Below are 57,671 nucleotides of genomic sequence, written 5' to 3'. Positions count from 1 at the left end.
TCCGCCACCACATGCGTGGCGAACCCTCCGTCGCGCGTGTAGCCGGTGAAGCCCGGATGGTCGCAAAGGTTCTCCCGACCGCTTTCGCAATAGCTGCAGCAGCCGCATGTATGACCGAGCCAGGGGATGCCGACCCGCCGACCGGGGGCAAGCGAGGTCTCCTCTCCGCAGCTCTCGACGATTCCGACGATCTCGTGGCCAGGCACCAGCGGAAGTTTTGGCTCGGTGAGGTCCCCGTCGACCACATGCAGGTCGGTCCGGCAGACAGCACAGGCCTCGACCCGCACGACGATTTCTCCCGGCCCGGCCACCGGATCGGGCCGCTCTTCCAGCTTCAACGCCTCGCCCGGCCGGTGAAGCACCATCGCTTTCATGGCATATCTCCCTGACGCATCGCGCATGACATCGCGGCTCGCGATCGTCTATGCTGGAAAAGCCTTCATGACGCTGTGATCGGAATCAAGTTCTTTTCGACGTCCATCCCTTCAGCCCGGACAATCCCATGTCATCCGTTGCCACGCCTGTTTCCGTCGACCCTACCGAGTTGCATGCCTATTGGAGCCTTCCGCAAAGCGATCTGCTGGCCGATCTCGGCACCGGCGAAAAGGGCTTGTCGACGGACACCGCCCAAGCGCGGCTGAAGCAGGTCGGCGCCAATGTCTTTCGCGACGAAAGCCGCTGGCTGGGGCTCCGGATCTTCTTCGGCCAGTTCAAGAGCCCGCTCGTCCTCATCCTCGTCGTGGCCGCCGCGATCTCGATCGCGGTCGGCGAATGGCGGGAAGCCATCATCATCACCATCATCGTCCTCGCCAGTTCGCTGCTCAGCTTCTACCAGGAATACTCCGCCTCTCGCGCCGTGGAAGAACTCAAGGCGCGGATCGGCTTCAAGGCAAAGGTCTGGCGCGACGGGACGCTTGGCGCGCTCCCGGCGAACCTCCTCGTTCCCGGTGACGTCATCGAGCTTGCGGCGGGCGACCTCATTCCCGCCGACGCCGTCATCCTCTCGGCGACCGACCTGTTCGTCAGCCAGTCGGCGCTGACCGGAGAAACCTTCCCCGTCGAGAAGCGTCCCGGCGAGGTGTCGAAGGAGGCGGTGCTCGCCAACCGCTCGAACGTCGTCTTCACCGGTTCGTCGGTCCGCAGCGGCATCGGCCGTGCCGTGATCGTCGAAACCGGTTCCGCCACCGAATACGGCACGATCGCCGGTCACCTGCAGGTCGAGCCTCCGGAGACGGATTTCGCCCGCGGCATCCGCCATTTCGGCTACCTGATGACGCGGGTCACGCTGATCATCGTGGTGGTGATCTTCGCCGGCAACCTGCTTCTCGAACGCCCGCTGATCGACTCCCTGCTCTTTGCGCTTGCCATCGCAGTCGGGCTGACCCCGGAACTCCTGCCGGCCATCGTCAGCGTCACGCTGTCGAACGGTGCCCGTCGGATGGCCGCCGGTGGCGTGATCGTCCGCCGTCTCGCCTCGATCGAGAACCTCGGCAGCATGAACCTGCTCTGCACGGACAAGACCGGCACGCTGACCGAGGGCGTCGTGCGGCTGGACCGCCTCGAAGGCCCGCTCGGCACCGCCGACAACGCCTTGCTGACATTCGCCGCCCTCAACGCCCGCCTGCAGAACGGCATGGCGAACCCGCTCGACGACGCGATCGACACCGCGGCGACCGGGGCAGGCACGGACACTTCAAAGTTCCGCAAGGTCGGGGAAATCCCCTACGACTTCCTTCGCAAGCGCCTCTCCGTGATCGTCGAGGAACCTGGCAAGCCCGGCCAGCGGCTGATCACCAAGGGCGCGCTCGCCAACATCCTCGAAATCTCGACGACCTATCTCGAGGGTGGCGAAAGCCGTCCGCTGGATGCCGAAACCCGCCAGACACTCGAGAAGCGCTTCTCGGACTGGAGCGCGGAAGGTTTTCGCGTCCTCGGCCTTGCCGTCCGCCACTTCGACACGCCACCCGAAACCTATCACCGCGACAGCGAGACCGAGGTGACCTTCGCCGGTTTCCTGCTGTTCAGCGACCCGCCGAAACAGGGAATCGTCGAGACCCTGGCCGCCCTTGCCAGACGCGGCATCGCCGTCAAGGTCATCACCGGCGACAACCGCTACGTCGCCGCCCACCTCGCCCGCTCGGTCGGCCTTTCGGCCGACCACATCCTGACCGGCGAGGAGCTTTCCCGCACCGCGGACGAAGCGCTGGCGGCCCTTGCCTCGAAGACGGACCTGTTCGTCGAGATCGATCCCAACCAGAAACAGCGCATCGTCGCCGCCCTGCGCGGGCGCGGCCATGTCGTCGGCTATCTCGGCGACGGCATCAACGACGCGCCCGCGCTCCACGAGGCCGATATCGGCATTTCGGTCGAAGGTGCCGCCGATGTCGCCCAGCAGGCCGCCGACATGGTGCTCGTCGACAAGAACCTCGACGTGCTACTCGACGGAGTCGACAACGGACGAAAAACCTTCGCCAACACGCTCAAATACGTATCGACCACAACCAGCGCCAACTTCGGCAACATGATCAGCATGTCGGTCGCCTCCTTCGTGCTGCCCTTCCAGCCCCTGCTCGCCAAGCAGATCCTGCTCAACAACTTCCTCTCCGACATCCCGTCGCTGACGATCGCCAGTGACAATGTCGACGAACAGGCCGTCATGCTCCCGCAACGCTGGAACATCGACTACGTACAGCGTTTCATGATCGTCTTCGGTCTGATCAGCACGGTGTTCGACATGCTGACCTTCGGCTTCCTGATGGTGATGACGAAGGAGACGGCGGCGATCTTCCAGACGGGATGGTTCGTGGAGTCGCTGATCACCGAGCTTGCCATCGTGCTGGTCATCCGCACCGCCAAGCCGGCCTGGAAGAGCCGACCGGGACGCTGGCTGCTGATCTCCACGATCGCTGTGATCGTGCTCGCCCTGTCGGTCCCCTACCTGCCCGGCGCCGACTGGTTCGGTTTCGTGCCGCTGCCGCCGGGCGTGCTCGCCGGCCTTGCGATCATCACGCTGCTCTACCTGATCGCCTCCGAAGTCGCCAAGCACTGGTTCTTCACCCATGAGCACGCGCGCAGAACTACTCGCCAGCACCCACGCCGGCGTCGCGCGGCGAAACCCACGCGCCGTGTCGGCACCGTGTGAAACGGGACGTTAATCCCGCGCGAGGTAGGGTCCGCGACAATCGACTTGTCTGCCGCGACGGACCAAAGGCGCCGGGCTGCGGCGACTTTGGTCCGTTCCGCGTAAGGCTTGGAGTCGTCACCAAAAAATGCAACAAAAGGCAATATTGGGGAGTTGAGGCTCGGGATCGGAAGGCCGGGAAGGCAACGCTGTCTTTGCCGGCCATCGTGTCCTTTCTCCGGCAACACAGTGCCGAAACCCCTTCATACGCGAAACCGAAAGGTAAAGCTCGACATGACCGTGAAGATTGTACCCGTCATCATGGCGGGAGGAAAAGGAACCCGCCTCTGGCCGCTGTCGCGCGCCACTGCTGCCAAACAGTTCATCCGCTTCATCGGTGACAAGACCCTCTTCCAGGGGACGCTCGACCGGGTATCCGACCCCGAACTCTACGAACCACCGCTTGTCGTCACCAACGAGGAGTTCCGCTTCCTCGTCGCCGAACAGGCCCGCGAAGAAGGCATCAAGCTCTCAGGGATCGTGCTGGAACCGGAAGCCCGCAACACTGCGGCAGCCGTTGCCGTGGCAGCGCTGATCGCTGCCGATCTCTACGGCAAGGATGCCGTGGTGCAGATCCTGCCCTCCGACCACGACATCATCGCCGACGACACCTATCGCAATTGCGTGGCGACCGCGGCAGCGGCGGCCCGCACCGGCAAGATCGTCACCTTCGGCATCACCCCGAACGAACCGGCGACCGGCTACGGCTACATCGAGCTGGGCGACGCGCTGCCCGGCGGCGCCCATGCCGTCAAGCGCTTCGTCGAGAAGCCGAAGCTCGAAGACGCCGAAAAGATGCTGGCGTCCGGCAACTTCTTCTGGAATTCGGGCATGTTCGTCTTCAGTGCCGAGCACATGCTCGCCGAACTGCGTACGCTGGCCCCGGAAGTCGTGGCAGCCTCGGAAAAATCGGTGGAGAAATCGACGAAGGATCTCGATTTCATCCGCCTCGACGCCGCCGCCTTCGCCGAGAACCCCAACATCTCCATCGACTATGCCGTCATGGAAAAGACGCCGAACGCCGCAGTCGTCCCCTCGCCGATCACCTGGTCCGACCTCGGCAGCTGGGATGCGGTCTGGAAGATCGGTGAAGCCGATGCCGACGGCAACGTGGTGAGCGGCAACGCTACCCTGGTGAACACCCGAAACTCCCTGGTCATGTCCCGCGACAATCACTTGGCCGTGCAGGGCATGGAGGGCGTGGCCGTCATTGCGAGCGAGGACGCCGTCTATGTCGGCCGCCTCGACGACAGCCAGCAGGTCGGCAATCTCGTCAAGCTGCTCGCCGCCGACAGGAAGACCGCGGCGCTGACGGAGAACCATCCGACGTCGCTGCGTCCCTGGGGCGGTTACACCTCGATCCTCAACGGCGAACGCTTCCAGGTGAAGCGCCTCTTCGTCCATCCGGGCAAGAAACTGTCGCTGCAGAAGCACCACCACCGCTCGGAGCACTGGATCTGCGTCAAGGGAGCCGCCGAAGTCACCATCGATGACAAGGTGATGATGCTGCACGAGAACCAGTCGGTCTACATCCCGCAGGGTGCCGTGCACCGCCTCGGCAATCCCGGCAAGATCCTCCTCGAACTGATCGAAATCCAGACCGGCTCCTATCTCGGCGAGGACGACATCATCCGTCTCGTCGACGAGTTCGGCCGGAGCTGAGCGTTCGAAAGATCGGAGGCGACCAGCCTTTCATTCGGGACCCGCGGAACCATGTTCCGCGGGTCTTTTCGTTTTCAGCGCTGTTATCCTGCGTCCTTTTGACCGCGTTCTCGCCCGTCCACCGCGCTTGCCGCGTCCAGCAAGATATGTTAATGACTGACCGGACAGTCATTAACGATCGAACGAGAAGATGACCGAGAAGACCCGCAGACGGCGCGATCCGGAGGAACGGCGCGCCGAGATCCTTGCAGCAGCCTTCGCGCTGTTTTCCGAGCGCGGTTTCGCCGCCACACGCATCGAAGACGTTGCCGCCCGCGCCGGCATCGCCAAGGGGACCGTCTACCTGCACTTTCCGGACAAGGAGGCGCTCTTCACCTCGCTCGCCTCCGGCATGGCCTCGCCTCTCCTCGCCCGCATGGCCGAGATGGCCAACAACGACAGGATCCCGCCAAAAAGCGTGATCGCCGGCCTCTATGCCATGGCCGACAGCGAGATCCTCGGTACCGACCGCCGGCACATGCTTCGCCTCCTGATCTCGGAGGGGCAGTTCTTCCCCGTTGTCGCGGAATTCTACCATCGCAACGTCCTGTCCGTCGGACTTGCCCTCCTGCGCCGTGTGCTCGAACGGGCTGCCGAGCGCGGAGAGCTGCGCAACCCGAAGGTCGCCGAGGTACCGCAACTGGTCTTCGCTCCGGTTCTCATGTCGATCATCTGGAAATCGCTGTTCGAACCCTACGAGCATCTCGACACCAAAACCGTGTTCGCGACCTTCCTCGAAACCCTGTTCCTGCCCTCCGAAGGAGAGGCGTCATGAAACGCGTCATTCTGCTCGCCGCCCTCGTCGTCCTCGCGCTCCTTGCCGTTCCGCTCTACCTGGGCAACCATCGCGAACGGCCTTACCAGGGATGGATCGAGGCGGACCTCCTGTTCATCGGCCCGGAAAGTGCCGGGCGGCTGGCGAAGGTCACCGTCGCGGAAGGCGATGCGGTCGAGAAGGGCGCGCTGCTGTTCGCGACCGAGGACACCGCCGCCCGCGCCCTGATCGCGGCGAAGGAAGCAAGCTATGAGGCGCTTCAGGCCCAGCACGATCTCGCCATTGCCGCGCAGAAACGGCCGGAGGAAATCACGATCCTGAAGGCCTCCGAACGTCAGGCCGAGGCCCAGCTGTCCCTCTCCCAGCAGGAATTGAACCGCATGCGCGCGCTTGCCGACAGCGGCACGGCCACCCGCGCCAATCTCGATGCGGCGATTGCGGCCGAGGCGGCAAATCGCGCCGCCCTCGACAACATTCGCGGGCAGATCGCACTCGCAGGCCTGCCCGCCCGCTCCGAAACGATCCGCCAGACTGAACGGACGATGGAAGCGGCAAAGGCAGACCTCGCCTCCGCCCGCGATGCACTGGAACGGCTCTCCGTCGAGGGGCCGGCCGGAGGCAGCGTCCAGACCCTATACTACAAGGCGGGCGAAGTCGTGCCCGCCGGCCGTCCCGTCGTCGCCCTTCTGGCACCGGACGCCGTGCGCATCCGCTTCTTCGTCGCGGAAACCGACGTCGCCCGCTTCGCCCTCGGGCAAACGGTGAATATCTCCTGCGACGGCTGCGCCACCACGGCTGCAAAGGTCAGTTTCATCTCCGGTGAAGCGGAGTACACGCCGCCGGAAATCTACAGCCTCGAAGAACGGGCAAAGCTCGTCTACCGGGTCGAGGCGATCCCCGAGCATCCCGAAAAGCTGCGGATCGGCATGCCCGTCGACGTCATGATGGCGGGCACGGCGAAATGACCGAGGCGGCCGCCCCATCTGAGCCTGTCATCGACGTCACCGACCTGACCAAGAGCTTTGGTGACCGCGTCGTCGTCGACAAGCTCTCGCTCAAGGTGCGCAAGGGTTCCATTCACGGCTTCCTTGGACCGAACGGCTCCGGCAAGACGACGACGATCCGGATGCTCTGCGGCCTTCTCACCCCGGACGGCGGCAGCGGCACCTGCCTCGGCTACGACATCCTCACCCAGTCGGAAGCGATCCGCCGCAGGGTCGGCTACATGACCCAGAAATTTTCGCTCTACCAGGACCTGTCGATCCGAGAAAATCTCGAATTCGTCGCCCGTGTCTACAATCTCGACGACCCGAAGCGAAAGGCCCGCGACGCCATCGAACGGCTTGGCCTGTCGGGCCGCGAGAACCAGCTCGCCGGCAATCTGTCCGGCGGCTGGAAGCAGCGGCTGGCACTCGGCGCCTGCATTCTGCCCGAACCGGACCTCCTGCTGCTCGACGAGCCAACCGCCGGCGTCGATCCGAAGGCCCGGCGCGAGTTCTGGAGCGAGATCCACGCGCTCGCCGCCGAAGGCCTGTCCGTGCTCGTTTCCACCCACTACATGGACGAGGCGGAACGCTGTCACGAGATCGCCTACATGGCCTATGGCAAGCTTCTGGTCCGAGGGACCGTTGACGAGGTGATCGCCTCGACGGGATTGCACACCTGGACCGTGTCCGGTCCGGGCGTACACCGGCTCCAGTCGGAGCTGGAGGCGATCGGCGGCATCGACATGGTCGCCCCGTTCGGCACCAGCCTGCATGTCTGCGGCCGCGACGAGGCCGCCCTGCTCGCCGCGATCGCGCCTTTCCGGGCGCGTTCCGACCTGCAATGGGCGCCGAGCGAACCCACGCTCGAAGACACCTTCATCGAGCTGATGAACCGTTCGGAGGACAATTTCCAATGACGACACGACGGTTCGAGGACGGCTTTCTTCGCCGCTTCTGGGCGATGACCATCAAGGAATTCATCCAGATGACGCGCGACCGGATCACGCTCGCCACCATGGTGATGATCCCGGTCATGCAGCTCTTCCTGTTCGGCTTCGCCATCAACACCACACCGCACCATCTGCCGACCGCCGTCCTGATGCGCGAGAACAGCGATCTCGGCCGCTCCATCCTCGCCGCCCTCGAAAACACCGACTTCTTCGACATTCGCGGTATCGTGACCCGCGCCGAGGACATGGATCGCCTGCTCGAATCCGGCCGCGCACTCTTCGTCGTGGAGATCCCGGACGGTTTCGAGCGAGCCGTCAGGCGCGGTGAGAGCCCGGCCCTGCTGGTTGCGGCCGATGCCACCGACCCTGTTGCAGCAAGTTCCGCGCTCGGTGCCCTGTCCGGCATCATAGCCAGCGCGCTCGAACACGACCGCATGATATCGATTGCCGAGGCGAGCAAGCCGCCTTTCACCATCGTCCAGCACCGCCGCTACAACCCGGCGGGATCCTCGACGCTCAACATCGTCCCCGGCCTGCTCGGCACGATCCTGACCATGACGCTGCTGATCTTCACCGCGCTTTCCGTCACCCGGGAGCTCGAACGGGGCACCATGGAAAACCTGCTCTCCATGCCGATCAAGCCGATCGAGATCATGCTCGGCAAGATCGCCCCTTACGTCGTCATCGGGCTCGTGCAGGCCATCATCATCATCGCAGCCGGCTATTTCGTCTTTCGGGTGCCCATTCTCGGCAGCCCGCTCGCGCTCGCAGGTGTCACGGCCCTCTTCGTCGTCTCCAACCTGTCGATCGGCTACACCTTCTCGACGATCGCCACCAACCAGCTGCAGGCGGTGCAGATGGCCATGATGTTCTTCCTGCCGAACATCCTCCTGTCGGGCTTCATGTTCCCCTTTGCCGGCATGCCCAACTGGGGCCAGTGGATCGGCGAGGCGCTGCCGCTCACCCATTACATCCGCGTGGTGCGGGCCATCATGCTGAAGGGCGCGTCGATCGACGTACTCGCCTATGACACGCTGGCGCTTGTCTTCCTCACCATGGTCGCGATGACCGTCGCCGTACGGCGCTTCCGCCGCACGCTCGATTGAGCCGGGCGGGTGGGGCAGGAGGCGGCACGTCGGCGGATCGACGGCCTTGCTTTATGACGCTGCATTGCACAAGATCGCACTTTAGCCCGGCAAGAAAAACAACGGGCAAAGAGGGCGAACAGCGCATATGTCGATCAAGGCGAGCATCTATCATCTCACCCACTACAAATACGACAAGCCGGTCCGGCTCGGGCCACAGATCATCCGGCTGAAACCGGCCCCCCATTCCCGGACCAAGGTGCTGAGCCATTCGCTCAAGGTCACGCCCGCCAATCACTTCGTGAACCTGCAGCAGGATCCCTACGGCAACTACCAGGCCCGCTTCGTCTTCCCCGACCCGGTGACCGAATTCAAGATCGAGGTCGATCTCGTCGCCGACATGACCGTCTACAATCCCTTCGACTTCTTCGTCGAGGAAGAGGCGACCAAGTGGCCCTTCGACTATCCGGCCGACATCCGCGACGACCTGAAGATCTACATGACACCGGAACCGGACACCCCGGCGCTGGCCGCCTTCATGGAAACGCTCGACAAGACGCCTGGCCAGGGCACCGTCGACATGGTCGTCGGCCTCAACGCCGCCCTTCAGCAGAAGATCGGCTACGTCATTCGCATGGAGCCCGGGGTCCAGACGCCGGAGGACACGCTGACCATCGGCCAGGGTTCCTGCCGCGATACCAGCTGGCTGCTCGTCCAGGTGCTCCGCCGCCTCGGCCTCGCCGCCCGTTTCGTCTCCGGCTACTTGATCCAGCTGAAACCCGACCTCAAGGCACTCGACGGTCCGTCCGGCACCGAAGTCGATTTCACCGACCTCCACGCCTGGGCGGAAGTCTATCTTCCCGGCGCCGGCTGGGTCGGCCTCGACCCGACTTCGGGCCTCCTGACCGGCGAGAGCCACATTCCGCTTTCCGCCACGCCGCATTACCGAAACGCCGCCCCGATTTCCGGCGGATACTATGGCCACGCCAACACCGAATTCCATTTCGACATGACGGTGAAGCGGGTCGCCGAGCATCCGCGTATCACCAAGCCTTTCTCCGATGAGAGCTGGGACGCCCTCAACGATCTCGGCCATCGCGTCGATGCGGAACTGAAGGCGCGAGACGTCCGCCTCACGATGGGCGGCGAGCCAACCTTCGTGTCGATCGACGACTTCGAATCGGGAGAATGGAATACCGACGCGGTCGGCCCCACCAAGCGCGATAAGGCCGACGACCTGATCCGCCGCCTGCGCGAACGCTTCGCGCCCGGCGGTTTCCTGCATTACGGCCAGGGCAAATGGTACCCGGGCGAGAGCCTGCCCCGCTGGACCTTCTCGCTCTACTGGCGCAAGGACGGCAAGCCGATCTGGCAGAACCCGGAACTGGTGGCCGAGGAAGGCAAGCGCTACGAGGTCACCGCCGACGATGCCGGCCGGCTGCTCGGCGAGATCGCAGAAGCTCTCGGCATCGAATCCGAAATGGTGGTGCCAGCCTATGAGGATCCCGGCGAATGGATCCTCAAGGAAGCCAATCTTCCCGACAATGTCGACCCGGCCAATTCCAAGCTGAAGGACCCGGAAGAACGCAGCCGTATCGCCAGGGTCTTCGAGCGCGGGCTGACGGAGCCGAGCGGCTACGTGCTGCCCGTCCAGACCTGGAACAGCAAGGCCACCGGCAAGCGCTGGGTCAGCGAAAAATGGAAGACCCGTCGCGGCAGGATCTTCCTCGTACCCGGCGACAGCCCCGTCGGCTACCGCCTGCCGCTCGGCGCCCTGCCCTACGTCCCGCCGTCGCAATTTCCCTATATCCACCCCGCCGATCCGAGCGAGCCGCGGGGGCCGTTGCCCGAAGTCGTCGAGGCCGCCGGCCGCGCCATGCCCGAAGCCTCCTTCCAGGTGGACGACACGATCCAGCAGGGCCGCGTCGAGCAGGTGCTCGGCGAGATCGGCGGCGCGGTACGCACCGCCATGTCGGTCGAGGTCCGTGACGGGCGCCTGAGCATATTCATGCCGCCGGTGGAACGGGTCGAGGACTATCTCGAACTGGTCGCCGCCGCCGAACACGCGGCAGCCACCCTCGGCCTTCCCGTTCATATCGAAGGCTATGCGCCGCCGCATGACGAACGCATCAACGTCATCCGCGTCGCCCCCGATCCGGGCGTCATCGAGGTCAACATCCATCCAGCCGCAAACTGGGACGACTGCGTATCGATCACCACCGCCGTCTACGAGGAGGCAAGGCAGTCACGCCTCGGCGCCGACAAGTTCATGATCGACGGTCGCCACACCGGCACCGGCGGCGGCAACCACGTCGTCGTGGGCGGCGCCAATCCGAACGACAGCCCCTTCCTGCGCCGGCCCGACCTGCTGAAGAGCCTGGTGCTCCACTGGCAGCGCCACCCGTCGCTCTCCTATCTGTTCTCGGGCCTCTTTATCGGCCCCACCAGCCAGGCGCCGCGCATCGACGAGGCCCGCCACGACAGCCTCTACGAACTCGAGATCGCCATGGCGCAGATCCCGATGCCCGGATCGGGCGAGGCTCCGCCGCTGCCCTGGCTGGTCGACCGGCTGTTCCGCAACCTGCTGATCGACGTGACCGGAAATACCCATCGCTCCGAGATCTGCATCGACAAGCTGTTTTCACCCGATGGCCCCACCGGCCGCCTCGGGCTCGTCGAGTTCCGTGGATTCGAAATGCCGCCGAACGCCCGCATGTCGCTCGCCCAGCAGCTTCTGGTACGCGCCCTCATCGCGCGCTTCTGGAAGAACCCGACCGGCGGCACCTTTGTCCGCTGGGGCACGGCGCTGCACGACCGCTTCATGCTGCCGCACTACATCTGGCAGGATTTCCTCGAAGTGCTGGCGGACCTGCGCGACAACGGCTTCGACTTCAAGCCGGAATGGTTTGCCGCCCAGCTCGAATTCCGCTTCCCCTTCTTCGGCGAGGTCGAATACGGCGAGTCGCGCCTGGAACTCAGGCAGGCGCTCGAACCGTGGCACGTCATGGGCGAACAAGGCGCGATCGGCGGCACGGTCCGCTACGTCGATTCGTCCGTCGAGCGCCTTCAGGTGCGGCTGGAGACCGGCAATCCGGAGCGCTACGCCATCGCTTGCAACGGACGCCGCGTCCCCTTGACGAAGACAGGCACCAACGGCGTCTCGGTCGGCGGCGTGCGCTACAAGGCCTGGCAGCCGGCCTCCGGCCTGCACCCCGTCCTGCCGGTCAACACACCGCTAACATTTGACGTCTATGATCTCTGGTCGGGCCGTTCGATCGGTGGCTGCGTCTACCATGTCGCGCATCCGGGCGGGCGGAACTACGACACATTCCCTGTGAATGGGAATGAAGCGGAGGCAAGGCGGCTTGCGCGTTTCGAACCTTGGGGCCATACAGCGAGCAATTATCCGCTGTGGCCGGAAACGGTATCGCCGGAATTTCCCCACACACTGGACTTGCGGCGACCTCAGGGTATTTGACTAGATGGCGAACCAACCGGCAGCGGAAAGAGGCCCGGCAGACGAAGAGATGACAGAGGCGCGGACCGCAGGTTATCGCGCGCTTCTGGGCGCCGCCGACGAGATGCTCGATGCGGAGGGCAAGATCCGGCCGGTCTGGCAGTCCTTCGTTGCGGCCCTCGACCGCATGTCGGAGCACGACCTGCACGAACGCTTCGCCCGCGCTGACCGCTATCTGCGCGATGCCGGTGTCTTCTATCGGGCCTATGGCGCGGCCGGCTCCAGCGAGCGCGTCTGGCCGTTCTCCCACATTCCCGTCCTGATCGATGAGAAGGAATGGAACGTGCTCGCCGAGGGTCTGGTGCAGCGCGCCGACCTGCTCGAGGCCGTCGTCGCGGACATCTACAGCGACAACAGGCTTGTCGAACAGGGTTTCCTGCCGCCCGCGCTCGTGGCCTCCAACCCGGAATTCCTGCGTCCTCTGGTCGGCGTCAAGCCGGCCGGCGGCCACTACCTGCATTTCTGCTCCTTCGAGATCGGCCGCGGCCCCGACGGCAACTGGTGGGTGCTCGCCGACCGCACGCAGGCCCCCTCGGGCGCCGGCTTCGCGCTGGAAAACCGCGTGGCCACGACGCGTGCCTTTTCCGACGTCTACGGTGAAAGCCATGTCCACCGGCTGGCCTCCTTCTTCGGCGCCTTCCGCGAGGCCCTGCAGGCCCACAAGCAGAACCGCGACGACCGTATCGCCGTCCTTTCGCCCGGCCCGGCGAACGAAACCTATTTCGAGCACGCCTACATCGCCCGCTATCTCGGCATCATGCTGCTCGAAGGCGAGGATCTCGCCGTCGTCAACGGGCGCGTCATGGTGCGCACCGTCGCCGGACTGAAACCGATCAGCGTTCTGTGGCGGCGCCTCGACGCAGCCTATGCCGATCCGCTCGAACTCAACCAGAATTCGCATATCGGCACGCCGGCCATGGTCCAGGCGCTGCGCAACGGCTCGGTCACATTCGTCAATGCGCTGGGCTCCGGCATTCTCGAAACCCGGGCCTTCCTCGCCTTCATGCCGACCATCTGTCGCCATCTGTTAAGCGAGGACCTGAAACTGCCCTCGATCGCCACCTGGTGGTGCGGGCAGAAATCGGAACGCGAGCATGTCGCGCGCAATCTGGACCGCATGGTCATCGGCCCCGCCTATTCCCGCCTACCCTTCTTCGACGACAACGGTCGTTCCGTGCTGGGCTCACGGCTTCAGGGCAATTCCAAGCTCTCGACCGCCGAGTGGCTGGACACCGAGGGCAGCAATCTCGTCGGCCAGGAGGTCGTCACCCTTTCGACGACGCCCGCGCTGGTCGACGGCAAGCTCACGCCGCGCCCCATGTCGCTGCGCGTCTATGCGGCCCGTACCCGCGACGGCTGGCAGATCATGCCGGGCGGTTTCGCCCGCATCGGCTCCGGCAACGACGTCACCGCGATCGCCATGCAGTCGGGCGGAAGTGCTGCGGACGTCTGGATCGTCTCGGAAAAGCCCGTCGACCGGACCTCCCTCCTGCCCGCCGAGGAAAATTTCACCCGCAACATGCCCGGCAGCCTGCCGAGCCGCGCGGCGGACAATCTCTACTGGCTTGGCCGCTACATCGAGCGTGCGGAAGGGGCGCTGCGCATCCTGCGCGCCTGGCATGGCCGCTTTGCCGAATCGGCCGACCCCAAGCAGCCGCTGCTCGCCTATGTGACGCGCTACATGACGGCCCTCGACATCGACATGGAACGCGGCGTGCCGGAAAGCCTGCTGCGCAACATCGACAGCGCCGTCTATTCGGCCAGCAACATCCGCGACCGCTTCTCACCCGACGGCTGGCTGGCGCTCAATGATCTCGCCAAGACGGCCCGCCGCTTCCACGATGCGGTCACCCGCGGCGACGACGCCTCGCACGCGATGACGGTTCTGCTGCGCAAGCTCGCGGGCTTTGCCGGCCTCGTGCACGAAAACATGTACCGTTTCACCGGCTGGCGCTTCCTGACGGTTGGCCGATTCCTCGAGCGCGGCCTGCACATGACCCGACTGCTCGGCCATATGACGGCCGATGCCGCCCCCGATGGCGCGCTCGACATGCTGCTGGAGATCGGCGACAACGTCATGACGCACCGCCGCCGCTACAATGTCAGCACGGCCAAGCTGACGGTGACGGACCTTCTGGCGCTCGATCCGTTGAACCCGCGTTCCATCCTGTTCCAGCTCAACGAGATCCGCACCGAGGTGGAACAACTGCCGAACGCCTTCACCAACGGACAGATGTCGCCCTTCTACCGCGAAACCATGCGCCTCCATTCCGGCCTGGCGGTGATGACCCCGGAGACCATGACGCCCGAGGTTTACGCAGGCCTCGAGCGTGACCTGGAAAAGCTCTCCGACCTGCTCGCCAACACCTATCTCGGATAACCGGATGCTCTACGACCTCTCGCTGCATATCGGCTATCTCTACGAGGTCCCGGCTTTCGGCGCGCATCACATCCTGCGGCTGCTGCCGCTGTCCCTGCCCGACCGCCAGCGCCTGGTCGCCGGCACCGTCACCGTCGATCCGAAGCCGGACGAAACCGCGAACTTCACCGACTTCTTCCGCCATCCGGCAACGTACGTGACCTATCGCTCGTCCCACGAGAAGCTCGACATCCGCATGCAGGCGCGCGTGTCGGTACAACCGCAGGCCCTTACTGCCGACTTCTCGCCGATCCTTTCCAGGATGCCGGAGGAACTGGCCGACTGCTGGTCGCTCGGCCCCGACTCGCCGCACCACTTTCTCGGCGCAAGCCCTCGGCTCGGTGCGGAACCGCTGATTGCCGACTATGCCCGTTCCGGCTTGAGGTCTGGCCTTACGGTTCGCCAAATTGCCGAGCTCATCTGCGCGCGCATCCATGCGGACTTCAAATACGACCCGGACGCCACGACAGTGGACACACTCCCGATCGAATCCTTTTCGCTGAAGCGTGGCGTCTGCCAGGACTTCGCTCACGTCATGATCATCGCACTGCGGAGCCTCGGCATCCCCGCCGGCTATGTCAGCGGCTTCCTCAGAACGATTCCGCCGCCGGGCAAGGAACGTCTGGAAGGCGCCGACGCGATGCATGCCTGGGTGCGCGTCTGGTGCGGGGAAACCGCCGGATGGATTGAGCTCGACCCCACCAACAACATCGCCGTCAGCAGCGACCACATCGTCACCTCCTACGGGCGCGACTATTCCGACGTGGCGCCGGTGATCGGGGTCCTCAAGAGCTACGGCAGCCACAAGACCGCCCAGGCCGTAGATGTCATTCCGGTAAAATAGCATTTCACCATATTGAATTGACGACTTCACTACAAGTTTAGCGAATCCCTTAAGTCGAAAATCAGAGTTTCCGGGTATCCATTATCCAAAGTGTACCTTTTGGACGGATGACCATGATGATCGACACCAGAAAAAGGCACTCCCTCTACCGCGGATTCATGAAGGATCGCGGCGGTAATTTCGGGATGATGACCGCAATTCTACTTCCTGTGCTGCTGGCCAGCACGGGCGTTGCCCTGGACCTTGCAAAGCTGGTCCAGACCCGATCTGCCCTGCAGGACGCGGCGGACTCCGCGGCGCTTTCCGCCGCCTCAGCACTTGCCGGCAAGGGCATCACCGACGAAGAAGCCATCGAGCTTGCCAAACAGTTCCTGGCGGCACAGTTCAAGAACATCAGCTCCGCCGGCTCAGACACGCTTCCCGAAGAGGAACAGCTCGAATACGAGAAAGTCGGCGATACCGCGCTGGCAAGCGTCGAGCGCACGACGGGCACCGGTGGTTCGAGCAAGACCTACGAGGTCACCATCACCGGCCAGTATGACGTGGCGATGAGCAGCTTCACCCAGCTGCTGGGCTACGACAAGGTTCGCGTCAGCGTCTCGAGCACTTCGGAAAGCACGACCGAGAGCAAGAATGCCCTGTCGATGTACCTCGTCCTCGACCGCTCGGGTTCGATGGCTGAGGACACGGACACCGTGAACGCCGCCCAGCCGACCAAGTCCGAGAGCTATGACTGCAGCTACCAGAGTGGCTGGAAGTGGGTTAGCAAGACCTGCACCCGCGAGGTCACCAACTACGTCATCAAGATCGATGCGCTGAAGCTCGCAGTCGCGGACCTTACGACGACGCTGGATACCGCGGATCCCGAAAAGAAGTATGTCCGCACAGCCGCCATCTCGTACAACTCGTCCAGCCAGACACCGACGACATTCGCGTGGGGCACCACGACCGCCCTGAACTATGTCAAGGCACTGACCGCGACCGGGGGCACTGACTCGTCCAACGCCTTCAAGACTGCCTACCAGAAGGTCACGGCGGCGTCGGAAGTGAACGCGCACATCGCCAAGAACGGCCAGAAGACGCCGGGCAAATTCATCGTCTTCATGACCGACGGCGACAACAACTACACGAGCGCCGACACCACGACCAAAAGCTGGTGCGACTCTGCCAGAACCGCCAGTGTCGAGGTCTACACGGTTGCCTTCATGGCGCCGACACGCGGCCAGGAACTGCTGAAATACTGCGCCACAGATACGTCGCACTACTACGACGCCAAGAACGCCACGGACCTGATGGCGGCGTTCAAGGAGATCGGCGAGAAGGCCGCCACGGCGGCGACCCGCCTGACCCAGTAAAGCACGCGCCAGCCGCGCGAGGACAGGGGAAATACCCACTTTTGGGGCCGCGTTTCGAACGGAAACGCGGCCTTTTTTGTCACGTGGCGGGGCATTGCCCAAGGATATAGATTTCAGTCACTTGGAAGCCGCATCCATCAATTAAAACGATTTTAGCAAATGCCGATTTCCTGTGTTGCAAGAGCTTCGCAACGATGCGTAAACTATGCGTATTGATCGCGTGCCGTTAGGGGAGAATCGGCGCCAGATCCCGATTGGCGAGCAACCGAGTGGCGACCACATGATCAAGAGCGTTAGCAAAGCCGACCTGCCCCTGCCGAAGCCCCGCGTTTCCGATCCTGAAGTGCTGGCAGCCGAAATCATCGAGCGACTGACCTATGGAATTGGCAAGGATGCCAAGGTTGCGACGCCCCACGACTGGCTGACCGCGACCATTCTCGTCGTGCGCGACCGCATCATCGATCGCTGGATGGAATCGACCCGCGCCACCTATGCGAACAACGCCAAGCGCGTCTATTACCTTTCGCTGGAATTCCTGATCGGCCGCCTGATGCGCGACGCCATGTCCAACCTCGGGCTGGTCGACGAGATCCGCCAAGCGCTCGCCTCGCTCAGCGTCGACCTCGACGTGATCGCCGGCCTCGAGCCGGATGCAGCCCTCGGCAATGGCGGCCTCGGACGCCTCGCCGCCTGCTTCATGGAATCGATGGCAACCGTCAACATTCCGGCCTACGGCTACGGCATCCGCTATGTCCACGGCCTGTTCCGCCAGCAGATGGCGGACGGTTGGCAGGTCGAACTGCCCGAGAGCTGGCTCGCCCACGGCAATCCCTGGGAGTTCGAACGCCGGGAAAGCTCCTACGAAGTGGGCTTCGGCGGCGGAGTCGAGACGGTACCGGGCAACAATGACGAACCCCGCTTCGTGTGGAAGCCCGGCGAACGGGTGATCGCCACCGCCTACGACACGCCGGTGGTCGGCTGGCGCGGCGAGCGCGTCAACACCCTGCGCCTGTGGTCAGCTCAGCCGATCGATCCTATCCTGCTCGATGCCTTCAACGCCGGCGACCACATCGGCGCGCTTCGCGAAAGCAACAAGGCCGAGACGCTGACCCGGGTCCTCTACCCCGCCGACGCCACGGCCGCCGGCCAGGAACTGCGCCTGCGCCAGGAATACTTCTTCTGTTCGGCCTCCCTGCAGGACATCCTCAGGCGTCATCTGCAGCAGGGCAACGACCTGTCCGCCCTGCCCGACAAGGTGGCGATCCAGCTGAACGACACCCATCCGGCCGTATCGGTCGCCGAACTGATGCGTCTCCTGTGCGACGTGCACGGGCTGGACTTCGACGATGCCTGGGAGATCACCTGGCGGACGTTTTCGTACACCAACCACACGCTCCTGCCGGAGGCGCTGGAAAGCTGGCCGGTGGCGCTGTTCGAGCGGCTTCTGCCGCGCCACATGCAGCTGGTCTATGCGATCAACGCCAAGATCCTGCTCGATGCGCGCAAGAACCGCAATTTCTCCGACAGCGAGATCAGCCACATCTCGCTGATCGAGGAAAGCGGCGACCGTCGCGTCCGCATGGGCAACCTCGCCTTCATGGGATCCCACTCGATCAACGGCGTTTCGGCGCTGCATACGGAACTGATGAAGGAAACGGTCTTCGCCGACCTGCACAAGCTCTACCCGGACCGTATCAACAACAAGACCAACGGGATCACCCCGCGACGCTGGCTGATGCAGTGCAATCCGCGCCTCACCGCGCTGATCCGCGACACCGTCGGCCCCGAATTCCTCGACGACGCCGAAAAGCTGCAGGCGCTCGACGCCTATGCGGACGACGCAGGGTTCCGCAAGAAGTTCGCCGCCGTGAAGCGCGCCAACAAGGAACAGCTCGCCAATCTGGTCGCCAGCCGCATGGGCATCCGTCTCGATCCCTCGGCGATGTTCGACATCCAGATCAAGCGCATCCACGAATACAAGCGCCAGCTCCTGAACATCATCGAGACGGTCGCCCTGTTCGACGAGATCCGCTCCCACCCGGAACGCGACTGGGTTCCGCGTGTAAAACTCTTCGCCGGCAAAGCCGCGCCGAGCTATCACAACGCCAAGCTCATCATCAAGCTGGCCAACGACGTTGCCCGCGTCGTCAACAACGACCCCTCAGTCCGCAATCTGCTGAAGGTGGTCTTCATCCCGAACTACAACGTGTCGCTGGCTGAGGTCATGGTGCCGGCTGCCGACCTCTCCGAACAGATTTCGACGGCCGGCATGGAAGCGTCGGGAACCGGGAACATGAAGTTTGCGTTGAACGGTGCGCTGACCATCGGAACGCTCGATGGCGCCAATGTCGAAATGCGCGACCATGTGGGCGAGGAGAATATCGTGATCTTTGGCATGACCGCCTCCGAGGTCGGCAGGGTAAGGGCGGAGGGCCACAATCCCCGCGCCGTCATCGAAAGTTCCCGCTCCCTCTCTCAGGCCCTGTCGGCCATTGCCTCCGGCGTGTTCTCGCCGGATGATCCGGGCCGTTATGCAGGCCTCGTCAACGGGCTCTACACCCATGACTGGTTCATGGTCGCGGCCGACTTCAAGGCCTATGCGGAAGCCCAGCGCAAGGTCGACGCGCTCTGGAGCGACGACGTGAACTGGTATTCGAAGACGATCCGCAACACCGCCCGCATGGGCTGGTTCTCGTCCGACCGCACCATCCGTCAATACACCAACGATATCTGGAGAGCCTGATGGCGAAGTCACCGAAGAAGATCGGTGATACTGCACGGCCGGAGGTTCCGCCGGCCGATGAAATCCAGGCCATTGTCGAGGGCACCCATAACGATCCCTTCGCCGTTCTCGGTCTTCACCGGGGCGAGAACGGCTTCGTCGCCCGCTGTTTCATCCCCGGCGCGGAGGCGGTGACCGCCTGCACGCTCTCCGGCACGGTGGTCGGTGAGTTGAAGTCCGTCCATCCGGCCGGCGTCTTCGCCGGTCCGGTCAAGCTCGAGAGCCAGCAGCCGCTGCGCTATCGGGCGGCCCGCGCCGATGCCGAATGGACTGTGACCGATCCCTACAGCTTCGGACCCGTTCTGGGACCGATGGACGACTATTTCGTCCGCGAAGGGTCGCATCTGCGCCTGTTCGACAAGATGGGCGCCCATCCGCTGAAGCACCAGGGCGTCGAAGGCTTCCACTTCGCCGTCTGGGCCCCCAATGCCCGTCGTGTTTCGGTCGTCGGCGACTTCAACGACTGGGATGGCCGGCGCCATGTCATGCGGTTGCGGCGCGACACAGGGATCTGGGAAATCTTCGCACCCGATGTCCGCCCCGGCGCGGCTTACAAGTTCGAGGTCATCGGCAAGAACGGCGAACTCCTGCCGCTGAAGGCCGATCCCTATGCCCGCCGCGCGGAACTGCGCCCGAAGAACGCCTCCGTCACCGCAGCCGAGCTAGAGCAGACCTGGGACGACGAGGCCCATCGCAAGCACTGGGCAAGCGTCGACCAGCGCCGCCAGCCGGTCTCGATCTACGAGGTCCACCCCGGCTCGTGGCAGCGCCGTGACGACGGTTCGATGCTCACCTGGGACGAGATGGCCAAGCGCCTGATCCCCTACTGCGTCGACATGGGCTTCACCCACATCGAATTCCTGCCCGTCACCGAGCATCCCTACGACCCGTCCTGGGGCTACCAGACGACCGGCCTCTATGCCCCGACCGCCCGCTTCGGCGAGCCGGAGGGCTTTGCTCGCTTCGTCAACGGCTGCCACAAGGTCGGCCTCGGCGTGATCCTCGATTGGGTGCCGGCGCACTTCCCGACCGACGCCCACGGCCTGCGCTGGTTCGATGGCACCGCGCTCTACGAACACGCGGATCCGCGCAAGGGCTTCCACCCCGACTGGAACACGGCGATCTACAATTTCGGCCGGGTGGAGGTCCTCTCCTACCTGATCAACAACGCGCTCTACTGGGCGGAAAAATTCCACCTCGACGGGCTGCGCGTCGATGCGGTCGCGTCCATGCTCTACCTCGACTACTCCCGCAAGGAGGGCGAGTGGATCCCCAACGAATACGGCGGCCGCGAGAACCTGGAGGCGGTGCGTTTCCTGCAGCAGATGAACCGCCTGGTCTATGGTTCGCATCCCGGCATCATGACCATCGCCGAGGAGTCGACCTCCTGGCCCAAGGTATCCCAGCCCGTTCACGAAGGCGGCCTCGGCTTCGGCTTCAAGTGGAACATGGGCTTCATGCACGACACTTTGAGCTACTTCTCCCGCGACCCCGTGCATCGCAGGTATCACCACCAGGAGATAACCTTCGGCCTGCTCTATGCCTTCTCGGAGAACTTCGTCCTGCCGATTTCCCATGACGAGGTCGTGCACGGCAAAGGCTCGATGATCGCCAAGATGCCTGGCGACGACTGGCAGAAATTCGCCAATCTCCGGAGCTACTACGCCTTCCAGTGGGGCTATCCCGGCAAGAAGCTTCTCTTCATGGGGCAGGAGTTCGCCCAGTGGAGCGAATGGAGCGAGGAGCGCAGCCTCGACTGGAATCTCCTGCAATATGCCCTGCACGAGGGAATGCGGCGCCTCGTGCGCGACCTGAACTTCACCTATCGCTCGAAGCCGGCGCTCCATGCCCGCGACTGCGAGGGCGAAGGCTTCGAGTGGCTGATCGCCGACGATCACGACAACTCGGTCTTCGCCTGGTTGCGCAAGGCACCGGGCGATAAACCTGTGGCCGTCATCTGCAATCTGACGCCCGTCTACCATGAACGCTACGTCGTGCCGCTCCCTTCGGCCGGACGCTGGCGCGAGATCCTGAACACCGATGCGGAGATTTATGGCGGCAGCGGCAAGGGTAATGGCGGGCGCGTCGAGGCAAAGGGCGGCCCGGACGGCCGCGCCACCGCCGCGCTGACATTGCCACCGCTTGCGGTCATCATGCTCGAACAAGAAAATTGATGCGGGAGGGAAACATGAAGGAAAAGAGAATCCAGCCTCTGGCGCGCGATGCCATGGCCTATGTGCTGGCAGGCGGTCGCGGAAGCCGCCTGAAGGAGCTCACCGACCGACGTGCCAAGCCCGCCGTCTACTTCGGCGGCAAGGCACGCATTATCGACTTCGCCCTTTCCAACGCCTTGAATTCCGGTATTCGCCGCATCGGGGTCGCTACCCAATACAAGGCGCATTCGCTGATCCGCCACCTCCAGCATGGCTGGAACTTCTTCCGTCCCGAACGCAATGAGAGCTTCGACGTGCTGCCCGCCAGCCAGCGCGTCTCGGAGACCCAGTGGTACGAAGGCACTGCGGACGCCGTCTACCAGAACATCGACATCATCGAGCCTTACGGCCCGGAATACATGGTCATCCTTGCCGGCGACCACATCTACAAGATGGACTACGAGCTGATGCTTCAGCAGCACGTCGATTCCGGCGCCGACGTCACCATCGGCTGCATGGAGGTGCCGCGCATGGAAGCCTCGGGCTTCGGTGTGATGCACGTCGACAGCAAGGACGAGATCATTGCCTTCGTTGAAAAGCCCGCCGACCCGCCGGGCATTCCCGGCAACGAGGACTTCGCGCTCGCCTCGATGGGCATCTATGTCTTCCACACCAAGTTCCTGATGGACATCCTGCGCCGGGATGCCGCCGATCCGCATTCGAGCCGCGACTTCGGCAAGGACATCATCCCCTATATCGTCTCGAACGGTAAAGCAGTCGCCCACCGCTTCGCCCGCTCCTGCGTGCGTTCCGACTTCGAGAAGACCCCCTACTGGCGCGACGTCGGCACGATCGATGCCTATTGGCAAGCCAATATCGACCTGACCGACATCGTTCCGGAGCTGGACATCTACGACAAGTCGTGGCCGGTCTGGACCTATTCCGAGATCACACCGCCTGCCAAGTTCGTCCACGACGACGAGGGCCGCCGCGGCTCGGCGATCTCCTCGCTCGTCTCGGGTGATTGCATCATTTCCGGCTCCGCGCTCTACAAGAGCCTGCTCTTCACCGGCGTGCGCGCCAACTCCTACTCCCGCCTCGAAGGCGCGGTCATCCTGCCGAAGGTGCAGATCGGCCGCCACGCACGGCTGACCAACGTGGTCATCGACCACGGCGTCGTCATTCCCGAGGGACTGATCGTCGGCGAGGATCCGGAAATGGATGCCCGGCGCTTCCGGCGCTCGGAGAACGGGATCTGCCTCATAACCCAGTCGATGATCGACAAACTGGACCAGGCCGGCTGATGAAAGTCCTGTCGGTTACATCCGAGCTCTATCCGCTCGTGAAGACAGGCGGTCTCGCCGACGTCGCCGGCGCGCTGCCGCTTGCGCTCTCGAGCCACGGGATAGAGACCCGGACCCTGCTTCCCGGCTATCCCGCCGTGATGAAGGCGATCCGGAATGCCGTAAAATGCGCCGAATTCGACGATCTGCTCGGAGAACGGGCGAGCCTGCTTGCGGTGAAGCATGAAGGCGTCGACATCCTCGTCCTGGACGCCCCCGCACTGTTTGACCGCGTCGGCGGCCCCTATGTCGATCCCAATGCCCGCGACTATGTCGACAACTGGAAGCGCTTCGCCGTGCTTTCGAAGGCGGGTGCCGAAATCGCCGCCGGCGCCTTGCCCGGCTGGCAGCCCGACCTCGTGCACTGCCATGACTGGCAGGCGGCGCTCACCCCGGTCTACATGCGCTACAGCCAGGCGGCCGAGCGCCCGAGCCTGATCACCATCCACAACATTGCCTTCCAGGGGCAGTTTTCCGCCGACCTCTTCCCCGGCCTCGGCCTTCCGCCGCATGCCTTCTGGGAGGCACTCGAATACTACGGCACGCTGAGTTTCCTGAAGGGCGGTCTCGTCGCCTCCCATGCGATCAGCACCGTCAGCCCCTCCTATGCGGAGGAGATCCTGACGCCGGAATTCGGCATGGGTCTCGAGGGTCTGATCGCCAGCCGGGCCGACGACCTCTACGGCATCGTCAACGGGATCGACGCGACCGTGTGGAACCCCGCGACCGACGAACACATCGCCGCGACCTATACCTCGGCCTCGCTGAAGAAACGGCTGGCCAACCGGGATGCCCTCTCCGCACGCTTCGCACTCGACAATGATCCCGGTCCGATTTTCTGCGTCATCTCGCGGCTCACCTGGCAGAAGGGCATGGACCTGCTTGCCGAGGTCGCCGACACCATCGTTACCTCGGGGGCAAAGCTCGCGGTCCTCGGCTCAGGCGACCACGCGCTCGAATCGAGCCTGATGAACGCCGCCGCCCGGCACAAGGGCCGGATCGGCATGATCGTCGGCTATGACGAACCGCTTTCGCATCTGATGCAGGCCGGCGCCGATGCCATCCTGATCCCGTCGCGCTTCGAACCCTGCGGGCTCACCCAGCTTTATGGCCTGCGTTACGGATGCGTGCCCGTCGTCGCCCGCACCGGGGGACTGGCCGACACCGTCATCGACGCCAACGAGGCAGCACTCGCAGCGCAGGTGGCGACCGGCATCAAGTTCGCCTCCGGCACGGCCGATGCCCTGCGCTCCGCCATCCGTCGCACGGTACGGCTCCACAATTCCGCCAAGACCTGGGGTCAGTTGCAGAAGCAGGGGATGAAGTGCGATGTCTCCTGGGGCAGAAGCGCCGAGCGCTATGCCGAACTCTATAAACGCCTCGTTTCGAAAGGCCAGTAAGTCCATGATTTCGACCGTTGCCACCAAGCCTTTTGGCGACCAGAAACCCGGCACGTCCGGTCTGCGCAAGAAGGTCCCGGTCTTCCAGCAGCCGAACTATGCCGAAAACTTCATCCAGTCCATTTTCGATTCGCTGGAGGGTTTTGCCGGCAAGACGCTGGTGATCGGCGGCGACGGCCGCTTCTACAACCGTGAAGTCATCCAGAAGGCGATCCGCATGGCCGCGGCCAACGGTTTCGGCAAGGTGCTGGTCGGCCAGGGCGGCATTCTATCGACGCCGGCCGCCTCGCACGTGATCCGCAAGTACAAGGCATTCGGTGGCATCATCCTCTCGGCAAGCCACAATCCCGGCGGCCCCACCGAGGATTTCGGCATCAAGTACAATATCGGCAACGGCGGCCCGGCGCCGGAAAAGATCACGGACGCGATCTTTGCCCGCTCCAAGGTCATCAGCGCCTACAAGACCGTCGATACGCCCGGCATCGATCTCGACCGGATCGGCGCCGTGGAGGTCGGCAGCATGACTGTCGAGGTCATCGATCCCGTGGCCGACTATGCCGAGCTGATGGAACAGCTCTTCGACTTTTCTGCGATCCGCAACATGTTCGGCCTCGGCTTTCGCATGGTCTTCGACGCGATGAGCGCGGTCACCGGCCCCTACGCCAAGGAAATCATCGAGCGCCGGTTGGGCGCACCCGTCGGTACGGTGCGCAACTTCACGCCCCTTCCCGATTTCGGCGGCCATCACCCCGACCCCAATCTGGTGCATGCCAAGGAACTCTATGACGAGATGATGTCGGGGACGCATGCGCCGGATTTCGGCGCTGCCTCCGACGGAGACGGCGACCGCAACCTCGTCATCGGCAAGGGCATCTTCGTCACGCCTTCCGACAGCCTCGCCATCCTTGCGGCCAATGCCGATCTCGCACCCGGCTATTCCAAGGGCATCGCCGGCATTGCCCGCTCGATGCCGACCAGCGCCGCCGCCGACCGGGTGGCCGAAAAGCGCGGCATCGGCATTTACGAGACCCCGACCGGCTGGAAATTCTTCGGCAACCTGCTCGATGCCGGCAAGGTGACGATCTGCGGCGAGGAGTCCGCCGGTACCGGTTCGAACCATGTCCGCGAAAAGGATGGGCTCTGGGCCGTGCTCCTCTGGCTCAACATCCTCGCCGTGCGCGGCGAAAGCGTGAAGGACATCGTCACCCAGCATTGGGCCACCTATGGTCGCAACTACTATTCCCGCCACGACTACGAGGCCGTCGACACCGATGCCGCCAACGGCCTGATGGACGCGCTGCGTGTGCGACTGGAGAGCCTTCCCGGCACCAAGGTTGGCGACCTGACGGTGACCGAGGCCGATGATTTCGCCTATCTCGATCCGGTCGACCAGTCGATCAGCCGGAACCAGGGCATCCGCATCCTGTTCGAAGGCGGCTCCCGCGTCGTCTTCCGCCTCTCCGGCACCGGCACCTCTGGTGCAACGCTGCGCGTCTACATCGAGCGCTACGAGCCGGACGCCAACCGCCATGATCTGGAGACGCAGTCGGCTCTTGCTGATCTGATCGCCGCGGCCGAGGAACTGGCCGGCATCGGCGCCCGCACGGGCCGCGACGCCCCGACGGTCATCACCTGATCGCGCGCGGATGAACCGCATCGAAACACGGATGGGCGGCGTCGCACTGACCGACAGGGGTGCGGATTTCGCCGTCTGGTCGCATCATGCCGAAAGGGTCGAGCTCTGCCTGTTCGATCCAATCGGCCGCGCCGAGATCTGCCGCCTGCCGATGACGCGCAACGCGGAAAGCGTACACAGGCTGCATGTCGATGGCGTCGTTCCCGGTGCGCGCTACGGCTACCGCGCCTATGGCCGCTATGCGCCGGACCACGGCTATTGGTTCGATCCCTCCAAGCTGCTCGTCGATCCCTATGCCAAGGAACTCGACAGGCCCTTCGTCCATGACCCGAAGCTGTCGATCTTCGGCACGGACACGGCGGCCATCGTGCCGAAGGCGATCGTCACCGACGATCGGCTGGCGCGTCTCGAACGACCGCATTTCCAGCCCGGCGGCTTCATCTACGAGCTGTCGGTCAAGGCCTTCACCATGCGCCATCCGGAAGTGCCGGCCGAACTGCGTGGCACGGTCGCGGCCCTTGCCCATCCCGCGATCATCAGCCACCTGAAGACCATCGGGGTCGATGCGGTCGAACTGATGCCGATCGTCGCCTGGATCGATGAACGCCATCTGCCGCCGCTCGGGCTGACCAATGGCTGGGGCTACAATCCGATTGCCCTGATGGCGCTCGATCCCCGCATCGTGCCCGGCGGCATGACGGAACTGCGCGACACGGTCGCCGCCCTGCACAAGGAAGGCATAGGGGTCATCCTCGACCTCGTCTTCAACCATACCGGTGAGAGCGACCAGAAAGGTACGACGCTGTCGCTGCGTGGCCTCGACAATCTTTCATGCTATCGCCACCTGCCCGACAATCCGGCCGTGCTGGTCAACGACACGGGCTGCGGCAACACCCTTGCCTGCGACCACCTCTTCGTCCGGCGCCTGATCATCGACAGCCTGCGCCATTTCGTCGTGCATGCCGGCGTCGACGGCTTCCGCTTCGACCTTGCCCCCATCCTCGGACGCACCTTCCACGGCTTTCACTCGACCTCGCGGACGCTGCACGCCATTCTGACCGACGAGGTGCTCGAGGATCGCATCATGATCGCCGAGCCTTGGGATGTAGGTCCCGGCGGCTATCAGCTCGGCAACTTTCCCGCCCCCTTCCTCGAATGGAACGACCGCGCGCGCGACGACATGCGCCGCTACTGGCGTGGCGACGGCCACATGGCGGGCGCGCTAGCGACGGCGCTTGCCGGCTCGTCCGGAGCCTTCGGCGGCAACGGCATCCGGGAAACCCGGAGCGTCAACTTCATCGCCGCCCATGACGGTTTCACCCTGCTCGATCTCGTGTCGCACAGCCATAAGCGCAACGGCAGGAACGGCGAGAACAACCGCGACGGCCATGACGAGAACTATTCCTGGAACAACGGCGTGGAGGGCGATACCGACAGTGCCGCTATTCGCCAGCAGCGCCTTCAGGACGTCTCGGCACTGCTGTCGACGCTGTTTGCCACCCGTGGTGCCATCATGCTGACCGCCGGCGACGAATTCGGCCGCACCCAGCACGGCAACAACAACGCCTACTGCCAGGATAACGAGCTGACATGGCTCGACTGGGAGAACGCCGATCAGGACCTGATCGGGCACACCGCGATGCTGGCCGCCATGCGCCGGCGCTTTTCTGTGTTCAGTCGGCTGGACTTCTTCAACGGCGGCGGCGACGTGGCCTGGCACACGACCGACGGCACGCCGATGGAGGTCGCGGACTGGGAGGAGGACGAGGCCGCCACGCTTGCAATGCTGCTCGATACTTTCGACACCAGGCTCGGTCGCGAAGTCCGCCTTGCCGTTCTGTTCAACCGCTCCCGGACGGCGCATGACTTCACACTACCGACGTCACCCGACCGCCAGTGGTATTCCCTCCGGACCGATCGCTGCTCCGCGAAAATTCATGTAAGACCACGCTCGGTTGAGTTTTTTATAGAACACTGACTTTTTCATCATTCCGAGGCATGCACCGGCTATTCACTGTTGGTCCAAGCCCCTGTAGGTAATTGCAGAACACAACGATCGGTGAGGTTCCATGCCGCGTGAAATTTCGCTGTCCGAAGTTCAGTCGCTGGTCGGCCAGGAGGTCGGCCTTTCGAACTGGATTACCGTCGACCAGACAATGATCGACGCCTTTGCCGGCGCCACCGACGATCATCAGTTCATCCATGTCGATCCGGTTCGCGCGGCAGAAACCCCGTTCGGCGGCACGATCGCCCACGGTTTCCTGACGCTTTCCCTGCTGTCGGCGATGAACTACGACTGCCTGCCGAAGATCCGCGAACAGCAGATGGGCATCAACTATGGCTTCGAGAAGGTGCGCTTCCTGTCGCCGGTCAAATGCGGCAAACGCGTGCGCGGGCATTTCGTGCTGACCGAGGCGCGTTTCCGCGGCGCGGGCATGATGATGACCAATTACGACGTCTCGATCGAGATTGAAGGCGAGCGCAAGCCGGCGCTGACCGCCATCTGGATGACCATCATCCAGTTCGACCCGAAGGACCGACCGGAAGGCGTCTGAGAATTGGAAGCAAGCGGCGCCCGGTTTCGGGCGTCTGCATGAGCGACGCGACGGATGCGTGCGCGGCCGGGCCGTCTATCTTCACGGCCTCTGTCAGGATGGGCCGGCCGGAGAACAACCCCGACCAGCAAATTCGACATCAGGCAGCAGCGTCCTGCGCGCCTTCGTCCAACAGGCCGAAGACATATTCCGCGAACGAGCGCCAGCACTCGACGCGGAAGGTTTCCTCGTCGACGCGGTAAAGCACGATCTCTGCCTTGCCGAACACCGTACGGGTGGCAGCGCCGATCGGGAAGGTCGCGAGCGACAGGTTGAGCGCGCAGCCGGCATTGATGGCGTTCGCAGCCCCCGGACCAGAGACGATGATTGCCGTGTTCCGGTGCGACACGTCGGTCGCCGAGTGGACGGCACCGGAAGCGGCGCAGTCGGCCATCAGGTCGCCGCCCTTCTCGTCGATGAGCAGCCATTCGTCGGGCCCGAGCCAGCAGGCCAGCCGTCCCTTTGCCGCGGCCGTGCCCTTCGGGGTGGTCGGCAGCTTCACGCCGAGCGCCTTCGACAGGGCGGCAACGCCGTCGGCGTGGGCACGCAAGGAGACGCGGGTTGCCGGATCGGCCGGTGTCAGCCGCACGATCGGCGATCCGCCATGGGCGCCGGTGAGTACGGGATTGCGTTGAGCGACGATAGCATCAGCCATGGATGCGTCCCCCTTCCTTGTCAAAGAATACCGTGTCGGTCACTTCGACCGCGATGGTCTTGTCCTTCATCGGCACGTAGAGCGTTTCGCCCATGCGCGCCCGTCCGCCGACCAACGTGGCGATCGCGATCGACCGGCCGAGGTTTTCGGACCAGTAGGACGACGTCACATGACCGAGCATGGTCATCGGCTTCGGCTGGTTCGGATCGGCGACGATCTGACCACCTTCTTCGAGAACCTCGTTCGGGTTCTTGGTGAACAGGCCGACCAGCTGCTTGCGGCCTTCCTTGACCAGATCCGGACGCTTCAGGCCGCGAATGCCGACGAAGTCGGTCTTCTTCTTGGAGACCGCCCAGCCATAGCCGGCGTCGTCCGGCGTCAGCGTGCCGTCCGTGTCCTGGCCGACGATGATGTAGCCCTTCTCGGCGCGCAGCACGTGCATGGTCTCGGTGCCGTAGAGGCAGGCGCCGAGGCTCTGCGCCCGCTCCCAGATCGCCTGGAAGACCGAGGCGCCGAAATCGGCCGGCACGTTGACTTCAAAGCCGAGTTCACCGGTGAAGGAGACGCGGAACAGACGGGTCGGAACGCCGCAGAACTTGCCTTCGGCGATGCTCATGTGCGGGAAGGCTTCGTTCGAGATGTCGATGCCTTCGACGAACGGAGCGATGATGTCGCGCGCCTTCGGACCCTGAACGGCGATGACCGCCCACTGCTCGGAGGTCGACGTCAGCCAGACCTTCAAATGCGGGAATTCCGTCTGCAGGTAGTCTTCCATGTGGTTGAGGACGCGCGGCGCACCGCCGGTCGTCGTCGTCACGTGGAAGCGGTCTTCGGCGAGTCGTCCGACGACACCGTCGTCATACACGAAGCCGTCGTCGCGGGTCATGATGCCGTAGCGGCACTTGCCCGGCTTCAGCGTGTCCCAGGCATTGGTGTACATCAGGTTGAGGAACTCGGCCGCATCCGGACCGACCACCTCGATCTTGCCGAGCGTCGATGCGTTGAAGACGCCGGCGACGTCGCGCACCGTCTTGCATTCGCGATTGACGGCCTGGTGCATGTCCTCACCCGGCTTCGGGTAGTACCAGGCACGCTTCCAGTTGCCGACATCCTCGTATTCAGCACCCTGGCTGACTTCGTAGGCATGCATCGGCGTCTTGCGGGTCGGATCGAACAGCTCGCCGCGCGAGTGGTTGATCAGCGTGCCGAAGGTGACCGGCGTGTAGGGCGCGCGGAAGGTCGTGAGACCGACCTTCGGGATTTCCTTGCCCAGCACTTCGGCGGCGATCGCAAGGCCATGCATGTTGGACAGCTTGCCCTGGTCGGAGGCCATGCCGTTCGTCGTGAAGCGCTTGATGTGCTCGATCGAATGCATGCCTTCGCGCACGGCAAGGCGGATGTCCTTGGCGCAGACGTCGTGCTGGAAGTCGATGAAGGCCTTGACGCTCGTATCGCGCCCTGCCCCTTCAGCCGCACCGATCATGCCGCCGGTCCAGCCGAAGGCATTGACGCCGGCAAGGCGGGTCGAGGACGAACCGGCCGCACCGGCGGCCTTTGCCATGTCGGCACCAGCCGCAGAGGCCTCGTCGATGATCGTCTGGATGTCGTCCGTACCGTTGCAGGTACCGACGCAGATGCATTCCTGGGCATAGACGTCCGGCAGGAACCGGTCGTTGGCCGCATCGAACTTCAGCTTGCCGCGCGACTGCGAGAACAGGTGCACCGACGGCGTCCAGCCGGCCGAGACGAGAAGTGCGTCGACCTCGATCTTGCGGGCACTACCGTTACCGTTGCGCTTGACCGTCATCGAACGGATGCGCAGGCGGCCCGACGTGTCGGTGACAGAATGGCCGGCCAGCACTTCGATGCCGAGATTGCGGGCTTCCGCCAGCACCTTTTCGCCCGGCTTTTCGCGGCAATCGACGATCGCGGCGACCGTGACGCCGGCCCGCTTCAGGTCGAAGGCGGCTTCATAGGCCGAATCATGTGCCGTGTAGACACCGACCTTGGCACCGACGGCGACGCCGAAGTGGTTGAGATAGGTGCGGCCGGCGGACGCCAGCATGATGCCCGGACGGTCGTTGTTGGCGAACACCATGTGGCGTTCGATCGAACCGGTGGCGATCACCACCTTTTTGGTGCGGACCTGCCACAGCCGCTCGCGCGGGCTGCTCTTGGCAGGCTTCGCGACATGGTCGGTAACGCGTTCGGCAAGCGCCACGAAATTGTGGTTGTAGTAGCCGAAGGCGGTCGTGCGGGTCATGACGCGGACGTTCGGCAGGCTGGCGAGCTTGGCTGCGGTTGCCTGCGCCCAGTCGTAGCCGTTCTGGCCGTCGATGGTCGCACCGGTGTCGAAGTGGAACGCACCACCCATTTCCGGCTGCTCATCGCAGATGATGACCTGAGCACCGGTTTCGGCTGCGGCAAGCGCTGCTGAGAGGCCGGCCACGCCACCGCCGACGACGAGAACGTCGCAATGCGCATAGCGGCTCGAATAGTGATCCGGATCCTCTTCCTTCGGCGCGACGCCGAGGCCGGCAGCGCGACGGATGAAGGGTTCGTAGACCGAGTGCCAGAAGGACTTCGGCCACATGAAGGTCTTGTAGTAGAAGCCGGCGGCGAAGAAGGGCGAGAAGAAGTCGTTGATCTCGCCGATGTCGAGCGACAGCGACGGCCAGCGATTCTGCGTCTCGACCTTCATGCCGTCGAACACTTCCTGCACCGTGGCGCGGACGTTCGGCTGGCGGCGGGCCGCATCGCGCGATACGTCGAGCAGCGCATTCGGCTCTTCCGGACCGGCCGTCAGGATGCCGCGCGGACGGTGATACTTGAACGAGCGGCCGGCGAGATGCATGCCGTTGGCGAGCATGGCTGAGGCGACAGTGTCGCCCTCGTAGGCCGTCAGGCTCTTGCCGTCGATGGTGAAGCGGGCGGTGCGGGCCGGCGTGAGGCGACCCTTGCCCGGGATACGATTGGCGCCGCTCATTTCGACGCTCCCTTCTCAACTGCGTTCGGGAGGAAGGCAGACACGTCGGCCTTCGGCTCTCCCGCCTTGTAGGTCAGATGGATCTTGTCGCTGACGGTGTCGCGGACTGCATTGAAGAAGCGTCCGCAACCACTGATGTGGCGCCAGCGTTCGAAGATGAGGCCCTTCGGGTTGTCGCGCAGGAAGAAATACTCCGCGAAGGCTTCATCGGAGATCTCGGCAATGTTTGTCGGGCGGGCGATATGCGCCTCGCCGGCGGCGCGGAATTCGAGCTCGGAGCGCTCTTCCTCGCAATAGGGGCATTTGATCAGCAGCATCTGTGCGTTCCCTCGTAATCAGTGCGCCACGGCGGCGGCAGCCGCCTCGTCGATCAGACGGCCGGTGCGGAACCGGTCGAGGGTGAGGCCGGCCGCCAGGCGGTGCGGCTCGCCCTTGGCGATCAGGTGCGCGAACAGGTTGGCCGAACCCGGAGTCGCCTTGAAGCCGCCGGTTCCCCAGCCTGCATTGACGAACAGGTTCTGGACCGGCGTCACGCTCTGGATCGGCGAGCGGTCGGCGGTGTTGTCGGTGATCCCGCCCCACTGGCGCATCATCTTGACGCGACGGAACATCGGGAACAGCTCGCAGATCGCATCCAGCGTGTGGGTGATGATCTGCAGGCCGCCGGTCTGCGAGTACGAATTGTACTGGTCGGTACCGGCGCCGATGACGAACTCACCCTTGTCCGACTGCGAGATATAGGCATGCACCGTGTTCGACATGACAACGCACGGGAAGATCGGTTTCATCGGCTCGGAAACGAGCGCCTGGAGCGGCGTCGAGTGAACCGGCAGGCGAACGCCGGCCATGCCCATGACGACCGACGAATGGCCGGCAGCAGAAACGCCGATCTTCTTCGCACCGATGAAGCCGCGATTCGTATCGACGCCGGTGACCTCACCGTTCGGACCACGGCGGATGCCGGTGACTTCGCAGTTCTGGATGATGTGGACACCGCGATCGGAGGCCGCACGGGCAAAGCCCCATGCAACCGCGTCATGGCGAGCCGTGCCGCCGCGGCGCTGCAGGGCCGCGCCGTTGATCGGGTAGCGGGCCGTCTTCGAGATGTCGAGCGGCGGGCAATAGGCCCTGGCCTGCTCGGGCGTCAGCCATTCGTTGTCGATGCCATAAAGGTTGTTGGCATTGATGTGGCGCTTGAACGACTGCTGGTCGTGAATATTGTGCGACAGCATCATGACGCCGCGCGGCGAGTACATGACGTTGTAGTTGAGGTCCTGCGACAGGCCTTCCCACAGCTTGAGCGAATGCTCGTAGATGTCCATGCTCTCTTCGTAGAGATAGTTGGACCGAATGATGGTCGTGTTGCGGCCGGTATTGCCGCCACCCAGCCATCCGCGCTCGAGCACCGCGACATTGGTGATGCCGTGCTCCTTGGCCAGATAGTAGGCGGCACCGAGACCGTGCCCGCCGGCACCGATGATGATGACGTCGTAGGACTGGCGCGGCTCGGGAGAAACCCACTGGGCCTCCCAGCCTTTATGGGCGCGCAGCGCCTCGCGTGCCACGGCAAAAACCGAATATTTGCGCATTCGCCTCAAACTCCTGTAGGCAAGGCTTTTGGGTAGGATGACATCAGTGACAAATACATATGCGTCACGACGCTCCTTTTGCGACGCCACGACATGCGTCTTTCGACACGATAGCCGCATACGTTCCCGGAAGCGAATTTTCTCGGAGCAAAGGCCCGCGCCATATGGACTTCCTTGAGGCGATCTGTTATCTGCCCTCCCTAATCGCTGACCTCACGGCCAAGCGAAACGATTGTTTTTTGTTCCGCTAACGACCTGACTTTGGCGGAAAACAACTCAAAACCAAAGGAACGGGATAGACGTGCAGGTACTTGTCCGCGACAACAACGTTGATCAGGCGCTCCGCGCCCTCAAGAAGAAGATGCAGCGCGAAGGCATCTTCCGCGAAATGAAGATGCGCGACTATTATGAAAAGCCGTCGCAGAAGCGTGCACGCGAGAAGGCTGAAGCCGTCCGCCGCGTCCGCAAGCTGGCACGCAAGCGTGCACAGCGCGAAGGTCTGGTCAGCGCGGGTCGTCCGGCCCGCTGATTGGCCGTCTTTTCGACGTTTTCCGATGTTCTAAGGGCGGAGGCGATCGGTTCGCCCCCGCTCTTTTCATTTGAAGTTCAACTCGCTGCCATCCGATGACCGATCGGCGGCGAACAGCTCGCCGGACATTGGCCCGCCATGATCGAATACCCGCTTTCCCGCCGTTCCCGCATCGCCGGCGAAACCAAGAGCCGCCTTGCAACGACGGTGGCGTTCCTTGCGCTCATCGGCCTCGCCGGTTGCCAGACGACCGAATCCTCAGACGTGATTCGCATTGACCGAGCCCAGGGGTCGGAAGAAAACATCTCGTCGCTTTCGGCTGTGATCGATGCCAATCCGCGCGCACCTGAAGGCTACAACGTGCGCGGTTCCGCCTATGGCCGCGCCGGTCAGTTCAGCAAGGCGCTGAATGACTTCAACGTCGCCCTTCAGCTCAACCCGAACTTCTATCAGGCCTATGCCAACCGCGGCCTCGTCTACCGCAACATGGGCAAGCCGGTCGAAGCCGCGCAGGACTACAACACGGCGCTCAAGCTCAACCCGAACTATGACGTCGCCTATATCGGCCGCGGCAACATCTATCGCCAGGCCGGCCGAATCGACGAAGCCTTCGGCGACTTCAACCGCGCCATCGAACTCGACACCACGGACGGTCGCGCCTATCACAACCGCGGCCTGATCTATCAGCTGCGCGGCCAGCACGACAAGGCGATCGACGACTTCTCGAAGGCGATCTCGCTGTCGCCGAGCTCGCCTGAGCCCTATAACGGCCGCGGTGTCTCCTATGTCGCTCTGAACGACGACGAGAACGCTTTCGCCGACTTCAATCACGCCATCGAGCTGGACGGCAAGAACGCGGAATCCTGGGCGAACCAGGCGCTCATCTACGAGCGTCGCGGCGACAAGGCGCGTGCCGCCAAGTCCTATTCCCACGCACTCGGTCTCGATCCCAAATATCTGCCGGCCCAGCAAGGTCTTGCCCGCACCCGCGGCGGCGGCGCCTGATCGGCGACAGAAGAAGACGGATCCCATCGAAAATGCCGGCCTCGCGCCGGCATTTTTCGTTTCCGAGCAGCGTTTCGGCTGCCGTTCCTATCGGGGATTGCCGAGGAGAAGATCGCGAGGACGCCGGCCGCTCTCCCGGCAGACGCTGTTGAGAAGCTGCGCCATCGATGCGCTGGCCAGGCCGCCGGCGATGATCAGCAGAAGGCTGGCCAGGGCAAAGCCGATTGCCGCCGTGGCAAGGCCGCTGAGGGCCGTCAGCAGGATGGCAAATGGCCAGAGATCGGCCTCCCGCGCCGGAAGCACGACAAGGGCGCCGAGCACCATGGACAGGCAGGACACCATGGAGAACAGGACCAAACCGCCCCCCGACGCCATGAGCCGGCCAAGCAGCACCAGGATGAGCGCGGCAAGCAGCAGGCGATACAGCGGCGTCGTTCGCAACAGCATGGCGACCGGGCCGGCAGGCAGGCGCCGGATGAACATCGCGCAGCCTCCGCCAGCCACCAGCGAACCGCTGAGCAGCGCCACCGCACCGCTCGCCAGCCGCTCCGCATTGCTGGAACCCATGCGGCTCTGCCAGAAGATTGCGCTGGTTTCCATCACCGAAAGGGACAAGAAGACCCCGGTGACGCCGTAGAGGACGAGAAGGCCGGTGAGATAGAGTGGCATCCGCTCGGCCCGCGCAGAGAAGGCGATCAGCGCGCCGAAGGTTGCGCCGAAGCCTGCCCCGAGAGCAAGAAGCAGGAAGCCACCGAAGGTCGGGATCGCCGACAGCGCGGCTGCAAGCGCCGCCGCCATCATGCCCCAGATGAGAAGCGGAACGACGGAAGCAAGCGCCCGCCCCCTGGCACCACGGGTGATACCGAGCGCCAGGAGCCCTGTCGCGACCATGTCTCCTATGACGACGAACCCTTCCATGGCGATGCCTAGCGCCTATCGCGCGACTCAGGCCGGAATAGGCCGCGCGCGATGCCGAGCGCGGCAAAAAGGCCGGTCGACGCGAGAAGGAGGGCAATGAAAGCGGAGCTGCGCGCCTCGCCCGCCGGAAACCGGGCAACGGCATAGACGGCGCCACTCGCGATGACGGCGGCCACGAGGCCGCCGATCAGGACGAGAGGCTGACGCGCGCTTCGGGCGGTTCGCGATGCCAGGAACCAGCCCGCGGCGAGCGCGAGCACGAAAACGCCGATGCGAAACAGGAATGGATCATGCGCGGCAGAGAACATGGCAAAAGTCGTCCGGCCGCGACGTGATCAGCGCAGGAGGAAGATGCCGGCGATGCTCAGAACGACAAAGGCGATCAGGCCGCCGATGAAGCCAGCGCCACCGAAGAAGCCGGCAGCCATCGCAAGCATGAGCGCAACGAGAATGGCCGTGCCATACTTGGTGCCGGCGATGAAGAGACCATAGGTCTTCTCATGCTCGGGATAATTCATCGGAGCACCGGTTTCGACCGGACCGCTGTGGTGTTCGCTCATGCTCTGTCTCCCCTTGGACCAACCGCATCACGCCTGAGGTCGGCCGCCGACTTGAATTTCGTCAGGTACAGGCGGCGTCTACGACGCCTCCCCCACCTTCGATTACACAAAGGTCCGGCGATACGCAATGGATCAGAGCGGCAGATCGAAGTGGTCAGTAGTCCACGCCGGCGACGGCACCGGGGATATGCCCAGCAGCAACCAGCCGCGCCGACGGCAACACCGTCAGCGACGGCAGCATGTGCTGGCTCTCTTGACCGAACATGAGGCGTCGTTCATGCAATCCCGAATCAAAGAACGGATAGCGCTGCAGGAGCTTTCGCCCGACTGTATGCGTGTTGGTGGCGAGCAGCGTTAGTTCGAGACCATAGATCTCGGTCATGCGGCGATCGACGATCGTATCGGCATAGAACACGCGCTTGTAGAATGCCGCGTGATGCGGCCGCACATGCTGCAATACCCGGTCTGCCTTGAAGTAGGCCGCCGCCACAATGCTCGGTCTAAGGGTGATATAGGGAAGAACGGGAAGCTCCGCCGCGACCTGGGGTTCCACCGCGAAACGCGCAGGATCAATCAATGTGAGGCCGGCCTCGAGAAAATCATCGATGGCATCCGGAAAGACACCAGACGATTGGGCCACGGGATGATCGGGGGTAACATAGTGCAGGCGGATGGTGCTGACCAACTGCTCGAAGTAATAGACCCCGAAAACATAGGCGTGATCATCGAAGTCGATATCGTCAATCAAACTGGCCGCCCCGACAGGCAGCACATCCGCAGCCTTGTAAGCCCTGTAACGCAGTCGCTCGATCTCGCCGAAGTCCTCGCCGGTCTGTATTCGCCGGTACTCGATGTGATCGAGAAGCGCCATCATCTTGGCAGCAAAGCCTTCCGGCATCTGCGTGTGCGCGTTCATTCCGGTCCCGCCGTTTACGTTTCGTTAACCAACCCTAGCAGCCAACGTGCGATTGTGCAGTTCCGAAATCTAGTAGTGCGGCAATTTACCTTTTGTTAAGGTTAACATTCGGTTAAAGGAAATGGTTAACGCGAGGTCACGGCGCTAAATGCACCCTGAGAATCTGCTGGTTTTGGAAATTTCAGGCGTTTGGGCCAGTGTCAGGCGACATTGGCTGTGCCAGCAAGGATCAACTTCTTCCGAGCCCGTTCCGCCATGTCGGCGACCCGGCTCGACGCGATCGGCGTCGAGAAGACGTAACCCTGGATCAAATCGGCACAGTTGTACTTGGTGATCAAGGCCAGCTGGTCCTGGGTCTCCACGCCCTCGACGATGATGCCGAGCTCAAGCTGGCGCGACAGCGTGACGATGCCGCGCAGGAGTTTGAGCCGCCGCGCGTCCTCGCCGATGTTGCGGACGAAGGAGCGATCGATCTTCACCTGGTCGACCGGGAGTGCGTCGAGGTAGCTGAGGCTGGAGAAGCCCGTGCCGAAGTCATCGATGGCGATGGTGATGCCGTGCTTGCGCAGCTGTTCGAGAATGAGGCGAACCGCTGCCATCTCCTCGATCAGGCTCGATTCGGTGACTTCGAGATGAAGCCGCTTCGGATCGAGGCCGGTGTCGGCAAGAGCGTCCAGAACCGTCTGGACGATATCGTCACTGCGCAGGTCCTGCACCGACAGATTGACCGAAACGGCGATCTCGTCGGGCCAGGTCACGCAGTCCCGGCACGCCTGACGGATCATGAAGCGGGTCAGACCGGAAACGATGCCCATCTCTTCGGCGATCTGGATGAAGATGTTCGGCGGAATGCTGCCCTTCTCCGGATGCGTCCAGCGCGACAGAGCCTCGCAGCAATCGATTCGCGAACCGTCCGGCGCGAACATCGGCTGGTAGACGACCTGCAGTCCGTCGTTCTCGACCGCCGCTTGGAGATCCGTCTTCAGGCGCTGGCGCTCGATATAGCGGGCATCCATCTCGTCGGCGAAGGCGGTGAAGCTGCCCTTGCCCCGCGACTTCGATTCGAACACCGCGAGGTCGGCCTTGATCTGCCACTCCTCCATGCGCAGTTCCGAGCTCTCGATCAGCACGGCGCCGGCGGAGAAGGTGATGGTGAAGCTGGTGCCGTCGACGTCGTAGTTGCCGGCGATCGCCGCGTGGATGTCGCGCATCCGCTGCTCGAGGTCCGCACGACCTTCGGCATTCGGGAAGAACAGCGCGTACTGGTCGCCGACCAGATGGCCGACGATCGCCTCGCCGGCGGCGAGCTTCAGCAGCCGGTTGGCCACGGCGGCAAGCAGCCGGTCGCCCGTCACGTGCCCCTTCATGTCGTTCACGTGCTTGAACTCGTCGATGTCGAGGACCATGAAGCCGATTTCGCCGCTCTTCGTGCGGGCGGCGACGTTTTCCAGGACGAGATCGGCGAAGTAGCCGCGCTGTGGAAGACCCGTCAGAGAATCGAAGCGAACCATGTGCAGGATCTTGCGGTCGGCACGCACGCGCGCCGTGACGTCTTCGAAGATCAGGACGACGCCGCCTTCCGGGCGGCGGCTGGCCGAGAATTCCAGCACCAGGTCCTCGGAAAACTGCATGACGGCGCGCGAAATCGTGCCGTCCATCAATTGCGCGAGCTGGCGCTGAATGAGGTTAGGCATGGAGCCGTCGACGAAGGTGTGCCGCACGCCGTAGCGCAGGACCACGTCCAGGTCGCAGTTCTTCAGGCGATAGCGGTCGCCGAGATTGAGCAGTTCACATGCCTTGCGATTGATCACCTCGATACGGTTCTGCGGATCGAGCATCAGGAGGCCGTGCGTCATGTTGTTGAGCGCGGTATCGAAGCTGCCGACCAACTTTCTCATTTCGCGTGAGGCAATGACGTTTTCGTAGAGAAACTCGCGAACGCCGGTCGCCATTGCTTGCGTCGTCAGGACGAAGGGGATGAGCATGACGGACAGCAGAAGCTTATAAGGATCATTCGCGAACAGCGCGCAGACGATGATCGGTAGGCAGCAAGCGGAACTTTGCAGGTTCACCGCCAGCCGTGATCCGTAGTTACGGCCGACGACGGAAACCATCGACGCCATCGTAACGGAAATGCAGGCAAGTTCCACGAACGTGTCTTCAAAGGCAAGGATGGAATAGCCGCAGCCAATGCCGAGGATGGCCGCCGTCGACGCGGCGCCAACGATGTAGCGGAGCTCCCAGCCCCGGATTTCCTTGAAGCCCCAATTCGACTTGTCGGCCTGGCTGAAGCGGGCAAACAGGAAGATGCGGTTGGCAAAAACTACGCCGAAAGCGACGCAGAGCAGGACAAAAACGGAATCCCCTGTCTTATGGTAGACGGCCACATAAGTGAGGATGTGCACCAGCATGCCGGTGAACAGCGTCTGTCGGTTGCCAAAAAGCGAGCTGACGAAGGACAGGTAGACGTCCGTCGGCACAGCTTCCTTGCTTTTAGCCTTCATCCGATGGCCTCCTCATCCGAGCAACCTATGCAAAACGATTTAAAAATCGATTGCTAGACCATCGGAAAATCCATAGCCGACCGGGGTTTCTCACGGGCGACGATGGGTCTGGCAATACCGTCTTTCCGGCCCGATACCATGATTGCGATAAATGGACGCCGTTGGCAATCGGCGATAGGTCCGGCGGTAAAAGTCGACTGAATCCCGGTCTGAGACATGTACCGTTTCGGGACACCGCCCTCTGGGGGGCAGGGCCGCATGCTGCGGTCGCTTGCCCCTTGCGGCGGCCAGGCGCAGAATTGACGAAAACCATTAGACGAAAGGCTATGCCCGAGCCGGGGCACATATTGTGAAAAGGCCGGAAAACCGGCACTTAGCCCCGTTGCACGACTGTTGGCCATGCTCTAAGCACGACCTCGATATATGGGGAGAAAACCATGAAAGTGTTATTGGCAATCAGCCGGTTGATCGATGCGATCAACGGCGCGATCGGACGCTGGGTCTCCTGGCTGCTGCTCGCGGCGGTCTTGATCAGTGCGGGCAACGCCGTTGTTCGCAAGATGTTCGATATCTCATCCAATGCATGGCTCGAGCTGCAGTGGTACCTTTACGGCACCGTGTTCATGCTGGCAGCCGCCTATGCACTGCTCAAGAATGAACACATCCGGATCGACATCGTCTCGAGTTCATGGAGCAAGAGGACCCGCGACTGGATCGACCTGATCCTGCACATCATCTTCCTCGTTCCGTTCAGCTTCCTGATCACCTGGCTTGCTTGGCCGTGGTTCTGGAACTCGTACAAGATTGGCGAGATTTCCTCGAGCGCTGGGGGCCTTATCGTGTGGCCGGCCAAGGCTGCGGTCTTCTTCGGCTTCCTGATGCTGAGCGCCCAGGCAATCTCCGAAATCGTCAAGCGCGCGGCGATCATCTTCGGCTACCTCGAAGAAGAAAACCACGACAAAGATGCCAGCGAAATGACGGGGCACTGACATGATCGACTTCATCGCGCACAATCTCGCTCCGATCATGTTCACCACGGTGATGCTGATGCTTCTGCTCGGCTATCCCGTAGCATTTACCCTGGCGGCCGGCGGCCTGATCTATTTCGCCCTCGGCGTTGAGCTTTCCTCGATCTCTCCGGAGATCAAACTGTTCTGGCCACTTCTGCAGTCGCATCCGGATCGCATCTACGGGATCATGTACAACGACACTTTGTTGTCGATCCCCTTCTTCACGCTGATGGGTTTGATCCTGGAACGCTCCCGAATGGCGGAGGACCTGCTCGACACCATCGGCCAGCTGTTCGGCCCGATCCGCGGCGGTCTGGCCTATGCCGTCATCCTGGTCGGCGCCCTGCTCGGAGCCACCACCGGCGTCGTGGCAGCCTCGGTCATGGCCATGGGCCTGATCTCTCTGCCGATCATGCTGCGCTACAACTACAACCGTCCACTCGTCGCCGGGACGATTGCAGCATCAGGCACCCTTGCACAGATCGTGCCGCCATCGCTCGTTCTGATCGTCATGGCGGACCAGCTCGGTCGCTCCGTCGGCGACATGTATGTAGGCGCCCTTTATCCGGCGATCCTGATCGTTAGCGTCTACTGCCTCTACATCTTCATCGTGTCGATGATCAAACCGCAGTGGGCGCCGGCCCTTCCGCTTGAGGCGCGCACCCTCGGCGGTGGCGTCACGTCACTTCTCGTCATGCTGGCGATCAGCGTTGCCCTCTATTTCCTCGGCCACGAGGTGCTGTTCACGGGCATCGCAAGCCCCGAATGGCGCCTGGTTGCCGCGCTGGCGTTCGGTGTATTCAGCGTCTACCTGATTGCACTGGCCAATCGCAATTTTGGCCTCAACATCATCTCGCGGCTTACGCAGCAGGTCATCATCGTCCTGATCCCGCCGCTGGCCCTCATCTTCCTCGTGCTCGGCACCATCTTCCTCGGCATCGCGACGCCGACCGAAGGCGGCGCCATGGGTGCAGCCGGCGCGATCATCATGGCGACGATGAAGGGTCGCATGTCGATGGCGACCATGAAGCACGCCCTCGACGCAACGACAAAGCTCTCTGCTTTCGTCATGATGATCCTGATCGGCGCTCGCGTCTTCGGCCTGACCTTCTACGGTATCAACGGCAACGTCTGGATCGAAGAACTGCTGACGGCTTTGCCGGGCGGTGAATACGGCTTCCTGATCGTCGTCACGATCATCGTGTTCATCCTCGGCTGCTTCATCGACTTCTTCGAGATCGCTTTCATCATGGTGCCTTTGCTGGCCCCGGTGGCAGAGAAGCTCGGCATCGACCTTGTCTGGTTCGGCGTCATTCTCGGCATCAACCTCCAGACGTCCTTCCTAACCCCTCCCTTCGGTTTCTCGCTCTTTTACCTGCGCTCTATTGCACCGGCTGGAAGGTGGAAGGACGAGGTGACGGGACGGTCGATGGATGGCGTCAAGACGCTTGATATCTACAAGGGCGTCCTCCCCTACATCATCATCCAGTTTGCGATGATCATTGTGGTAATCGCCTTCCCGAGCCTCGTGATGCGCTACAAGGGCGACGTCGAAACAATCAATCCGAACGATGTGAAAATTGAGGTGCCCGGGTTTGGACAGGGTGGAGGCATGACGCTACCGCCTCTCGGCTCAGACAACGGAGCCCCCAATCTTGGCCTACCTCCGCTCGGTTCCGACAATGGCAGCGGCGCTCAGGCGCCCGGGCTCGGCCTGCCGCCGCTCAATCTGGGCGGAGAACCGCCTGCGGCGGCACCGGCCGCCCCGGCCACCAATCCGGCGCTCGACTTGAGCCAGCCGCCGGTCATCAAGTAAGACCGGCCCAGCCGCTCTTCCTGACCTTACAAAACAAGAAAGCCCCGACCGCACGGTTCGGGGCTTTTCTTTTTGGGCGTGGGGCAAGCACACGGGATCCCGATGGCCTGCGCCACGAGGACCGACGGGCAAAAGAAAAGCCCCGGGGCGTACCCGGGGCTTCCGTCTTTCATTCCTTGGCGTCGATAGCTCAGAGCTTGCCGGCGCGCTGCTGGATCATCATGAAGGTATCGAAGGTGTATTCGCCGAGCTGGGCCCAGAGATAGGCGTCCTTCTTGAAGGCCAGCTGGTCGTCATAGATCTTCTTGAAGTGCGGGCTCTGCGCGCTGAGTTCGGCATAGATCTCGATGGCCGCCTGGTAGCAGGCTTCCATGATCTCCTGGCTGAACGGACGCAGCACCGTACCCTCGGCGACCAGCTGTTTCAGCGCCTGCGGATTCTTTGCGTCATACTTCGCGGTCATGTTGGTGTTGGCGAAAGCGCAGGCGTCCTGAAGGATGGCCTGGTAGTGTTTCGGCAGGGCGTTGTACTTCTCGAGGTTGAAGAAGCCATGGACGACCGGACCACCTTCCCAGAAGCCCGGGTAGTAGTAGTACTTGGCAACCTTGTGGAAGCCGAGCTTGGAATCGTCGTAGGGACCGACGAATTCAGCGGCGTCGATCGTGCCCTTTTCCAGCGCCGGATAGATGTCGCCGCCGGCGAGCTGCTGCGGCACGACGCCGACCTTTTCGAGCACCTTGCCGGCGATACCGGCAATGCGCATCTTCAGGCCCTTGAGGTCGTCGACGGTGTTGATTTCCTTGCGGAACCAGCCACCCATCTGAACGCCGGTGTTGCCGGCCGGCAGGCCATACACGCCCTGTGTTGCGTAGAATTCGTTCATCAGCGTGTTGCCGTTGCCCTGGTAGAACCAGGCATTCTGCATGCGCGCGTTGAGACCGAACGGAATGGCTGTACCGAAGGCAAAAGTCGGTTCCTTGCCCCAGAAGTAATAGGACGTGGTGTGGGCCGCTTCGACCGTGCCACCGGCAACGGCATCGAGTGCCTGCAGGCCGGGGACGATTTCACCGGCAGCGAAGACCTGAATGCTGAAGTTGCCGTCGGTTGCGGCCGAAACGCGCTCGGCGATATCGGTAGCACCACCGAAGATCGTGTCGAGCGACTTCGGGAATGAAGACGTCAGGCGCCAGGTGATCTTGGGGTTCTCCTGGGCAATGGCAGGCGCTGCCAGCACCGTGGACGCAGCAACGCCCGCACCGGCGACACCCGCCTTCTTGATAAATGAACGACGATCCATGAATTGACCTCCCATCATGGTTTGCGCCACCGCGAGAATTCTTAGCGCCCCCTCCCGATGGCAATGCCGGCGAGAAAAGCATGTTGTCCAAAGCGTTTCAAGCGCCGGGGCAATATTCTTTCGGCTTAGAGAAATTTCACACTCCCCTTGTGATCCTATTCGTTCTTGCGATTGTAATATTTGGTTTTTCGGCAGGACCATCCGGACTTCCGACACCCGCCGGACCGACGAAAACCGAACGAACTTCACCGTCCGAAACGGGCGACGGCCGCAACCGCTTCGGACAGGTTACGGCGGCAACGGGACACGTGCCGAACTGCCAGCCAGCACAGGGCAAGTGAAATTCGGATATTGACTTGAGGCCCCGGCTCACTTCATGAAATTGCTCTGCCCCGCACAGGCTTTTCCGGAGTCTTTCATGCCCAGACCGATTATTGCCGTTCCCGCCGATATTCGCGAGTTCGACGGAACGCATTGGCACGCCGCCCAGAACCAGTATGTCCACGCGGCGCTCAAGGTCGCCGACGTCATGTCCTTCATCATCCCGGCCTTCGTGGATGGCAACGACACCGATGCTCTTCTGGATCGCGTCGACGGCCTGATCGTCTCCGGCTCCGCGACCAACGTGCATCCCTCCCTCTACGGCGGAGAGGTCCGAGAGAGCGACGGCCCCTTCGATCCGGCCCGCGACGCCACCACCCTTCCGCTGATCCGCCGCGCGATCGAACGCGGCATTCCGCTGCTGGCCATCTGTCGCGGCATTCAGGAACTCAACGTCGCGCTCGGCGGAACGCTTGCCACCGAGATCCAGGAACAGGAAGGGGTCTGGGACCACCGCAAGCCGCAGCATCCGGATCGCGACGTCATGTACAGCATCCGTCAGGATGTCATCATCGCCGAGGGCTCCTGCATCGCCCGTTATCTCGGCGCCGGATCGATCCCCGTCAATTCGCTGCATCGCCAGGCGATTTCCAAGACGGCGCCCGGCCTGCAGGTCGAGGCCCTGGCAGAGGACGGGACCATCGAGGCCGTTTCGGTGATCGGCGCCAAGGGCTTTGCCATCGGCGTCCAGTGGCATCCGGAATACTGGGCTGAAACCGACCGCCCGTCTCGCGCGCTCTTCGAAGCCTTCGGCGACGCCGTTCGCGACTACGTCAAGACCAAGGCCTGAGCGGCGGGCATCGCGAAATGACTTTCACAAGGGGCCTCGGGCCCCTTGTGGCGTTTCCGGCACAGGCGTGAGCGCCCGACCCGTGGTGAACCACGACACGAGATTGTCGACGACCAGATCGGCCATGGCATTGCGGGTCGGAACCGACGCCGATGCCACATGCGGCAGGACAGAGACATTCGGCAAATCGAGAAGCGCCTGGGGAACATGCGGCTCCTTCTCGAACACGTCGAGACCTGCCGCCGCGATCGTTCCGTCCGTCAGCGCCGCGATCAAGGCCGCCTCGTCCACTGTCGTGCCGCGGCCGACATTGATCAGCACGCCGTCCGGTCCGAGCGCCTTCAGCACATCGGCATTGATCGCCTTCAGCGTCTGCGGCGTGTTCGGCACGATCGAGATGAGCGTATCGACGGCCTCGGCGAGCCCTGCAAGCGTCGGGAAATGCGTGTAACCGACATCCGAACGCGGGCGCCGCGTATGGTAACTGATCCGCACCTTGAACGGTTCGAGGCGCCGCGCGATCTCGATGCCGATCCGGCCGAGGCCGTGGATCCCGACATGCCGCCCCTTGAGCGACAGCGGCGTGAGGGGAAAAGGCCCCTCTTCGGGCCAGCGCCCCTGCCGCAGCCATGCCTCGGCCTGGGGCAGGCGCCGGATGGTGTTGATCAGCAGCGCGACGGCCGTATCGGCGACCTCGTCGTTCAGGACATCCGGCGTGTTGGAGACGACGATGCCGCGCTCTGCCGCCGCGGCCACGTCGACGCCGTCATAGCCGACACCGAAGCTCGCGACCATCTCCAGGGCGGGCAGGCGGGCAATCCAGCTGCGCGGCAGGGCACCCGATACAGCAATCCCGCGGACCCTTGCCGCCTCGGCCTCCGAAAGCTCAAGCTCCGCGCCGTGCGGCACGGCAAGGATGTCGAAGTGTTCCTTCAGCCGCTCCGGCACCCGGGAATTGATCCGGCCGGGCACCAGGATCGTGACGCGCGCGTTCGACATGCTCGTCCTCCTCTGTCTTTGGTCTGTGGGGCGATAAGGCCTACCGGCGATGGATCGGACCGGTCGACTGGCGAATGCGCATCTCCGGCTTGATCAGATGGATGCCATCCGGCTCGTGGCTGCCGGCCAGTCTGTCGAGCAGCGCGCGGGCGGCCAGCCGCCCGACCTCCGCCTGGCCGTTCCAGACGGTGGTGAGCGCAGGCGTGGCGATCGAGGCCTCCTCGAGATCATCATAGCCGGTAACAGAGATATCCCGGCCGGGAATGAGCCCCGCGCGGGCGATGCCGTTCATCAGGCCGATCGCCACGAGATCGTTCCAGCAGACGGCCGCCGTCGGCTTTTGCGGCAGCGACAGGAAATGCACCGCCGCCTCGAAACCGCCCTGCTTGGTGCGCGGTCCTGGAATGCGCAGCTCCGGATCGACTTCGATGCCGGCCTTGCGCAAGGCATTCACATAGCCCTGATAGCGGTCGCGGCCGGTCGATGTCTGGTCTGTACCGCCGATCATCGCGATGGTGCGGTGACCGAGCCCGATCAGATGATTGGTGGCGAGCGAAATGCCATAGCTGTCGTCACCGCGATAGGTCGGAACGTCGAGCCCGTCCATCTGGCGCGCGATCAGGATCGCCGGCATCCCGTTGTCCTCGGCGAGCTTGATGTCTTCGACCGGTGTCCCGATGGCCGGCGACATGATCACGCCGTCGCCGCCGAGCTGAAGAAGCGTTTCTATGAACATCCGCTGCTTCTCGACGGAGTCGTAGTGGTTCGACAGGATGAAGGTATGGCGGCTGCGGTCGAGTTCGCTCTCGATGGCCTTGAGGATTTCTCCGTAGAAGGGGTTCATGATGTCGTGCACGACGACCCCGATGATGCCGGAGCGCGACGTCCGCAGGCTGGCGGCCCGGCGATTGTAGATGTAGCCGAGAACCCGTGCCTGTTCCTTGATCTTGTCCCGCGTCTCGGCCGCGACCAGCGGGCTGTCGCGCAACGCAAGTGAGATTGTCGCCGTCGAGAGGCCGAGCGTCTCGGCGATCGTTGATAGCTTTACCTTCTGAGCCACTGCCCCTCCCCTCCGGCCAAACTCTCCCCGGCCGGCATGCCAATACGAACTTAAATAGTTTAATTAAACAATTTAAGTTCGTTTTTCAATTCCCGCCGGGACGGAAAATGCCCGCCGCCCTCAGTCTTTCGGCGTATCGGTGACAAGGTTCGCCTCGACCACGGCCAGCAGCTTCACCAGTTGCCTGACCTCCTTGCCGGACAGTCCCTTCGTTGCCCGTTCCTCCGTCTCGACCGCGGCTGCGACAATCTGATCGAGCCGGTCCCGCCCGGTGGCAGTGAGATGGACTGTGGTGAGACGGCCGTCCTTGTCGTCGGATCGACGCTCGACGAAGCCCTGTACTTCCATGCGCCCGATCGTGCGGGTCATGGTCGGCGCCTTGACGCCGAGCCTCTGCGCCAGGAAGCCCGGTGTCAGCCCGTCCTCGTCCGCAAGGAGCTGAACCACGGTGTCCTGCCCGGCATAGAGGCCGCTGTCAGAGAGCCTGCGCGACAGTTCCGTGCGCATGGCCCGCGCCGCCTGGGTGACTGCGGCTGCGATCGACGCACTGCGGTCGGCCGCATCCTTCTTCTTCGCCGACTTGTTCTTCTTGTCGGACTTGTCCTTTTTCGCCATTGTCCCCCCTGTCGCCGAGCGCGATCCGCTCTTGTTGCTGTGCCGGCTAACATTCGGCGTGCCAACCCATAGCCAATTACGAAGACCGACGCCAGATGCCCTACCCCGCTCCCCGCTTCGCCGACAACGATCCCGGGCTTGCCCCCGAGGCCCGCCGCGACTGGATCGCGCTCCTGCCGCTCGGCGCCCATGAACAGCACGGCCCCCACCTGCCCTTCGAAACGGACAGGCTGATCGTCGAGGGCATCATCGACCGGCTTGTCGCGCGGCGCCCCGCGGACCTGCCGGTTACCGTCCTGCCCGCCGAGCCGGTCGGCTACTCGATCGAGCACATGGACGTGGCAGGCACCCGGACGCTCGGCTATCAGGAAGCGGTCCAACGCTGGCTCGGCATTGCTGAAGACCTTTCAGAGAACGGCATCCGCAAGTTCGTCATGCTGAACGCGCATGGCGGCAATTCTCCCCTGATGACGATCGTCGCAACCGAGGCACGGGTGCGTTTCGGCATGCTGGCCGTCGCCACCAGCTGGACGCGCTTCGGCCTGCCGGAAGGCGTGATCGATCCTCAGGAGAAGGCAATCGGCATCCATGGCGGGGAAATCGAGACATCCGTCATGCTGGCGCTGCACCCCGACCGCGTCGCGATGGACAGAGCAGAAGACTTTTCCTCGAACCAGTCCGAATTTGCCGCCCGCTTCAAACACCTGCGCGCTTATGGTCCGCACGCCTTCGGCTGGAAGATGGCGGACCTCAACCCTCGCGGAGTGACCGGCAACGCCGCCGCCGCAACGGCGGAAAAGGGCGAGAAACTGATCGACCATGCCGTGACAGGGCTCATCGAGCTTCTGCGGGATGTACAGATGTTCGACATCGATACTTTTGTCTGCGCAAAGGATTGAGCCGCCCTCAACAAAGCCTTTGAACTCGTCCGGGCCAGCGCCTATATGGGGTAACACCATTACAGACGCACCGTCCGCGTCGCCCATCCGATCGAGGTTTCCATGACCGAAGCTGCCGCAAAACCCATCCCCGTTACCGTGCTGACCGGCTACCTCGGCGCCGGCAAGACGACGCTGCTCAACCGCATCCTGTCGGAGAACCACGGCAAGAAATATGCGGTCATCGTCAACGAATTCGGCGAGATCGGCATCGACAACGACCTGATCGTGGAGTCCGACGAGGAAATCTACGAAATGAACAACGGCTGCGTCTGCTGCACCGTTCGCGGCGACCTGATCCGCGTGGTCGAGGGCCTGATGCGCCGCCCCGGCCGCTTCGACGGCATCATTGTCGAGACCACCGGCCTGGCCGATCCGGTCCCGGTCGCCCAGACCTTCTTCATGGATGACGACGTGCGCGCCAAGACCGAGCTCGACGCCGTGGTCGCCCTCGTCGATGCCAAGCACCTGCCGCTGCGGCTCAAGGACAGCCGCGAGGCCGAGGACCAGATCGCCTTTGCCGATGTCGTCGTGATCAACAAGTCCGATCTCGTCACCCATGACGAACTGCACCGCATCGAGGACATCGTTCGCGCCATCAACCCGTCGGCGCGCATTTACTCCACGTCGCGTTCCGGCGTCGATCTCGCGAAGGTGCTCGATCAGGGCGCCTTCAACCTCGAGCGTGCCCTCGAAAACGATCCGAGCTTCCTCGACCATGATCACCCGGACCATGTCTGCGGCCCTAACTGCGATCATGATCACGATCATGGCCACCATCATCATCACGACCATGATCATGACCACCATCACGACCACGATCATCACGGCCATCACCATGACCACGGGCCGTCTCCGATCCATGACGTGACGGTCATGTCGATCTCGCTGCGCGGCGGCGAGATGAACCCGGACCGCTTCTTCCCGTGGATCCAGAAGATCACCCAGACCGACGGCCCGAACATTCTGCGCCTGAAGGGCATTATCGCCTTCAAGGGTGACGAGGAGCGTTACGTCGTGCAGGGCGTGCACATGATCATCGAAGGCGACCATCAGCGTCCGTGGAAGGACGGCGAGAAGCGCGAGAGCCGTCTGGTCTTCATCGGCCGCAACCTCGACCGCGAGAAGATCGAGAAAAGCTTCCACGCCTGCGAGGCGACCGCCTGATGCGCTTCGCCACCATGCCCTTTTCGGATGAAGTCATGCCTGTTGGAAAGAATGCCTGATGCCGACGGTCGCTCCCCTCGACATTGAAGGTCACGTGCTGGCCGCCAACTTCCTCGGCGACATCCCGGTCTTCGTCGCCGCCTCGGGTTCGATCCATCGGCTCGACGGCGGCGAGAAGGTGACGGAGGCCCACCAGGGCCTGCTCGCCTGCGTCAAGGACAGTTCCAACCAGACCCTGGTCACCGGCGGCGAGGACGGTAAGGTCCTGCGCATCGCCCATGACGGCACGGTTACGGAACTCGCCCATGTGCCACGCAAGTGGATCTCGGTCGTGGCCGCCGGCCCGCAGGGCGCTGTTGCCTATGCAGTTGGAAAGACCGGCTACGTCCGGCTCGCCGACGGCACGGTGAAGGAATTCGCCGAGGAGCGCACCATCGAGGCCCTGGACTTCGCGCCGAAGGGCCTGCGCGTTGCCGCGGCACGCTACAACGGCGTGACGCTGCATTGGATCGGCACGACGGGTGCGCCGGTCGATCTCGACTGGAAGGGCGCCCATACCGGTGTCACCTTCTCTCCCGACGGCCGTTTCGTCGTGACCACCATGCAGGAAAGCGCCCTTCACGGCTGGAAGCTCGACAGCAAGTCGAACGAGACCCGCCATATGCGCATGACCGGCTATCCGGCGAAGGTGAAGTCGCTCTCCTGGTCCGCCAAGGGCAAGTGGCTTGCCTCGTCGGGCGCTCCGGCCGCAATCGTCTGGCCCTTCGCCGGCAAGGACGGTCCGATGGGCAAGGCACCGCTCGAACTCGGCACCCGCGCCAACATCATGGTCACCAATGTTGCCTTCCATCCGGCGGAAGATGTACTGGCGATCGGCTTCGTCGACGGCATGATCCTCGCTGTTCGCACTGCCGACGGCAAGGAAGCGCTGCTGCGCCGTCCCGGCAAGGGTGCGATCACCTCCATGGGGTGGAGCGCCAACGGCAAGCTGCTTGCCTTTGCATCAGAGGCAGGCGATTGCGGTGTCGTCGATATATCTGCCTAGTTGAATTATAATTCTCTAAAATCCGATGTATAGATAAGAAGAGAGCCCCTCAACCGGGGCTCTTTTGCTTTTTAGGATGTTTACGACGTTATTTTTCTTCACGGAACATATACCTTAACGCATCGGTAATTCATGCCGACTAGTTTTTGCTTTGTCCGGCACTCTTGCCGCGTGGCCAGCCAAACATGCGGTCGGACGCCGGCGTCACCTTTCAAAGATCCAGCCAACCGGCCCGGTTGTCAGCGAATTGCGTATGTTCCGCGTTTCCCGCTGCCCTTGACGCTTGGCGTGCCACGGAAAGCAAGCTCATGCGCTTCAATATCTCTTTCATGGTCACTTCCGCAGGGCTGGCGCTGGCCGCCGGTCTTGTCGCCACCGTCGGGATCGGCATGCAGACCCTGCAGACGCTGAAGATCAACGGCCCGATCTATCATGAGATCGTCGACGGAAAAGACCTGATCGCGGATATCCTGCCGCCGCCGCTCTACCTCACCGAAGCCTACTCGCTGACCAGCGAAACAGCGCTGCATCCGGATACCGCCCAAGCCAACCTCGCACGGCTCGAGGTTCTGAAGGGGCTGTACGCCGAACGGCGTGAATACTGGAAGAATTCGACGCTTCCCGCCGAGCTTTCCTCGAAGCTCTACTCGGATGTTTTGACCAAGGGCGACATCTTCTGGAACGAAGTCAACAACGCTTACATTCCCGCAGCGAGCAAAGGCAACGCAACCGCTGTGGCGGCCTCTCTTCCTGCGCTCAAGGAAAGCTTCCACACCCACGAAAAAGCGGTCAACGAACTCGTCGACATGTCCAACGCCTACCTGAAGACCCGGGAAGACTATGCTGCCGGCCAGACCGCGATGATGGAGATGCTCGCACTCGCGGGCGGTTCGGCGCTGATCCTAATGGCGCTCGGCGCCGTCTTTTTCATCCGGCAGCGCGCGCTCAATCCGCTCGGCGGCATCAGCAGCTTCATGACCGACATGGCGGGCGGCGAATATGACCGTGCCGTCCCCTACTCGAACCGCAAGGACGAGATCGGCGATATAGCAAACGCCGTAGAGGTCTTCCGCCTTGCCGGTCTCGAGAAGCAGCGGCTGGAAGCACAGGCAACGCACGCCCGAGCGCTCACCGAGAGCGAACGTGCAGCGCGCGAAGAACGGCGCGTGAAGGAGGCGGAGTCATTGCAGATGGTCGTCGAAGCGCTCGGCGCCGGCCTCAATCGCCTCGCCGAATGCAACATCCGCCTGACCATCGACGAGCCCTTCGAGCCGCATTTCGAACCGCTGCGCCGGGACTTCAACAATTCGATCGCCACGTTCCAGGCCACGCTCGAGCAAGTGCTCGACGAGACCCGCAGCCTCTACGACAACGGCCAGGAGATGCGCGCAGCCGCAGACAACCTGTCCCAGCGCACGGAGCAGCAGGCCGCCGCGCTTGAAGAGACCTCGGCCGCCCTGGAACAGGTCACCGCGACGGTGCGCTCGTCTGCCGAACGAACCCTCGACACCCGCAACCTGGTGCGCGACGCCAAGGAATGCGCCGCGTCCTCAGGCGAAGTTGTGCGTGACGCGATCAGCGCCATGCAGCGCATCGAGAAGGCTTCCTCCGAAATCAGCCAGATCATCTCGGTCATCGACGAAATCGCCTTCCAGACCAACCTGCTGGCGCTGAATGCCGGCGTCGAGGCCGCCCGTGCGGGTGAAGCCGGCAAGGGCTTTGCCGTCGTCGCTCAGGAAGTGCGCGAACTCGCCCAGCGTTCGGCCACGGCCGCTCGCGAGATCAAGGGATTGATCGTCAATTCCACCGTCGAGGTCGCCTCAGGCGTGAAGCTCGTCGGCGAGACCGGCCAGGCACTCGACCAGATCCAGGGTTTCGTCGCTCGCGTCGATTCCAACATCGATGCCATCGCCACGGCGGCGCGCGAACAGTCCGTCGGCCTGCAGGAGATCAGCTCCGCGATCAACAACATCGACCAGATGACCCAGCAAAACGCCGCGATGGTCGAAGAAACGACCGCAATCAGCCACACGCTGGCAGAAGGTGCGGCTCACCTCACGACACTGGTCGGCCGCTTCAAGCTCAACCGCCGCACGTCGATCCGCTCTGGCGAGCCCGATCAGCAGATCGCGTCCGGACGGGCGGCCTGATCGCCGCCCGCAGACAAGCGCGGGCTTAGCCCGCGCGGTCCAACATGAAAGGCTCGCCGGTTTCGGCGAGCGTCTTGAGCCGGGACAGCGACTCCGGCCACCCGCCGACCACGGCCTTGCTCGTCGCCGTCTCGCCGGCGAAATCATCATGGACCAGCGTAAGCTTGCACGCGTCCTCGGAGATCGGCACGATCTCGAAGGTTACGCGCGACGGCTGATCCGCCGCCACGTCCGGCGCCCATTGCGCACTGAAGGTCAGAACCAGTTTGCCGGGCTGCTGCATCTCGACGATCCGGCCGCCGATCGCCACCTTGTCGCCCATCATCCAGGCATACTCGCCACCGACACTCCAATCGGTGTGGGACGTCATGTTGAAGTGCTGCCAGAGTGGCGTCTTCTCGTCGTCGGTTATTATCTGCCAGACGGTCTCGGCGGATGCGCGGATATAGAGCTCGTAAACATGTCTCGGTGAAACAGCCTTGGTCATGGTCTTTTCCCTCTCGAATGACTCGGCAATGGACTTGATGTCGAGCAGCGAGCGGGCAAACGGCGCCGTGTAGCGCGATATCCACCGATCGCTGATCTCCTGAATGGGCACAGTATTGAGGAAGTGCAGCTTCTCGCGTCCGACTTTCCGGCAACTGACGAGATGGGCGGACTCCAGGACTTTCAGATGCTTCATCACTCCAAACCGGGTGAGCGGGAAATGGCTTTCCAACTCGCCGAGCGTCCGGCCGTCCCGTTCCTTCAGGAGGTCGAGCAGCGAGCGTCGCACCGGATGGCTCAGGGCCGCAAAAACATCATCGTCCATGGCGAGCAAAATAGGTGACTCTTTTGTCACATGTCAAGCCGCCGGGAAATGATGGGGCCTCCGGATCTGGGGGGAGCACCCGTGGCTAAATCCATGCATTTCCGCCGTTCCGATTCTGCGCTAGCATGACCACAATTGTCCGCTTCGAACGATCGGCCCGATGCGCTCCCTTCTCAACGTCTTCTCGATTCTCCTGCTTCTCAACCTGCCCCCGCAGACCGCCCGGGCAGAAAGTGGCACGATGGCCAGCCTAAGTGATCCGGTGACAGGCGCACCGGGCATGACCTATTTCGACCTTGCGAGGCGCTTTGTCCCCGACCTGCAGCCCGATGGCATGGCATGGACCGGCCACACACTCGACGAAGCCTATGCCCAGGACTGGGAGCTGGAAACCGATTGGCCGGACGGCATCGGCATGGACGGTGTCGAAACCGTCGCTTTCGAACGGGACGGCAAGCAACGGCTGGCCGTCCTCTTCGGCCTCGCGCCCGCCACGGACACGGCCGAGACCCCTACAATCCTCGCCGTATATGCGCTGGAGGACACGCCTCGCCTCATCGACGCCATCGATGTCGGCCTTGACCGCGACAACGGTTTTGCCGAGCCGGCCATCCAAACGCTCAGTGACGGTGCCGTCCTCATTGCCACAGAAAGCAGCCACTGGAATTCCAGCCAGAGCTACCGGATCACCAACCTCGTCCTGGCGGAGGCGGACAAGCTGACGACGGTCGACGAAGTGCTGACGCTTTCGGAGCGCTTTTGCGGCCTCAACCGCACCCAGACGCCGGCGACTGCCGTCGAACCGGGCACGGACGGCAAGCGGGCAGCCATCCACGTGTCGGTCAGGGTCACGGAGGAGAAGGTGGATGAGGCCTGCGACGAACCCCTGCCCGTACCGGCACCAGAACGCCTGGTCTCCGTCACCTATCGGTGGAACGATCAGACCGGCACCTACATGCCTGATTCCCAGGCGCTCGAAGCCCTCGCGAAGGAAAACGAGGAACGCTTCTGACCGGCAGGTATCCCGGCAAATGAAACGCCCGGCTTTGCCTGGCAGGCAAAGTCGGGCGATCACGGTATTTCGGCAGTTGTAGCCTTCGGTCAGAATTTTACGCCGAGGCCGACATTCACGACATGCTGGTTGAAGTCGGTGTCGACCCCGCCGATGTCCTTCTCGAAATAGTCGTTGTAACGATATTCGAGGCGAGTGAAGACCCGGTCGGTGACGGCATAGTCGACGCCGGCGCCGATCGTCCAGCCATGCAGGGTTTCGCTTTCGTCGAAACCGCCACCGTCAACCGAGAAGTTCGTCGCGGTCCAGCCACCGGCTGCGTAGAGCAGCGCACGGTCCATTGCATAGCCAGCGCGCGCGCGAACCGAGCCACTGAAGCCCGTGCCGACATCGACCGCCCCATAGCCGTTCTTGTTCCAGTCATAGTTCAGGTCGCCTTCGAGACCGACAACGGCATTGCTGCCGAAGCCCCAGTTATAGCCGACGAAACCACCGAAGCGGCCACCGTCGAAATCGTCCGAGGCCTCACCCGTTCCGTCAAAGAAGTCGCCATTGCCCCAGGCATAGCCGCCATGGAGACCGATATAGGCACCATCCCAGCTGAAGACCGGGGTGGCTTCGACAGCCTGCGGCGGAGCAGGCGGCGCCTCGTAGACGGCATCCGCGGAGAAGGCTGCTACGGCCGAAACGACGAGTGCCGCCGCACTCAATCCTAGCTTCTTCATCATGGTATGAACTCCCTTTCATGCAGGCCCGCCCTGAGCAGGATCCGGCAAAAGCTTGATCGTGACGTACACATCACGAAGCCCTAACAAGCGCGAGAGGGGGATTTGTTCCGACCGAATGTCGATTTTTCTGCGGTGATGCACAGGTGACACGGGCGAAAACGGGAGGGTTTACCAATAAAAACAGAAGGATGCCCCCACACTACCGGGGCGGAGCACTTGCCCGCAAAGTCTCCCCGCGGAGCGAAGACGGACCAGCTAACAATAGCACCGAACGGCGCCCGACGGGCGCCGCCAAATCCCGACATCAGTCCATCAGGACGCCTCAGGCAGCGCGACGACGCCCCGGCTGCGACAGCTTGCGACCGGACGCGACGATCATGCCCGCCGCCCCGTCGAGCCAGCCCGCCTTGAGCTCGAGCGCCAGGAAGCGTTCGCGGGAGAAGGGGCCCGGCATGACCAGATGCTGTGCCTTTTCCGCGAAAAAGCCGAACCGCTCGTAATAGGCGGCATCACCGACCAGCAGGACGGCGCCGTGCTCGCGCTTGCGCGCCTCGATGAGGGCCGCGCGCATCAGCGCCGAACCGATGCCCTTGCCTTCGTGGGAAGGATCGACCGCCAATGGCCCAAGCAGCAGCGCATCGATTGTCTGGCCCTCGCGCGACACGCCGGCCTCGACATTCCACAGGCGGACGGTCCCGATCACGCGACCCGAACGGTCCCGAGCGACCAGTGCCAGGCCTACGGCCGGCAGGCGCCCCTGACGGATCTTCTCCGACGATTTCATCTTTCGCTCGGGGCCCATGGCGCGATCGAGCAGGGCCTCCCGGGCGACGACGTCGGCCGGCGTTTCAACATCGATGACAAAGGTAGGTGTAGGCGCAAAAAATGCGCGCACGACGTCCAGAACAGCGGCCATGGCGGCCTCCCGTACCAAGAAGTGTTTCCGATGATGGTGTGTTGCGCCGCGCCGGTCGAGCCGGCGCGGTCGTCGAAAGGTCTGGTCGAACCTTAGATGACGTAGGCCTTGAGCGGTTCGAAACCGTTGAAGGCGACTGCCGAATAGGTCGTCGTGTAGGCGCCCGTTCCCTCGATCAGAACCTCGTCGCCGATCGTCAGCGAGACCGGCAGCGGATACATGTTCTTCTCGTAGAGCACGTCGGCCGAATCGCAGGTCGGACCGGCGAGCACGCAGGGCTCCATCTCGTCCGCGTCACGCGCGGTGCGGATCGGATAGCGGATCGCCTCGTCCATCGTTTCAGCCAGACCGCCGAACTTGCCGATGTCGAGGAAGACCCAACGATGTTCGTCATTGTCCGACTTCTTCGAGACCAGCACGACTTCGGCCTTGATCACGCCGGCATTGCCGACCATGCCGCGGCCCGGCTCGATGATCGTCTGCGGGATGTGATTGCCGAAATGCTTTTTCAGCGCACCGGAGATCGCACGGCCATAGGCTTCCGCCGACGGGA

The 57,671-nt window shown here is 63.1% G+C and carries 45 protein-coding genes (2 of these 45 cut by a window edge); 27 read left to right on the top strand and 18 right to left on the bottom strand.

The window, feature by feature from the left end; genetic code table 11:
• Positions 1–374: the start of a zinc-dependent alcohol dehydrogenase family protein gene (locus tag HHL25_RS00465; protein WP_169586200.1), read on the bottom strand. 607 nt of this gene lie to the left of the window's left edge; 374 of the gene's 981 nt are visible here — the first part of the coding sequence; it begins with the start codon at positions 372–374; its stop codon lies beyond the left edge, outside the window.
• A 128-nt stretch (positions 375–502) separates the two neighbouring features.
• On the opposite strand from HHL25_RS00465, the gene mgtA reads away from it, so the two are divergent.
• From mgtA to HHL25_RS00380, 17 genes are all read left to right on the top strand, one after another.
• Complete coding sequence (mgtA, locus tag HHL25_RS00460; protein ID WP_169586198.1) at positions 503–3,142, top strand: magnesium-translocating P-type ATPase; 2,640 nt, start codon at positions 503–505, stop codon at positions 3,140–3,142.
• 273 nt (positions 3,143–3,415) lie between these two features.
• A complete protein-coding gene (locus tag HHL25_RS00455; RefSeq protein ID WP_169586196.1) occupies positions 3,416–4,843 on the top strand; it encodes a mannose-1-phosphate guanylyltransferase/mannose-6-phosphate isomerase in 1,428 nt (475 codons plus the stop codon).
• A 190-nt stretch (positions 4,844–5,033) separates the two neighbouring features.
• Complete coding sequence (locus HHL25_RS00450; RefSeq protein WP_169586194.1) at positions 5,034–5,657, top strand: TetR/AcrR family transcriptional regulator; 624 nt, start codon at positions 5,034–5,036, stop codon at positions 5,655–5,657.
• Complete coding sequence (locus HHL25_RS00445) at positions 5,654–6,622, top strand: HlyD family secretion protein (RefSeq protein WP_169586192.1); 969 nt, start codon at positions 5,654–5,656, stop codon at positions 6,620–6,622. The genes HHL25_RS00450 and HHL25_RS00445 overlap by 4 nt, the downstream gene beginning before the upstream one ends.
• Positions 6,619–7,560, top strand: a complete 942-nt coding sequence (locus tag HHL25_RS00440) for an ABC transporter ATP-binding protein (RefSeq protein WP_169586190.1) — start codon at positions 6,619–6,621, stop codon at positions 7,558–7,560. Before HHL25_RS00445 ends, HHL25_RS00440 begins: the two co-directional genes overlap by 4 nt.
• Positions 7,557–8,699 carry an ABC transporter permease gene (locus HHL25_RS00435; RefSeq protein ID WP_169586188.1) on the top strand — a complete coding sequence of 381 codons (1,143 nt, stop codon included), beginning with the start codon at positions 7,557–7,559 and terminating at the stop codon, positions 8,697–8,699. Before HHL25_RS00440 ends, HHL25_RS00435 begins: the two co-directional genes overlap by 4 nt.
• A gap of 127 nt (positions 8,700–8,826) precedes the next feature.
• Positions 8,827–12,156, top strand: a complete 3,330-nt coding sequence (locus HHL25_RS00430; RefSeq protein WP_169586186.1) for a transglutaminase family protein — start codon at positions 8,827–8,829, stop codon at positions 12,154–12,156.
• 4 nt (positions 12,157–12,160) lie between these two features.
• On the top strand, positions 12,161–14,575 hold the full coding sequence (locus HHL25_RS00425; RefSeq protein WP_169586185.1) for a circularly permuted type 2 ATP-grasp protein: 2,415 nt from the start codon (positions 12,161–12,163) through the stop codon (positions 14,573–14,575).
• Positions 14,576–14,579: 4 nt separating this feature from the next.
• Entirely contained in the window at positions 14,580–15,458 is an 879-nt protein-coding gene (locus HHL25_RS00420; protein ID WP_169586183.1) for a transglutaminase family protein, read from the top strand.
• Positions 15,459–15,574: 116 nt separating this feature from the next.
• The gene (locus HHL25_RS00415; protein WP_169586181.1) at positions 15,575–16,813 is read left to right on the top strand and encodes a TadE/TadG family type IV pilus assembly protein; all 1,239 of its coding nucleotides are present in this window, start codon (positions 15,575–15,577) and stop codon (positions 16,811–16,813) included.
• Between the two features lie 283 nt (positions 16,814–17,096).
• Positions 17,097–19,556 carry a glycogen/starch/alpha-glucan phosphorylase gene (locus HHL25_RS00410; RefSeq protein WP_315853044.1) on the top strand — a complete coding sequence of 820 codons (2,460 nt, stop codon included), beginning with the start codon at positions 17,097–17,099 and terminating at the stop codon, positions 19,554–19,556.
• Positions 19,556–21,769 (top strand): 1,4-alpha-glucan branching protein GlgB, encoded by a 2,214-nt coding sequence (glgB, locus tag HHL25_RS00405; protein WP_169586175.1) that lies wholly within the window; start codon positions 19,556–19,558, stop codon positions 21,767–21,769. The genes HHL25_RS00410 and glgB overlap by 1 nt, the downstream gene beginning before the upstream one ends.
• A gap of 14 nt (positions 21,770–21,783) precedes the next feature.
• Positions 21,784–23,052, top strand: coding sequence for a glucose-1-phosphate adenylyltransferase (gene glgC, locus HHL25_RS00400; protein ID WP_169586173.1), 1,269 nt, complete (start codon positions 21,784–21,786; stop codon positions 23,050–23,052).
• Positions 23,052–24,491 (top strand): glycogen synthase GlgA, encoded by a 1,440-nt coding sequence (gene glgA / locus HHL25_RS00395; RefSeq protein ID WP_169586171.1) that lies wholly within the window; start codon positions 23,052–23,054, stop codon positions 24,489–24,491. Before glgC ends, glgA begins: the two co-directional genes overlap by 1 nt.
• A gap of 4 nt (positions 24,492–24,495) precedes the next feature.
• Positions 24,496–26,127 (top strand): alpha-D-glucose phosphate-specific phosphoglucomutase, encoded by a 1,632-nt coding sequence (locus tag HHL25_RS00390; protein ID WP_169586170.1) that lies wholly within the window; start codon positions 24,496–24,498, stop codon positions 26,125–26,127.
• A 10-nt stretch (positions 26,128–26,137) separates the two neighbouring features.
• The gene (gene glgX / locus HHL25_RS00385; RefSeq protein WP_169586168.1) at positions 26,138–28,105 is read left to right on the top strand and encodes a glycogen debranching protein GlgX; all 1,968 of its coding nucleotides are present in this window, start codon (positions 26,138–26,140) and stop codon (positions 28,103–28,105) included.
• 91 nt (positions 28,106–28,196) lie between these two features.
• The gene (locus tag HHL25_RS00380) at positions 28,197–28,682 is read left to right on the top strand and encodes a MaoC family dehydratase (protein WP_169586166.1); all 486 of its coding nucleotides are present in this window, start codon (positions 28,197–28,199) and stop codon (positions 28,680–28,682) included.
• Positions 28,683–28,821: 139 nt separating this feature from the next.
• On the opposite strand, the gene HHL25_RS00375 is transcribed toward HHL25_RS00380, so the two are convergent.
• The 4 genes from HHL25_RS00375 to HHL25_RS00360 are packed head-to-tail and all read right to left on the bottom strand — an operon-like array spanning position 28,822 to position 33,951.
• Positions 28,822–29,376 (bottom strand): sarcosine oxidase subunit gamma, encoded by a 555-nt coding sequence (locus tag HHL25_RS00375; RefSeq protein WP_169586164.1) that lies wholly within the window; start codon positions 29,374–29,376, stop codon positions 28,822–28,824.
• Positions 29,369–32,362 (bottom strand): sarcosine oxidase subunit alpha, encoded by a 2,994-nt coding sequence (locus HHL25_RS00370; protein ID WP_169586162.1) that lies wholly within the window; start codon positions 32,360–32,362, stop codon positions 29,369–29,371. Before HHL25_RS00370 ends, HHL25_RS00375 begins: the two co-directional genes overlap by 8 nt.
• On the bottom strand, positions 32,359–32,679 hold the full coding sequence (locus tag HHL25_RS00365) for a sarcosine oxidase subunit delta (protein ID WP_169586160.1): 321 nt from the start codon (positions 32,677–32,679) through the stop codon (positions 32,359–32,361). The genes HHL25_RS00370 and HHL25_RS00365 overlap by 4 nt, the downstream gene beginning before the upstream one ends.
• Positions 32,680–32,697: 18 nt before the next feature.
• Positions 32,698–33,951 (bottom strand): sarcosine oxidase subunit beta family protein, encoded by a 1,254-nt coding sequence (locus HHL25_RS00360; RefSeq protein WP_169586159.1) that lies wholly within the window; start codon positions 33,949–33,951, stop codon positions 32,698–32,700.
• A gap of 301 nt (positions 33,952–34,252) precedes the next feature.
• On the opposite strand from HHL25_RS00360, the gene rpsU reads away from it, so the two are divergent.
• On the top strand, positions 34,253–34,480 hold the full coding sequence (gene rpsU / locus HHL25_RS00355; protein ID WP_169586157.1) for a 30S ribosomal protein S21: 228 nt from the start codon (positions 34,253–34,255) through the stop codon (positions 34,478–34,480).
• A gap of 138 nt (positions 34,481–34,618) precedes the next feature.
• A complete protein-coding gene (locus HHL25_RS00350; protein WP_169586155.1) occupies positions 34,619–35,485 on the top strand; it encodes a tetratricopeptide repeat protein in 867 nt (288 codons plus the stop codon).
• 87 nt (positions 35,486–35,572) lie between these two features.
• Here HHL25_RS00350 and HHL25_RS00345 read toward each other — a convergent pair whose 3' ends face one another.
• The 5 genes from HHL25_RS00345 to HHL25_RS00325 form a co-directional block, all read right to left on the bottom strand.
• Positions 35,573–36,403, bottom strand: a complete 831-nt coding sequence (locus HHL25_RS00345; RefSeq protein WP_169586153.1) for an NAD(P)(+) transhydrogenase (Re/Si-specific) subunit beta — start codon at positions 36,401–36,403, stop codon at positions 35,573–35,575.
• 8 nt (positions 36,404–36,411) lie between these two features.
• Positions 36,412–36,711, bottom strand: a complete 300-nt coding sequence (locus HHL25_RS00340) for a hypothetical protein (protein WP_169586151.1) — start codon at positions 36,709–36,711, stop codon at positions 36,412–36,414.
• A 27-nt stretch (positions 36,712–36,738) separates the two neighbouring features.
• On the bottom strand, positions 36,739–36,963 hold the full coding sequence (locus tag HHL25_RS00335) for an aa3-type cytochrome c oxidase subunit IV (RefSeq protein WP_169586149.1): 225 nt from the start codon (positions 36,961–36,963) through the stop codon (positions 36,739–36,741).
• Between the two features lie 154 nt (positions 36,964–37,117).
• Positions 37,118–37,879, bottom strand: a complete 762-nt coding sequence (locus tag HHL25_RS00330) for an N-acyl amino acid synthase FeeM domain-containing protein (protein WP_169586147.1) — start codon at positions 37,877–37,879, stop codon at positions 37,118–37,120.
• 200 nt (positions 37,880–38,079) lie between these two features.
• A complete protein-coding gene (locus tag HHL25_RS00325; RefSeq protein WP_169586146.1) occupies positions 38,080–40,383 on the bottom strand; it encodes a putative bifunctional diguanylate cyclase/phosphodiesterase in 2,304 nt (767 codons plus the stop codon).
• Positions 40,384–40,820: 437 nt separating this feature from the next.
• Here HHL25_RS00325 and HHL25_RS00320 point away from each other — a divergent pair, with 437 nt between their 5' ends.
• Both HHL25_RS00320 and HHL25_RS00315 read left to right on the top strand, forming a co-directional pair.
• Positions 40,821–41,372, top strand: coding sequence for a TRAP transporter small permease subunit (locus HHL25_RS00320; protein ID WP_169586144.1), 552 nt, complete (start codon positions 40,821–40,823; stop codon positions 41,370–41,372).
• 1 nt (position 41,373) lies between these two features.
• Positions 41,374–43,209 (top strand): TRAP transporter large permease, encoded by a 1,836-nt coding sequence (locus HHL25_RS00315; protein WP_169586142.1) that lies wholly within the window; start codon positions 41,374–41,376, stop codon positions 43,207–43,209.
• 190 nt (positions 43,210–43,399) lie between these two features.
• Here HHL25_RS00315 and HHL25_RS00310 read toward each other — a convergent pair whose 3' ends face one another.
• Positions 43,400–44,506: a TRAP transporter substrate-binding protein gene (locus tag HHL25_RS00310; RefSeq protein ID WP_169586140.1), complete on the bottom strand. Its 1,107-nt coding sequence runs from the start codon at positions 44,504–44,506 to the stop codon at positions 43,400–43,402.
• Positions 44,507–44,924: 418 nt separating this feature from the next.
• On the opposite strand from HHL25_RS00310, the gene HHL25_RS00305 reads away from it, so the two are divergent.
• Positions 44,925–45,677, top strand: a complete 753-nt coding sequence (locus tag HHL25_RS00305) for a gamma-glutamyl-gamma-aminobutyrate hydrolase family protein (protein ID WP_169586138.1) — start codon at positions 44,925–44,927, stop codon at positions 45,675–45,677.
• A gap of 24 nt (positions 45,678–45,701) precedes the next feature.
• Here the strand turns inward: HHL25_RS00305 and HHL25_RS00300 are convergent, their stop codons facing one another.
• The 3 genes from HHL25_RS00300 to HHL25_RS00290 all read right to left on the bottom strand — a co-directional run bounded on the left by HHL25_RS00300 (position 45,702) and on the right by HHL25_RS00290 (position 48,351).
• Entirely contained in the window at positions 45,702–46,676 is a 975-nt protein-coding gene (locus HHL25_RS00300) for a 2-hydroxyacid dehydrogenase (protein ID WP_169586136.1), read from the bottom strand.
• A 40-nt stretch (positions 46,677–46,716) separates the two neighbouring features.
• Positions 46,717–47,736, bottom strand: a complete 1,020-nt coding sequence (locus tag HHL25_RS00295; protein WP_169586134.1) for a LacI family DNA-binding transcriptional regulator — start codon at positions 47,734–47,736, stop codon at positions 46,717–46,719.
• Between the two features lie 120 nt (positions 47,737–47,856).
• Positions 47,857–48,351 carry a MarR family winged helix-turn-helix transcriptional regulator gene (locus HHL25_RS00290; protein ID WP_169586132.1) on the bottom strand — a complete coding sequence of 165 codons (495 nt, stop codon included), beginning with the start codon at positions 48,349–48,351 and terminating at the stop codon, positions 47,857–47,859.
• Between the two features lie 95 nt (positions 48,352–48,446).
• Between HHL25_RS00290 and HHL25_RS00285 the strand changes: the two genes are divergently transcribed.
• From HHL25_RS00285 to HHL25_RS00270, 4 genes are all read left to right on the top strand, one after another.
• Positions 48,447–49,250: a creatininase family protein gene (locus HHL25_RS00285; protein WP_169586130.1), complete on the top strand. Its 804-nt coding sequence runs from the start codon at positions 48,447–48,449 to the stop codon at positions 49,248–49,250.
• A gap of 102 nt (positions 49,251–49,352) precedes the next feature.
• Positions 49,353–50,456 carry a CobW family GTP-binding protein gene (locus HHL25_RS00280; RefSeq protein ID WP_169586128.1) on the top strand — a complete coding sequence of 368 codons (1,104 nt, stop codon included), beginning with the start codon at positions 49,353–49,355 and terminating at the stop codon, positions 50,454–50,456.
• A gap of 58 nt (positions 50,457–50,514) precedes the next feature.
• The gene (locus tag HHL25_RS00275) at positions 50,515–51,501 is read left to right on the top strand and encodes a WD40 repeat domain-containing protein (protein WP_169586126.1); all 987 of its coding nucleotides are present in this window, start codon (positions 50,515–50,517) and stop codon (positions 51,499–51,501) included.
• Between the two features lie 308 nt (positions 51,502–51,809).
• A complete protein-coding gene (locus tag HHL25_RS00270) occupies positions 51,810–53,651 on the top strand; it encodes a methyl-accepting chemotaxis protein (protein ID WP_169586124.1) in 1,842 nt (613 codons plus the stop codon).
• Between the two features lie 25 nt (positions 53,652–53,676).
• On the opposite strand, the gene HHL25_RS00265 is transcribed toward HHL25_RS00270, so the two are convergent.
• Positions 53,677–54,462 carry an ArsR/SmtB family transcription factor gene (locus HHL25_RS00265; RefSeq protein ID WP_169589491.1) on the bottom strand — a complete coding sequence of 262 codons (786 nt, stop codon included), beginning with the start codon at positions 54,460–54,462 and terminating at the stop codon, positions 53,677–53,679.
• Positions 54,463–54,622: 160 nt separating this feature from the next.
• Here HHL25_RS00265 and HHL25_RS00260 point away from each other — a divergent pair, with 160 nt between their 5' ends.
• Positions 54,623–55,474 (top strand): hypothetical protein, encoded by an 852-nt coding sequence (locus HHL25_RS00260; RefSeq protein WP_169586122.1) that lies wholly within the window; start codon positions 54,623–54,625, stop codon positions 55,472–55,474.
• An 89-nt stretch (positions 55,475–55,563) separates the two neighbouring features.
• On the opposite strand, the gene HHL25_RS00255 is transcribed toward HHL25_RS00260, so the two are convergent.
• The 3 genes from HHL25_RS00255 to odc2 all read right to left on the bottom strand — a co-directional run.
• Complete coding sequence (locus HHL25_RS00255) at positions 55,564–56,199, bottom strand: outer membrane protein (protein WP_169589489.1); 636 nt, start codon at positions 56,197–56,199, stop codon at positions 55,564–55,566.
• Between the two features lie 325 nt (positions 56,200–56,524).
• On the bottom strand, positions 56,525–57,118 hold the full coding sequence (locus tag HHL25_RS00250) for a GNAT family N-acetyltransferase (RefSeq protein WP_169586120.1): 594 nt from the start codon (positions 57,116–57,118) through the stop codon (positions 56,525–56,527).
• 92 nt (positions 57,119–57,210) lie between these two features.
• Positions 57,211–57,671, bottom strand: the final stretch of a protein-coding gene (odc2, locus tag HHL25_RS00245) for an ornithine/lysine decarboxylase (protein ID WP_169586118.1). 673 nt of this gene lie beyond the right edge of the window; only the last 461 of its 1,134 coding nucleotides appear in the window; its start codon lies beyond the right edge, outside the window; its stop codon occupies positions 57,211–57,213.

The sequence above is a fragment of the Rhizobium terricola genome (assembly GCF_012927355.1).
GTDB classification, from domain to species: Bacteria; Pseudomonadota; Alphaproteobacteria; order Rhizobiales; family Rhizobiaceae; genus Allorhizobium; species Allorhizobium terricola.
Note: the sequence above shows the minus strand (reverse complement) of the source record. Positions and strands in the feature narration are given on the sequence as shown.

Coding starts and splice junctions, on each gene's coding strand:
- mgtA (WP_169586198.1), top strand. CDS start 503: ATGTCATCCGTTGCCACGCCTGTTTCCGTCGACCCTACCGAGTTGCAT.
- HHL25_RS00455 (WP_169586196.1), top strand. CDS start 3,416: ATGACCGTGAAGATTGTACCCGTCATCATGGCGGGAGGAAAAGGAACC.
- HHL25_RS00450 (WP_169586194.1), top strand. CDS start 5,034: ATGACCGAGAAGACCCGCAGACGGCGCGATCCGGAGGAACGGCGCGCC.
- HHL25_RS00445 (WP_169586192.1), top strand. CDS start 5,654: ATGAAACGCGTCATTCTGCTCGCCGCCCTCGTCGTCCTCGCGCTCCTT.
- HHL25_RS00440 (WP_169586190.1), top strand. CDS start 6,619: ATGACCGAGGCGGCCGCCCCATCTGAGCCTGTCATCGACGTCACCGAC.
- HHL25_RS00435 (WP_169586188.1), top strand. CDS start 7,557: ATGACGACACGACGGTTCGAGGACGGCTTTCTTCGCCGCTTCTGGGCG.
- HHL25_RS00430 (WP_169586186.1), top strand. CDS start 8,827: ATGTCGATCAAGGCGAGCATCTATCATCTCACCCACTACAAATACGAC.
- HHL25_RS00425 (WP_169586185.1), top strand. CDS start 12,161: ATGGCGAACCAACCGGCAGCGGAAAGAGGCCCGGCAGACGAAGAGATG.
- HHL25_RS00420 (WP_169586183.1), top strand. CDS start 14,580: ATGCTCTACGACCTCTCGCTGCATATCGGCTATCTCTACGAGGTCCCG.
- HHL25_RS00415 (WP_169586181.1), top strand. CDS start 15,575: ATGATCGACACCAGAAAAAGGCACTCCCTCTACCGCGGATTCATGAAG.
- glgB (WP_169586175.1), top strand. CDS start 19,556: ATGGCGAAGTCACCGAAGAAGATCGGTGATACTGCACGGCCGGAGGTT.
- glgC (WP_169586173.1), top strand. CDS start 21,784: ATGAAGGAAAAGAGAATCCAGCCTCTGGCGCGCGATGCCATGGCCTAT.
- glgA (WP_169586171.1), top strand. CDS start 23,052: ATGAAAGTCCTGTCGGTTACATCCGAGCTCTATCCGCTCGTGAAGACA.
- HHL25_RS00390 (WP_169586170.1), top strand. CDS start 24,496: ATGATTTCGACCGTTGCCACCAAGCCTTTTGGCGACCAGAAACCCGGC.
- glgX (WP_169586168.1), top strand. CDS start 26,138: ATGAACCGCATCGAAACACGGATGGGCGGCGTCGCACTGACCGACAGG.
- HHL25_RS00380 (WP_169586166.1), top strand. CDS start 28,197: ATGCCGCGTGAAATTTCGCTGTCCGAAGTTCAGTCGCTGGTCGGCCAG.
- HHL25_RS00375 (WP_169586164.1), bottom strand. CDS start 29,376: ATGGCTGATGCTATCGTCGCTCAACGCAATCCCGTACTCACCGGCGCC.
- HHL25_RS00370 (WP_169586162.1), bottom strand. CDS start 32,362: ATGAGCGGCGCCAATCGTATCCCGGGCAAGGGTCGCCTCACGCCGGCC.
- HHL25_RS00365 (WP_169586160.1), bottom strand. CDS start 32,679: ATGCTGCTGATCAAATGCCCCTATTGCGAGGAAGAGCGCTCCGAGCTC.
- HHL25_RS00360 (WP_169586159.1), bottom strand. CDS start 33,951: ATGCGCAAATATTCGGTTTTTGCCGTGGCACGCGAGGCGCTGCGCGCC.
- HHL25_RS00350 (WP_169586155.1), top strand. CDS start 34,619: ATGATCGAATACCCGCTTTCCCGCCGTTCCCGCATCGCCGGCGAAACC.
- HHL25_RS00345 (WP_169586153.1), bottom strand. CDS start 36,403: ATGGAAGGGTTCGTCGTCATAGGAGACATGGTCGCGACAGGGCTCCTG.
- HHL25_RS00340 (WP_169586151.1), bottom strand. CDS start 36,711: ATGTTCTCTGCCGCGCATGATCCATTCCTGTTTCGCATCGGCGTTTTC.
- HHL25_RS00335 (WP_169586149.1), bottom strand. CDS start 36,963: ATGAGCGAACACCACAGCGGTCCGGTCGAAACCGGTGCTCCGATGAAT.
- HHL25_RS00330 (WP_169586147.1), bottom strand. CDS start 37,879: ATGAACGCGCACACGCAGATGCCGGAAGGCTTTGCTGCCAAGATGATG.
- HHL25_RS00325 (WP_169586146.1), bottom strand. CDS start 40,383: ATGAAGGCTAAAAGCAAGGAAGCTGTGCCGACGGACGTCTACCTGTCC.
- HHL25_RS00320 (WP_169586144.1), top strand. CDS start 40,821: ATGAAAGTGTTATTGGCAATCAGCCGGTTGATCGATGCGATCAACGGC.
- HHL25_RS00315 (WP_169586142.1), top strand. CDS start 41,374: ATGATCGACTTCATCGCGCACAATCTCGCTCCGATCATGTTCACCACG.
- HHL25_RS00310 (WP_169586140.1), bottom strand. CDS start 44,506: ATGGATCGTCGTTCATTTATCAAGAAGGCGGGTGTCGCCGGTGCGGGC.
- HHL25_RS00305 (WP_169586138.1), top strand. CDS start 44,925: ATGCCCAGACCGATTATTGCCGTTCCCGCCGATATTCGCGAGTTCGAC.
- HHL25_RS00300 (WP_169586136.1), bottom strand. CDS start 46,676: ATGTCGAACGCGCGCGTCACGATCCTGGTGCCCGGCCGGATCAATTCC.
- HHL25_RS00290 (WP_169586132.1), bottom strand. CDS start 48,351: ATGGCGAAAAAGGACAAGTCCGACAAGAAGAACAAGTCGGCGAAGAAG.
- HHL25_RS00285 (WP_169586130.1), top strand. CDS start 48,447: ATGCCCTACCCCGCTCCCCGCTTCGCCGACAACGATCCCGGGCTTGCC.
- HHL25_RS00280 (WP_169586128.1), top strand. CDS start 49,353: ATGACCGAAGCTGCCGCAAAACCCATCCCCGTTACCGTGCTGACCGGC.
- HHL25_RS00275 (WP_169586126.1), top strand. CDS start 50,515: ATGCCGACGGTCGCTCCCCTCGACATTGAAGGTCACGTGCTGGCCGCC.
- HHL25_RS00270 (WP_169586124.1), top strand. CDS start 51,810: ATGCGCTTCAATATCTCTTTCATGGTCACTTCCGCAGGGCTGGCGCTG.
- HHL25_RS00265 (WP_169589491.1), bottom strand. CDS start 54,462: ATGGACGATGATGTTTTTGCGGCCCTGAGCCATCCGGTGCGACGCTCG.
- HHL25_RS00260 (WP_169586122.1), top strand. CDS start 54,623: ATGCGCTCCCTTCTCAACGTCTTCTCGATTCTCCTGCTTCTCAACCTG.
- HHL25_RS00255 (WP_169589489.1), bottom strand. CDS start 56,199: ATGAAGAAGCTAGGATTGAGTGCGGCGGCACTCGTCGTTTCGGCCGTA.
- HHL25_RS00250 (WP_169586120.1), bottom strand. CDS start 57,118: ATGGCCGCTGTTCTGGACGTCGTGCGCGCATTTTTTGCGCCTACACCT.